This is a genomic window from Streptomyces sp. NPDC048484 (assembly GCF_040651415.1).
Lineage (GTDB): Bacteria > Actinomycetota > Actinomycetes > Streptomycetales > Streptomycetaceae > Streptomyces.
This window is the reverse complement of record NZ_JBEZJY010000045.1, coordinates 1-56583: the sequence shown is the minus strand read 5'-3', so window position 1 is coordinate 56583 and position 56583 is coordinate 1. Positions and strand designations below refer to the sequence as shown.

The 56583-nt window shown below is 70.4% G+C and carries 50 protein-coding genes and 3 pseudogenes (1 of these 53 only partly in view); 20 read left to right on the top strand and 33 right to left on the bottom strand.

Features of this window, described 5'->3' with window-relative positions; all coding sequences use genetic code 11:
* Positions 1-1052 carry the 3' portion of a glycosyltransferase family 39 protein gene (locus AB0D14_RS35190; protein ID WP_362787169.1) on the top strand. The gene continues 271 nt to the left of window position 1, outside the view, so the window shows 1052 of its 1323 coding nt (coding positions 272-1323); its start codon lies off the left edge, out of view; its stop codon occupies positions 1050-1052.
* A gap of 81 nt (positions 1053-1133) precedes the next feature.
* On the opposite strand, the gene AB0D14_RS35185 is transcribed toward AB0D14_RS35190, so the two are convergent.
* Positions 1134-1877, bottom strand: coding sequence for a L,D-transpeptidase family protein (locus AB0D14_RS35185; protein ID WP_362787182.1), 744 nt, complete (start codon positions 1875-1877; stop codon positions 1134-1136).
* 189 nt (positions 1878-2066) lie between these two features.
* Here AB0D14_RS35185 and AB0D14_RS35180 point away from each other — a divergent pair, with 189 nt between their 5' ends.
* The 4 genes from AB0D14_RS35180 to AB0D14_RS35165 all read left to right on the top strand — a co-directional run bounded on the left by AB0D14_RS35180 (position 2067) and on the right by AB0D14_RS35165 (position 6764).
* Positions 2067-3896: an ABC transporter ATP-binding protein gene (locus AB0D14_RS35180; protein WP_362787168.1), complete on the top strand. Its 1830-nt coding sequence runs from the start codon at positions 2067-2069 to the stop codon at positions 3894-3896.
* Complete coding sequence (locus tag AB0D14_RS35175; RefSeq protein ID WP_362787167.1) at positions 3893-5683, top strand: ABC transporter ATP-binding protein; 1791 nt, start codon at positions 3893-3895, stop codon at positions 5681-5683. The genes AB0D14_RS35180 and AB0D14_RS35175 overlap by 4 nt, the downstream gene beginning before the upstream one ends.
* A 252-nt stretch (positions 5684-5935) precedes the next feature.
* Positions 5936-6406 (top strand): DUF5709 domain-containing protein, encoded by a 471-nt coding sequence (locus tag AB0D14_RS35170; RefSeq protein WP_362787181.1) that lies wholly within the window; start codon positions 5936-5938, stop codon positions 6404-6406.
* A gap of 76 nt (positions 6407-6482) precedes the next feature.
* Positions 6483-6764, top strand: a complete 282-nt coding sequence (locus AB0D14_RS35165) for a type B 50S ribosomal protein L31 (protein WP_362787166.1) — start codon at positions 6483-6485, stop codon at positions 6762-6764.
* A 165-nt stretch (positions 6765-6929) separates the two neighbouring features.
* Here the strand turns inward: AB0D14_RS35165 and AB0D14_RS35160 are convergent, their stop codons facing one another.
* Positions 6930-7724: a metal-dependent hydrolase gene (locus AB0D14_RS35160; protein ID WP_362787165.1), complete on the bottom strand. Its 795-nt coding sequence runs from the start codon at positions 7722-7724 to the stop codon at positions 6930-6932.
* Positions 7725-7869: 145 nt separating this feature from the next.
* On the opposite strand from AB0D14_RS35160, the gene AB0D14_RS35155 reads away from it, so the two are divergent.
* Positions 7870-10383 carry a DUF3516 domain-containing protein gene (locus AB0D14_RS35155; RefSeq protein WP_362787164.1) on the top strand — a complete coding sequence of 838 codons (2514 nt, stop codon included), beginning with the start codon at positions 7870-7872 and terminating at the stop codon, positions 10381-10383.
* A 19-nt stretch (positions 10384-10402) separates the two neighbouring features.
* A complete protein-coding gene (locus tag AB0D14_RS35150; protein ID WP_362787163.1) occupies positions 10403-11275 on the top strand; it encodes an acyl-CoA thioesterase II in 873 nt (290 codons plus the stop codon).
* Between the two features lie 9 nt (positions 11276-11284).
* Here the strand turns inward: AB0D14_RS35150 and AB0D14_RS35145 are convergent, their stop codons facing one another.
* Both AB0D14_RS35145 and AB0D14_RS35140 read right to left on the bottom strand, forming a co-directional pair.
* Positions 11285-12538 carry a DUF6397 family protein gene (locus tag AB0D14_RS35145; RefSeq protein WP_362787162.1) on the bottom strand — a complete coding sequence of 418 codons (1254 nt, stop codon included), beginning with the start codon at positions 12536-12538 and terminating at the stop codon, positions 11285-11287.
* A gap of 124 nt (positions 12539-12662) precedes the next feature.
* Complete coding sequence (locus AB0D14_RS35140) at positions 12663-13076, bottom strand: roadblock/LC7 domain-containing protein (protein ID WP_362787161.1); 414 nt, start codon at positions 13074-13076, stop codon at positions 12663-12665.
* A 96-nt stretch (positions 13077-13172) separates the two neighbouring features.
* On the opposite strand from AB0D14_RS35140, the gene AB0D14_RS35135 reads away from it, so the two are divergent.
* Positions 13173-13601 carry a PPOX class F420-dependent oxidoreductase gene (locus tag AB0D14_RS35135; protein ID WP_362787160.1) on the top strand — a complete coding sequence of 143 codons (429 nt, stop codon included), beginning with the start codon at positions 13173-13175 and terminating at the stop codon, positions 13599-13601.
* Positions 13602-13688: 87 nt separating this feature from the next.
* Here AB0D14_RS35135 and AB0D14_RS35130 read toward each other — a convergent pair whose 3' ends face one another.
* The 5 genes from AB0D14_RS35130 to AB0D14_RS35110 form a co-directional block, all read right to left on the bottom strand.
* A complete protein-coding gene (locus AB0D14_RS35130) occupies positions 13689-14294 on the bottom strand; it encodes an ATP/GTP-binding protein (RefSeq protein WP_362787159.1) in 606 nt (201 codons plus the stop codon).
* Between the two features lie 180 nt (positions 14295-14474).
* Positions 14475-14888 (bottom strand): DUF742 domain-containing protein, encoded by a 414-nt coding sequence (locus AB0D14_RS35125; RefSeq protein WP_362787158.1) that lies wholly within the window; start codon positions 14886-14888, stop codon positions 14475-14477.
* Positions 14889-14905: 17 nt separating this feature from the next.
* Positions 14906-15343 (bottom strand): roadblock/LC7 domain-containing protein, encoded by a 438-nt coding sequence (locus AB0D14_RS35120; RefSeq protein ID WP_362787156.1) that lies wholly within the window; start codon positions 15341-15343, stop codon positions 14906-14908.
* Complete coding sequence (locus tag AB0D14_RS35115) at positions 15340-17952, bottom strand: nitrate- and nitrite sensing domain-containing protein (RefSeq protein WP_362787154.1); 2613 nt, start codon at positions 17950-17952, stop codon at positions 15340-15342. The genes AB0D14_RS35120 and AB0D14_RS35115 overlap by 4 nt, the downstream gene beginning before the upstream one ends.
* Before the next feature lie 61 nt (positions 17953-18013).
* A complete protein-coding gene (locus AB0D14_RS35110; protein ID WP_362787152.1) occupies positions 18014-18787 on the bottom strand; it encodes an MHYT domain-containing protein in 774 nt (257 codons plus the stop codon).
* A gap of 179 nt (positions 18788-18966) precedes the next feature.
* On the opposite strand from AB0D14_RS35110, the gene AB0D14_RS35105 reads away from it, so the two are divergent.
* From AB0D14_RS35105 to AB0D14_RS35090, 4 genes and pseudogenes are all read left to right on the top strand, one after another.
* A complete protein-coding gene (locus tag AB0D14_RS35105; RefSeq protein ID WP_362787150.1) occupies positions 18967-19566 on the top strand; it encodes a methyltransferase domain-containing protein in 600 nt (199 codons plus the stop codon).
* A 62-nt stretch (positions 19567-19628) separates the two neighbouring features.
* Positions 19629-19802: pseudogene (locus AB0D14_RS35100) on the top strand (PadR family transcriptional regulator); the annotation flags it as partial.
* Between the two features lie 106 nt (positions 19803-19908).
* Complete coding sequence (locus tag AB0D14_RS35095; protein WP_362787148.1) at positions 19909-20226, top strand: hypothetical protein; 318 nt, start codon at positions 19909-19911, stop codon at positions 20224-20226.
* Between the two features lie 248 nt (positions 20227-20474).
* Entirely contained in the window at positions 20475-21341 is an 867-nt protein-coding gene (locus AB0D14_RS35090) for a hypothetical protein (protein WP_362787146.1), read from the top strand.
* Between the two features lie 182 nt (positions 21342-21523).
* Here the strand turns inward: AB0D14_RS35090 and AB0D14_RS35085 are convergent, their stop codons facing one another.
* Together AB0D14_RS35085 and AB0D14_RS35080 are read right to left on the bottom strand one after the other, a co-directional pair.
* Entirely contained in the window at positions 21524-21706 is a 183-nt protein-coding gene (locus tag AB0D14_RS35085) for a hypothetical protein (RefSeq protein WP_362787144.1), read from the bottom strand.
* Between the two features lie 105 nt (positions 21707-21811).
* Positions 21812-22343: pseudogene (locus AB0D14_RS35080) on the bottom strand (acyl-CoA desaturase); the annotation flags it as partial.
* Between the two features lie 168 nt (positions 22344-22511).
* On the opposite strand from AB0D14_RS35080, the gene AB0D14_RS35075 reads away from it, so the two are divergent.
* Both AB0D14_RS35075 and AB0D14_RS35070 read left to right on the top strand, forming a co-directional pair.
* A complete protein-coding gene (locus AB0D14_RS35075; protein WP_362787142.1) occupies positions 22512-25367 on the top strand; it encodes a DEAD/DEAH box helicase in 2856 nt (951 codons plus the stop codon).
* Positions 25364-26638, top strand: a complete 1275-nt coding sequence (locus AB0D14_RS35070; protein ID WP_362787141.1) for an SWF or SNF family helicase — start codon at positions 25364-25366, stop codon at positions 26636-26638. The genes AB0D14_RS35075 and AB0D14_RS35070 overlap by 4 nt, the downstream gene beginning before the upstream one ends.
* A 159-nt stretch (positions 26639-26797) precedes the next feature.
* On the opposite strand, the gene AB0D14_RS35065 is transcribed toward AB0D14_RS35070, so the two are convergent.
* The gene (locus tag AB0D14_RS35065; protein WP_362787139.1) at positions 26798-27385 is read right to left on the bottom strand and encodes a hypothetical protein; all 588 of its coding nucleotides are present in this window, start codon (positions 27383-27385) and stop codon (positions 26798-26800) included.
* Between the two features lie 390 nt (positions 27386-27775).
* Positions 27776-28942 (bottom strand): xylose isomerase, encoded by a 1167-nt coding sequence (gene xylA, locus AB0D14_RS35060; protein ID WP_362787137.1) that lies wholly within the window; start codon positions 28940-28942, stop codon positions 27776-27778.
* A 189-nt stretch (positions 28943-29131) separates the two neighbouring features.
* Between xylA and xylB the strand changes: the two genes are divergently transcribed.
* From xylB to AB0D14_RS35040, 4 genes are all read left to right on the top strand, one after another.
* A complete protein-coding gene (gene xylB / locus AB0D14_RS35055; protein WP_362787135.1) occupies positions 29132-30577 on the top strand; it encodes a xylulokinase in 1446 nt (481 codons plus the stop codon).
* A 144-nt stretch (positions 30578-30721) separates the two neighbouring features.
* Complete coding sequence (locus AB0D14_RS35050) at positions 30722-31930, top strand: ROK family transcriptional regulator (RefSeq protein ID WP_362787134.1); 1209 nt, start codon at positions 30722-30724, stop codon at positions 31928-31930.
* Positions 31931-32166: 236 nt separating this feature from the next.
* Positions 32167-32691 carry a hypothetical protein gene (locus AB0D14_RS35045; RefSeq protein WP_362787132.1) on the top strand — a complete coding sequence of 175 codons (525 nt, stop codon included), beginning with the start codon at positions 32167-32169 and terminating at the stop codon, positions 32689-32691.
* 116 nt (positions 32692-32807) lie between these two features.
* Complete coding sequence (locus AB0D14_RS35040) at positions 32808-33419, top strand: peptidoglycan recognition family protein (protein WP_362787130.1); 612 nt, start codon at positions 32808-32810, stop codon at positions 33417-33419.
* Between the two features lie 255 nt (positions 33420-33674).
* Here AB0D14_RS35040 and AB0D14_RS35035 read toward each other — a convergent pair whose 3' ends face one another.
* A complete protein-coding gene (locus AB0D14_RS35035) occupies positions 33675-34388 on the bottom strand; it encodes an SDR family oxidoreductase (RefSeq protein WP_362787129.1) in 714 nt (237 codons plus the stop codon).
* A gap of 159 nt (positions 34389-34547) precedes the next feature.
* Between AB0D14_RS35035 and AB0D14_RS35030 the strand changes: the two genes are divergently transcribed.
* Together AB0D14_RS35030 and AB0D14_RS35025 are read left to right on the top strand one after the other, a co-directional pair.
* A complete protein-coding gene (locus AB0D14_RS35030; protein ID WP_362787127.1) occupies positions 34548-35156 on the top strand; it encodes a helix-turn-helix domain-containing protein in 609 nt (202 codons plus the stop codon).
* 15 nt (positions 35157-35171) lie between these two features.
* Positions 35172-35668 (top strand): annotated as a pseudogene (locus tag AB0D14_RS35025) (peptidase dimerization domain-containing protein); the annotation flags it as partial.
* Positions 35669-35702: 34 nt separating this feature from the next.
* Here the strand turns inward: AB0D14_RS35025 and AB0D14_RS35020 are convergent.
* From AB0D14_RS35020 to AB0D14_RS34930, 19 genes are all read right to left on the bottom strand, one after another.
* Entirely contained in the window at positions 35703-36380 is a 678-nt protein-coding gene (locus tag AB0D14_RS35020; RefSeq protein WP_362787125.1) for a methyltransferase domain-containing protein, read from the bottom strand.
* Between the two features lie 82 nt (positions 36381-36462).
* Positions 36463-37014 (bottom strand): YciI family protein, encoded by a 552-nt coding sequence (locus AB0D14_RS35015; protein WP_362787180.1) that lies wholly within the window; start codon positions 37012-37014, stop codon positions 36463-36465.
* A 205-nt stretch (positions 37015-37219) separates the two neighbouring features.
* Complete coding sequence (locus AB0D14_RS35010) at positions 37220-38305, bottom strand: alpha-hydroxy acid oxidase (protein WP_362787123.1); 1086 nt, start codon at positions 38303-38305, stop codon at positions 37220-37222.
* A gap of 169 nt (positions 38306-38474) precedes the next feature.
* Entirely contained in the window at positions 38475-39503 is a 1029-nt protein-coding gene (locus AB0D14_RS35005) for a ParB N-terminal domain-containing protein (RefSeq protein ID WP_362787179.1), read from the bottom strand.
* A 997-nt stretch (positions 39504-40500) separates the two neighbouring features.
* Positions 40501-41583, bottom strand: coding sequence for a prephenate dehydrogenase (locus AB0D14_RS35000; RefSeq protein ID WP_362787122.1), 1083 nt, complete (start codon positions 41581-41583; stop codon positions 40501-40503).
* 397 nt (positions 41584-41980) lie between these two features.
* Positions 41981-43354 (bottom strand): (3,5-dihydroxyphenyl)acetyl-CoA 1,2-dioxygenase DpgC, encoded by a 1374-nt coding sequence (gene dpgC / locus AB0D14_RS34995; RefSeq protein ID WP_362787120.1) that lies wholly within the window; start codon positions 43352-43354, stop codon positions 41981-41983.
* The gene (gene dpgB, locus AB0D14_RS34990; protein ID WP_362787118.1) at positions 43351-44076 is read right to left on the bottom strand and encodes an enoyl-CoA-hydratase DpgB; all 726 of its coding nucleotides are present in this window, start codon (positions 44074-44076) and stop codon (positions 43351-43353) included. The genes dpgC and dpgB overlap by 4 nt, the downstream gene beginning before the upstream one ends.
* On the bottom strand, positions 44073-45224 hold the full coding sequence (gene dpgA, locus AB0D14_RS34985) for a 3,5-dihydroxyphenylacetyl-CoA synthase DpgA (RefSeq protein ID WP_362787117.1): 1152 nt from the start codon (positions 45222-45224) through the stop codon (positions 44073-44075). Before dpgA ends, dpgB begins: the two co-directional genes overlap by 4 nt.
* A 91-nt stretch (positions 45225-45315) precedes the next feature.
* Positions 45316-46632, bottom strand: coding sequence for a PLP-dependent aminotransferase family protein (locus tag AB0D14_RS34980; RefSeq protein ID WP_362787115.1), 1317 nt, complete (start codon positions 46630-46632; stop codon positions 45316-45318).
* Complete coding sequence (hppD, locus tag AB0D14_RS34975) at positions 46629-47651, bottom strand: 4-hydroxyphenylpyruvate dioxygenase (RefSeq protein WP_362787113.1); 1023 nt, start codon at positions 47649-47651, stop codon at positions 46629-46631. The genes AB0D14_RS34980 and hppD overlap by 4 nt, the downstream gene beginning before the upstream one ends.
* A gap of 160 nt (positions 47652-47811) precedes the next feature.
* A complete protein-coding gene (locus AB0D14_RS34970; protein ID WP_362787111.1) occupies positions 47812-49143 on the bottom strand; it encodes a cation:proton antiporter in 1332 nt (443 codons plus the stop codon).
* A gap of 120 nt (positions 49144-49263) precedes the next feature.
* Positions 49264-50763 (bottom strand): tryptophan 7-halogenase, encoded by a 1500-nt coding sequence (locus tag AB0D14_RS34965; RefSeq protein WP_362787109.1) that lies wholly within the window; start codon positions 50761-50763, stop codon positions 49264-49266.
* Positions 50764-50769: 6 nt separating this feature from the next.
* Positions 50770-51717: a phytanoyl-CoA dioxygenase family protein gene (locus AB0D14_RS34960; RefSeq protein ID WP_362787108.1), complete on the bottom strand. Its 948-nt coding sequence runs from the start codon at positions 51715-51717 to the stop codon at positions 50770-50772.
* Positions 51717-52055, bottom strand: coding sequence for a hypothetical protein (locus AB0D14_RS34955; RefSeq protein ID WP_362787106.1), 339 nt, complete (start codon positions 52053-52055; stop codon positions 51717-51719). Before AB0D14_RS34955 ends, AB0D14_RS34960 begins: the two co-directional genes overlap by 1 nt.
* A gap of 43 nt (positions 52056-52098) precedes the next feature.
* Entirely contained in the window at positions 52099-52374 is a 276-nt protein-coding gene (locus AB0D14_RS34950) for a hypothetical protein (RefSeq protein WP_362787105.1), read from the bottom strand.
* 212 nt (positions 52375-52586) lie between these two features.
* Positions 52587-53363 carry an ABC transporter permease gene (locus AB0D14_RS34945; RefSeq protein ID WP_362787104.1) on the bottom strand — a complete coding sequence of 259 codons (777 nt, stop codon included), beginning with the start codon at positions 53361-53363 and terminating at the stop codon, positions 52587-52589.
* On the bottom strand, positions 53360-54910 hold the full coding sequence (locus AB0D14_RS34940) for an ABC transporter permease subunit (protein WP_362787103.1): 1551 nt from the start codon (positions 54908-54910) through the stop codon (positions 53360-53362). The genes AB0D14_RS34945 and AB0D14_RS34940 overlap by 4 nt, the downstream gene beginning before the upstream one ends.
* Positions 54910-55839, bottom strand: coding sequence for an ATP-binding cassette domain-containing protein (locus AB0D14_RS34935; protein WP_362787102.1), 930 nt, complete (start codon positions 55837-55839; stop codon positions 54910-54912). Before AB0D14_RS34935 ends, AB0D14_RS34940 begins: the two co-directional genes overlap by 1 nt.
* Positions 55840-55944: 105 nt before the next feature.
* Positions 55945-56583 (bottom strand): phosphopantetheine-binding protein (locus tag AB0D14_RS34930; RefSeq protein ID WP_362787101.1); only part of this gene is annotated, 639 nt, incomplete at its 5' end.

Genomic DNA, 56583 nt, shown 5'->3' with positions numbered 1-56583 from the left:
CGCTGCGGCTGCTGCGTACCGGCGACGGGCGGTGGTGGCTGCCGATCGGCCTGTGTGTCGGAGCCGGTCTGCTGAACAAGTACCTCGTGGCGCTGCTGGTCGTCGCGCTGCTCACGGCCGTACTCTCGGTGGGTCCGCGCCGGGTGCTGCGCAGCCCGTGGCTGCTCGCCGGCATGGCCGCTGCCCTCGTGGTGGCGGCGCCCAACCTGTGGTGGCAGGCCGATCACGACTGGCCGCAGCTGACGGTGGCGGAGGGGATCGGTACGGACGACGGGACCGAGAACCGGGTCCTGTTCGTGCCAGATCAACTCAGCTACCTCTCCCCGCTGTTCGTGCCCGTGTGGGTGGCGGGCTGGCTGCGGCTGTGGCGCGATCCGGCGCTGCGGTGGGCCCGGGCGACGGCGGTGGCGTACCCGCTGCTGTGTGTGATGGTTCTGGCGCTGGGCGGCAAGGGGTACTACGTCGTGCCGCTGCTGCTCGTGCCTCGTGGCGGGTTGCGAGCCTGCTGTCGGCTGGGCACGGCGGCACGGCCGTACGTGGCCCGTGGTGGCCCTCGTCGTGACCGTCGCGATCAATGCGATGGTGACTCTGCCCGTGCTGCCGCAAAACGCGCTCACCGTGCCGATGGCGCTCAACAAGGAGCAGGGAGAGCAGGTCGGTTGGCCGGCGGTGGCCGACGCGGCCGCGCGCGGGGGTGGTCCGCGATCCCCGCGCGCGAGCGGGCGCGCGCCGTCGTCTTCACGCAGAACTACGGCGAGGCGGGCGCCCTCGACCGCTATGGGCCGGCACGCGGGCTGCCGCGCCCTTACCCCGGCCATATGAGCTACGCCGACTGGGGCCCGCCGCCCGACTCGGCCGACGGGCCGGTGCTCCTCGTCCTTCAGGAGGGGTCGGACGGCATCGAGCGGTACTTCACCGGTCGCCGACGGGTCGCGCGCGTGGACAACCGCCACGCGGTGGAGAACGAGGAGCAGGGCGCGGAGGTCCGGCTCTGCTCGGGGACGACGGAGCCGTGGTCGCGGCTGTGGCCGTCGCTGCGCCACTACTACTGAGCCGTCGCTCGTCAGTACCGAGTCGTTGCTGCGTCAGTACCGAGTTGTTGCTGCGTCAGTACTACTGAGCGGCTGTCGTGTTCAGGCCTTGAGGTCCGCCTTGTCGCCCATCACCACGACCGGGTTCTGGCCCGGGTCGAGGGTGCGCAGCAGGTACTTCATGCCCGGCTTGGACAGGCTCACGCAGGCCGACGTACCGCTGCCGTGGTCCATGTGCAGCCAGATACTGCCGCCCTTGGTCTGGCCCTCGGGGCGGGTGGGGTCGTTCGGCGAGGTGCCCTTGACGCGGTTGTAGTCGATGGCGATGACGTAGTCGAAGTCGTTCCAGTGCGACTTGGCCCAGTAGTGCGGGGCCTGGAAGCCTGCGGACTCCGTGTACGGGAGTTCTGCGCCGGGGTCGGCGAGGACCCCGCCCGCGTCGCTGAGCGTGAACACCCCGACGGGGCTGCGCTTGTCGCCCTCGCGGTGGTTGGTCGTCCAGCCCTTCTTGCCGTTGTGCCCCTCCCAGCTGCGGGTCTTGTCCCAGGTGGAGCCGGACTTGGTGTAGAGGACGATCGTGGAGTCCGCCGAGTCCTTGCCCTGTCCGTAGACCGCGACGACCTGGCGGGAGTCGGTCGGGATCTGCTTCCGCAGCTTGTCCCCCACGTCGGGGATGTGCTTGAGGTCGACGGTGCGCGCCTGCTCGGACCCTGACCCGTCGCCCGCCCGCCCGTTGCCCTTCTTGCCGCTTCCACCGTCCGAACCACCGCAGGCCGTCAGGGGCATCACCAGGGCGCCCAGGGCTACGGCCACGGCCGTCGTGCGCTTCGCGCCGCGTATTCGCATGTCGTCCATGTTCGCACCACGTTCCGGACGATTGCGCCCGCCCCCTCGGCTTCCCTGCCAAATCCGGGCGGTCCGGGCCGAATCTTTGCCTCACGACGGAAAACCGTTTGCCTGCGGACACGCTGCGACGCGAACCTTGCACGGTTTGTTGCCTCCCCCCACTCCGCACCACGAGCCCCCTGGGACGCCATGCAGATCCAAGACCTTCCGTATCCCGACCCGGGTGTGCCGGACGCACGCTCGGGGCCCCGGTTCCTGATGTGGCTCGGCCGGAATCAGCTCGGCGGACAGATGAAGGCCCTGCTCTGGGGGCTGCTGCACTTCGTGTCGGTGTCCGCGCTGCCCTTCTGCGTCGGCTTCGCCGTCCAATCCGTGGTGGACCGCTCCGGTGCGCGACTCGGCCTCGCGGGCGGGCTGCTCGCGCTGTGCGGCGTCGGTATCGCGCTGGGCGACACCATGCTGCACCGGGCCGCGGTCACCAACTGGATCACCGCGGCCGCGCGCGTCCAGCAGTTGCTGGCGCGCAGGGCCGCCCTGCTGGGCTCCGCGCTGACTCGACGGGTCGCGGCCGGCGAGGTCGTCGCGGTCTCGACCGGCGACGTGGAGAAGATCGGCTGGTTCGTGGAGGCCGTGTCGCGGTTCACCGCGGCCGCGGTGACGATCGTGCTCGTCTGCGTCGCCCTCGTCGTCTACCAGCCGGCGCTCGGCATCGTCGTGGCCGTGGGCATGCCTGTCCTGGCACTGTCGGTACTGCCGCTGCTGCCCCGGGCCACCCGCCGCGCCGACTTCCAGCGTGAGAAGGCGGGACGCGCCACCGAGCTGGCCTCGGACACCGTCGCCGGCCTGCGCGTGCTGCGCGGTATCGGCGGTGAGGAACTGTTCCTCGAACGCTACCGCCGCGCCTCCCAGGAGGTCCGGCACGCTGCCGTGCGCAGCGCCCGCATGTGGTCGCTGATCTCCGCGATCCAGGTCCTGCTGCCCGGTCTGCTGCTGATCGCGGTCGTCTGGCACGGCGTGAACCTGGCTCGCGAGGGGCGGATCACCGTCGGGGAGATGGTCACCGTGTACAGCGCGGTCATGATCCTCAGCTATCCGCTGCGGCACTTCACCGAGATCGCGATGGCGTACTCCTTCTCCCGGCCGTCCGCCAAGCGCGCGGCACGGGTGCTGTCGCTGGAGCGGTCCACGGACGGCGAGGGTTCGCGTGCGGCTGTCGTGCCGGCCGGAGACCTGTACGACCCCGCGACCGGTCTGCTCGCGCCCGCCGGACGGCTCACCGCCGTGGTGTGCGGTGACCCGGATGTCGCGGGTGACCTGGCCGAGCGCCTCGGCGGTCATACGGCGGACTCCTCGGAGCTGCCATCGGCGCTGGTCGGTGGTGTACCGCTCGACGAACTGCCGCTCGATTCCGCACGCAGTGCCGTCCTCGTCCAGGACAAGGACCCGGTCCTGCTCTCCGGAACACTGCGTGAACTGTTCGACGTGCCCGCCTCGGGAGACGTCACCCCCGAGGAGGCGCTGTCCGCGGCGCAGTGCGGTGACGTCCTGGACGCGCTCGCCCAGGGGGCACTGGACGCCGGCGACCCGATGGACACCCGGATCACCGAGCGCGGCCGCTCCCTGTCGGGCGGCCAGCGCCAGCGTCTCGCACTGGCCCGGTCGCTGGTCACGGCCCCGGGGGTGCTGGTCCTCGACGAACCGACGTCCGCGGTCGACTCGCACACCGAGGTGCGGATCGCCGACGGCATCCGGTCGCTGCGCCAGGGACGCACGACGGTGGTCTTCACCTCGTCGCCGCTGCTCCTGGACCGTGCGGACCGGGTCGTACTCGTCCACGAGGGCGAGGTGGCGGCGGTCGGCGTCCACCGCGAACTGCTGCACAGCGACGCGGGGTACCGCGCGGTGGTGACCCGTGAGACCGACGACGAGGCCGCCGCGCACGAACTGAGCCGCCTGCGGGAGAGCCGTCTGCAGGAACTGGAAGAGCAGGAACTGGAAGAGATCGAGGAGACAGCATGATCGGCGTGGCGCCACCGGCCTACGACCCGGCGGCCCCGACGACCGCAGAGACCCTGCCCGTCGGCGCCCCCGCGACCGTACGCGCCTACGTGGCCGAACTGTTCCAGCGGCACCGCCGGGCCTTCCTGCTGCTGGTCACCGTCAACACAGCGGCCGTCGTCTCCTCGATGGTCGGCCCGTATCTGCTGGGCTCCCTGGTCCAGCACGTCTCCGACGGCGCGGCGGCCGCGCGTGAAGTGCACATGGAGCGCACCGCCGCGCTGTTCGCCCTCGCCCTGGTCGTCCAGGCCGTTTTCGTACGCCAGGTACAGCTGCGCGGGGCCATGCTCGGCGAGCGGATGCTGGCGGACCTGCGCGAGGACTTCCTCGTGCGGGCGGTGGGGCTGCCGCCCGGCGTCCTGGAGCGGGCGGGCACGGGGGATCTGCTGTCCCGGATCACCACGGACATCGACCGGCTGGCCAACGCCATGCGCGAGGCCGTGCCGCAGCTGGCCATCGGTGTGGTGTGGGCGGCCCTGCTGCTCGGCGGCCTCGTCGTGACCGCGCCGCCGCTCGCGCCCGCGGTGCTGGTCGCCGTCCCGATTCTGGTGGTCGGCTGCCGCTGGTACTTCAAGCGCGCGGCATCGGCCTACCGCTCCGAAGCCGCCGGTTACGCGGCCGTGGCCGCCGTGCTCGCCGAGACCGTGGACGCCGGGCGTACCGTCGAGGCGCATCGTCTGGGCGTGCGCCGCATCGCGCTGTCGGACCGGCGGGTCCGGGAGTGGACCGCCTGGGAGCGCTACACCCTCTGGCTGCGGTCGGTGCTCTTCCCGGTCGTCAGCGCCACGCACGTCACGGTCCTCGGCTCGGTCCTGATGATCGGCGGGTACCTGGTCCTCCAGGGCTGGATCGAGGTGGGCCAGCTGACGACGGGCGCCCTGATCGCGCAGATGCTGGTCGACCCGGTGGGTCTGATCCTGCGCTGGTACGACGAGCTCCAGGTGGCTCATGTGTCGCTGGCCCGCCTGGTGGGCGTCCGTGACATCGAGCCGGACGCGGGCGACGCGTCGCTGGCCCCCGACGGGCGTGACGTACACGCGGAGGGGGTGCATTTCGGCTACCGGGCGGGCGTCGACGTGCTGCGCGAGGTTTCCCTCGATGTCGCTCCCGGCACCCGGCTGGCCCTGGTCGGCCCCTCCGGCGCGGGCAAGTCCACGCTGGGCAGGCTGCTCGCCGGGATCTACGCACCGCGCTCCGGCCAGGTCACACTGGGTGGCGCCGAACTGTCCCGGATGTCCGCGGAACGGGTCCGTTCCCATGTGGCGCTGGTCAACCAGGAGCACCACGTGTTCGTGGGCGCCCTGCGTGACAACCTGCTTCTCGCCCGTACGGGCGCCGACGACGCCGAGTTGTGGGCCGCCCTCGGCGCGGTCGACGCCGACGGCTGGGCGCGGGCGCTGGCCGACGGTCTCGACACCGAGGTCGGCTCGGGCGGTGTCGCGCTCACGCCGGCCCAGGCCCAGCAGATCGCGCTCGCCCGCCTGGTGCTCGCCGACCCGCACACGCTGGTCCTGGACGAGGCCACCTCGCTCCTCGACCCGCGAGCGGCCCGGCACCTGGAGCGCTCGCTGGCCCGCGTCCTGGACGGCCGCACCGTGGTCGCCATCGCCCACCGGCTGCACACCGCGCACGACGCGGACGTCATCGCCGTCGTCGAGAGCGGCCGCATCAGCGAACTCGGCAGCCACGACCAGCTGGTCGCCGCGGACGGCGCGTACGCGGCACTGTGGCGGTCCTGGCACGGGTGAGCGACACGCCCGCCGCGCCGGCTCGCACCCGTCCCTGATGAGCGGACTGCCGCGCTCGACCGGACTCCGTGCCGTTGCGCGGTGTCGAAGAGGGGTGGAAGTGTGGACACCGGTACCGGCTCGGGGAGCGCCCGTGAACCGTCCGGTTCTGTGTGTTCCGTAGAGCCGAGACCTGGGCCGAGCGGTCCGCGCATCCGCCGCCGAACGCGGTGACAGCTGGCCGGCCCGCACCACCTGGAGGTACCCGTGGACGTGGACAGCGCCGACGGATGGGGAGACGACGTCTACCAGCCCGACGGATCCGAGGTTCAGGACGACGCCGGGCTGCTGGACGCCGAGGACACTCTGGAAACCGACGGCGTGAACGACCCGCTGGACCGGGGCTGGTCACCTCCGGAACGGCCCTGGGCAGTCGAACGCAACGACGTGACAGCGGCCGAACGGCACCGCGGCGAGACCCTCGACGAACGGCTCGCGGAAGAACTTGCGGACGTCGCCGCGCCCGACGGCGACGGCATCGGAGACTGCCCCGACTCGGACGGAGAACCCCTGGACAACGAGGTGGGCGCCATCCGCTCCGGACGTCTCGTGGCCCCCGACGAAGGCGCGCACGAGGACGGGGAGAGCGGGCTGATCGCCACCGACGTGGGCATCGACGGAGCGGCGGCCTCGGCGGAGGAGGCCGCCATGCACATAGTCGACGAGGACTCCCTGTCCGGCTGACCCCGTCTCTTTGCCCCGTCCCCGTCCTCGCCCTGTCCCCCTGTCCGCGCACCCCTCCCCCACGCAAGGAGCACTCATGCAGCAGGACAAGCACCCCGACTACCACTCTGTCGTCTTCCGTGACCGCGCCGCCGGGTACGCCTTTCTGACCCGGTCCACCGCGGCGAGCGACCAGACCATCGAGTGGGACGACGGCCGGACGTACCCCGTCGTGGATGTGGAGATCTCCTCGGAGAGCCACCCCTTCTACACGGGCAAGGCCAGGACCGTCGACACGGAGGGACGGGTCGCCCGCTTCGAGAAGCGGTACGGCAGCGGGGGCCAGGGCAAGGCATCGGACGGCGCCGACGCGACGTGACCCCGCCGGGACGGGCACGCCCGGCGACCGAAGGCGGCAACACCCAGCGGGCTGCCGGCGCGCTGGAACCCAGCGGGCTGAGGATGCCACGCCGCGGGTGGCGCCGTCGCCCGGGCGGCCGGCGGCGGCACCCGTCCCTCCGGCGCGGTCCGTCAGATGAATCCGTCAGATGAAGTTGAGCGCGGCCGCGCAGCCCACCCCGCCCAGCACCATGAACGCGGGCATCAGCACCTTCAGCTCCACCCAGCTGCCGGCCCTGAACCGCAGCACCTTGGGCGGTCCGATGGGGTACCAGCGCTTGCGGCCGACCGGGATCGGCCACAGGATCGGGCAGCCCGACACCGTCAGCGCGTCCCCGATGTCGTGCACCAGTGCCCCGAGGACTATCGGCAGTCCGAGCCACAGATACTCCTGGCCCGGTGCCGCGAACAGCCAGTCCGAGCCGTTGCCCGGTTTGTCCAGCACTCCGGCGACGATCCACGCACTCGTAGCGGCCAGCAGCCAGACCAGGACGTCGGCGCTGGAACCACGCGTCGCCCGCCAGAGCAGCCCCTCGATGGCGAGCACCATGTGCACGAACAGAAGAGCCAGAACCCCCCAGCGGCCTCCTGTGATCGCGACGACCGAACCCCCGCCACCGATCAGCACCGCCCACAGCCAGGTGTGAGTCAGGGTGCGGTGCCCGCCGGAACGACGAGGGTCGCCGGCCTTCCTCGTCCCCTTGTAGACGGCATACGAGAGCTTGTCGACAATCTCGCACAGGCCCCGTGAGACGGGTCCGAAGGCCCGCGAGATGGTGGCGGCCTTGTGGTCCAGATCCGGGGCGAGCGCGGCGCCCGCGCAGATCAGCGCGCCGGTCAGGAGGACCGGCCAGGGCATCGTGTGACCGGCGGCCGCTGCCGCCGCTCCGACGCCCAGCCAGGCCGCCGCCCCGGACAGTGAGTGTGCTGGTCCCATCATCGCCGTGCCCCGCCCCATTCCTCTTGTATTGGTTGCCAGTTACCCAAGTGCGCTGGCACGTGGCCGACGACACAGCGTAGCGTTCGTGATCTTCGGCCCCGCATCCGATTCCCTCATCGGGTGGGATGACAGGCAAGATGGGGGTGTGACCCTTATCGATCAGCTGCCGCAGACCGCAGATCCCGACGCCCTCTACGAAGCCTTCGAGTCGTGGGCCGGGGAACGCGGTCTCACGCTCTATCCCCACCAGGAGGAGGCGCTGATCGAGGTGGTCTCGGGTGCGAACGTGATCGTGTCGACCCCCACGGGGTCCGGCAAGAGCATGATCGCCGCGGGTGCGCACTTCGCGGCGCTCGCCCGTGACGAGGTCACCTTCTACACGGCGCCGATCAAGGCGCTCGTCTCTGAGAAGTTCTTCGAGCTGTGCAAGATCTTCGGCACCGAGAACGTGGGCATGCTCACCGGCGACGCGTCCGTGAACTCCGACGCCCCCATCATCTGCTGCACCGCCGAGGTCCTGGCGTCGATCGCGCTGCGCGACGGCAAGCGAGCCGACGTCGGCCAGGTCGTGATGGACGAGTTCCACTTCTACGCCGAGGCCGACCGGGGCTGGGCCTGGCAGATCCCGATCCTCGAACTGCCGCAGGCTCAGTTCATCCTGATGTCGGCGACGCTCGGCGACGTCTCCAGGTTCGAGGAGGACCTGACCCGGCGGACCGGCCGTCCCACCTCTGTGGTCCGCTCGGTGACCCGTCCTGTGCCCCTCTCCTACGAGTACAAGCTGACGCCGCTCACCGAGACGCTCACCGAGCTTCTCGAGACGAGGCAGGCGCCCGTCTACATCGTGCACTTCACCCAGGCGCAGGCCGTGGAACGGGCGCAGGCACTGATGAGCATCAACATGTGCACGCGTGAGGAGAAGGACCAGATCGCCGAGCTGATCGGCAGCTTCCGTTTCACCACCAAGTTCGGCCGTAACCTCTCCCGTTACGTGCGGCACGGCATCGGTGTGCACCACGCCGGCATGCTGCCCAAGTACCGCCGTCTGGTGGAGAAGCTGGCGCAGGCCGGTCTCCTGAAGGTCATCTGCGGCACGGACACCCTCGGCGTCGGCGTCAACGTACCCATCCGCACCGTGCTGTTCACCGCGCTGGCGAAGTACGACGGCATTCGCGTACGGACGCTGCGCGCTCGGGAGTTCCACCAGATCGCCGGTCGGGCCGGCCGGGCGGGCTTCGACACGGCGGGCTTCGTCGTGGCGCAGGCTCCCGAGCACGTCGTGGAGAACCAGAAGGCCCTCGCCAAGGCGGGCGACGATCCGAAGAAGCGTCGCAAGGTGGTGCGCAAGAAGGCCCCGGAAGGCTTCGTCGGGTGGACGGACACCACGTTCGAGAAGCTGATCTCGTCCGCTCCGGAGCCGCTGACCTCGCGCTTCAGGGTCACGCACACGATGCTGCTGTCGGTGATCGCACGACCCGGCAACGCCTTCGCCGCGATGCGTCATCTGCTGGAGGACAACCACGAGTCGCGCAAGCAGCAACTGCGGCACATCCGGCGGGCGATCGCCATCTACCGCTCGCTCCTCGACGGCGGAATCGTGGAGAAACTCGACACGCCCGATGCCGAGGGCCGCGTCGTGCGCCTCACCGTCGACCTGCAGCAGGACTTCGCCCTCAACCAGCCGCTGTCGACCTTCGCTCTTGCCGCGTTCGAGCTCGTGGACCCCGAATCCCCTTCGTACGCCCTGGACATGGTGTCCGTCCTGGAGTCCACGTTGGACGACCCTCGGCAGATCCTCGCAGCCCAGCAGAACAAGGCCCGCGGCGAGGCCGTGGGGGCGATGAAGGCGGACGGTGTCGAGTACGAGGAGCGCATGGAGCGGCTCCAGGACGTGTCGTACCCCAAGCCGCTGGAAGAGCTGCTCTTCCACGCGTACGACACCTACCGCAAGAGCCATCCGTGGGTGGGCGACCACCCGCTCTCTCCGAAGTCCGTCATCCGTGACATGTACGAACGGGCCATGACGTTCACGGAGTTCGTCTCCTATTACGAGCTTGCCCGCACCGAGGGCATCGTGCTCCGCTACCTGGCGAGCGCCTTCAAGGCCCTGGACCACACCGTCCCGGACGACCTGAAGTCGGAGGACCTGGAGGACCTGATCGCCTGGCTCGGCGAGATGGTGCGTCAGGTCGACTCGAGTCTCCTCGACGAGTGGGAACAGCTCGCCAACCCCGAGGTCATGACGGCCGAGGAGGCTCAGGAGAGGGCCGACCAGGTCAAACCGGTCACGGCCAACGCGCGCGCCTTCCGGGTCCTCGTCCGCAACGCCATGTTCCGGCGCGTCGAACTCGCCGCCCTCGACCATGTCTCGGAACTCGGCGAGATGGACGCCGAGTCCGGCTGGGACACCGACGCCTGGGGCGAGGCGATGGACAAGTACTGGGACGAGTACGACGATCTCGGCACCGGTCCCGACGCACGCGGCCCCAAGCTCCTGCTCATCGAGGAGGAGCCGCAGAACGGTCTGTGGCGGGTGAGGCAGGCCTTCGCCGACCCGAACGGCGATCACGACTGGGGCATCAGCGCGGAAGTCGATCTCGTGGCCTCCGATACCGAAGGACGTGCGGTCGTCAAGGTCACCGCCGTCGGCCAGCTGTGAGTACAGGAGAACGGGACTCATGACGAATCCAGCGGAACGACTCGTCGATCTGCTCGACCTGGAGCAGATCGAGGTCGACATATTCCGTGGCCTCAGCCCGCAGGAATCCCTGCAGCGGGTCTTCGGGGGACAGGTGGCCGGCCAGGCCCTCGTCGCCGCCGGCCGTACCACGGACGCGGAACGGCCCGTGCACTCGCTGCACGCGTACTTCCTGCGTCCGGGCCGGCCGGGCGTGCCCATCGTGTACCAGGTCGAACGGGTGCGGGACGGGCGGTCCTTCACCACGCGCCGCGTCACAGCCGTACAGCAGGGCCGCACGATCTTCAATCTCACCGCCTCCTTTCACAAGCCTGAGGTAGGGAGCTTCGAGCACCAGCTGCCGCCGGCCCGCGAGGTCCCGGATCCCGAGTCGCTTCCGAGCGTCACTCAGGAGATCAAGGAGCATCTGGGCGCGCTCCCCGAGACGCTGGAGCGCATGGCCCGGCGTCAGCCTTTCGACATTCGCTATGCGGACCGGTTGCGCTGGACTCCCGAGGAGATCGAGCACGCCGAACCGCGCAGCGCCGTGTGGATGCGTGCCGTCGGCCCGCTGGGCGACGACCCGCTGGTGCACACCTGCGCGCTCACCTATGCGAGCGACATGACTCTCCTGGACGCCGTCCGCATCCCGGTGGAACCCCTCTGGGGCCAGCGCGGCTTCGACATGGCTTCCTTGGACCACGCCATGTGGTTCCACCGGCCGTTCCGCGCCGACGAGTGGTTCCTGTACGACCAGGAGTCTCCGATCGCGACGGGCGGCCGGGGTCTGGCCCGGGGCCGTATCTACGACCTGGAGGGACGCCTGCTCGTTTCCGTCGTCCAGGAGGGGCTGTTCCGCAAGCTGGAGAGCTGACGAGTCGCGTCACGGGTGTCTGCGTCGCAGTCGGCCGAGGAGGCCCCTGGGGCGCTCCGGTTTGTCGACCGCCTGCTGCGCCTCGGCCGGCTGTCGCTGCTCGGCGGGTTGCGGCTGCTCGGCCGGGCGCCGGAGCGGGACCGGGTGTCGGAGCGAGACCGGGTGCTGAAGTTCGGTTGGTCGTCGTACTTCGGTGAGTTGTCGTACATCCGCCGGGTGCCGCAGTTTGGTGGCCTGCCGCAGCGCAGCGGGCCGTCGGTGCTCTGTCGGCATTCGGTGCTCAATCGGCGGTCGGCGCACCCCGAGCGGGGCCGGCCGGTCGTGATCCACGGGCGGAGCCCCGGGCTCCGTCGTCGGTCGTGGGGCGGGCCGATGGTCTCGTGCCTCCTCCAGCCCGTTCGCCAAGTCGGCGCGAAGCCAGCTGATCTCGTCCGGGTCCACCGCTGTCATGATCCGGGCGGTGATGCGGGCCGAGGGCGAATCGGGCGCGCCGTGGGTGTCCTGGTCGGGCCGGTACCGGTCCATGTAGGCGCGCTCGTAGGGATCAGAGACGATCTCGGCGACCTGAATGGGATCGAGCAGCGACGCGACGGCCGCGACACGTGCCCACGGGTCCTCGGTCTGCCGGAGCGCGAACCCGAGGTGCCGCCCTCGCCAGTTCCGGGCCCGCAGATCCAGGCCCGCGTCCAACTGGTCACGCAGTCTCTCGGGCACCCGGCCGTTCATCAGCGGCGCGTGTTCCTTGTTGTCGGCGAACTGCCGCAGTTCCTCGGCCAGATACAGCCACACCACGGCCCGGTAGCGATTCAAATAGTATTTGACGGGAACGACGAGGCCCAGGCGGGCGAAGCGGGTGAACCGAGCGGCCGTGATGTTCATGAGGGCCGCGCCCTCGGAGGTACCGACCGCTTTGACGCGTTCCCTGAGGACTTCCGGAAAACCTTCTTCGGACTTCACCCTGTCGATCTCCGCGCGGGTGACGCGATGGCCTCCGGCGCCTTCGTCAGGCACCGTGCGGATGCGCCCGAGGCGTACTGCGAGGTCGAACTCGCCTCGCTTGAGCTCCAGTTCTCGCGCGGCGCGGCTCTTCGCGAGTGTCGGTCGCGACGCGAGGGCGCCAGGCGCGTTCGTGACGGCGTCGGACGGGCTCCTGACGTCGACAGGCTTGGTGTCGGCAGAGTTGGTCTCGGCAGTCTTGAGGTCGGCAGGCCCGTTCGAGTCGGACACGGACATGACGGTCTGCGTGCTGGTCTTTCCGGACATGGTGGTTCTCCCCCGTGCAGCGGTGCGCGGTTGCGTGCGCTTGCTTCGAGGAAAACCGTAGCCGCTTCGCCGCTTCTCGCTCCGAGCCTGTGGATAACCTCGATCGCGATGACGTCTGCGCAGGTCAGATGTCTACGGAGGGGGAGTGTTCCGGCTGTCGCGCATCGACGTGGAGATGCTCACCGACACGATTGACGAGCAGTGTCATCTCGTACGCGACCTGGCCGATGTCGGCTTCCGCCGCGCTGAGTACGCAGAGACAGCTGCCGGTGCCCGCCGCCGTGACGAAGAGCACCGCGTCGTCGAACTCGACCATCGTCTGGCGGACCCGTCCCGCGCCGAAGTGCCGGCCGGAGCCTTTGGCCAGACTGTGCAGGCCCGATGAGACGGCGGCGAGATGTTCGGCGTCCTCCCGCCGTAGACCTGTGCTCGCCCCGGTCACCAGCCCGTCGTTGGACAGCACCAGTGCGTGGCGTATGTGCTCGACACGCTGGGTCAGGTCGTCGAGCAGCCAGTCGAGTCCCTGGTTCTCAGCCATGGTCCGTCTCCCCGTGGATGTGTGGCTCCCCCTGGCCGGAGGATCCGATCGACCAGCCTTCCCCACCGTCGCCGTCCGGGCAAGGAGGATGGGGGCATGGCACAGAAGATGACCGATGAGGAATGGCGGGCATTCGTCTCGCACGGAACCCGCACCGGCAAGTTGTCGACCGTCCGGGCCGACGGACGCCCCCATGTGGCGCCGATCTGGTTTCTCCTGGACGGGGACGACCTGGTCTTCAATACAGGGAAGGAGACAGTCAAAGGACGGAATCTGGCCCGCGACGGCCGGGTGGCCCTGTGCGTGGACGACGACCGGCCTCCGTTCGCGTATGTCGTCCTGCAGGGGCATGCCCGGATCTCGGAGGACCTGGACGACGTCCGGCTCTGGGCCGGACGGATCGGCAACCGGTACATGGGTGAGGAACGCGCCGAGGAGTTCGCGGACCGCAACGGCGTGCCCGGCGAACTCGTCGTCCGCGTGAGGATCGAGAAGGTTCTCGCGGAGGCCTCGGTCTCCGACTGACTGAACGGGACTGACTCAACGGGACCGACTGAACGGGTCATCACAAGTCGGCGCAGGTCGGCAGGGCCTGCGCCGAGGTGGTCCACGTCAGCCGACCGAGTCGAGCAGCCGGGCGGTGTGCACCCGTCCGGCGTACTCGACGAGACGTATCAGCACCTCCTTCCCCGAGTCACGGTCACGGGCGTCGCAGAGCACCACGGGTGTTCCCCGGTCGAGGTCGAGGGCCCGTGACACTTCGTGAGCGCCGTACGTGCGCGCGTCCGTGAAGCAGTTGACCGCCACCACGAAGGGGATGTGCCGGTGCTCGAAGTAGTCCACCGCGGGAAAGCAGTCCTCGAGCCGCCGGGTGTCCGCGAGGACGACGGCGCCGAGGGCTCCTTGCGCGAGTTCGTCCCACAGGAACCAGAACCTGTCCTGTCCCGGCGTGCCGAACAGGTAGAGCGACAGGCCGGATCTGATGGTGATGCGTCCGAAGTCCATGGCGACGGTCGTCGTGACCTTCTGGTCCACGCCGACGGTGTCGTCCACCGCCTGGCCCGCCTCGCTCAACAGTTCCTCGGTGCGCAGCGGCCTGATCTCACTGACCGCGCCCACCAGGGTGGTCTTTCCGACGCCGAAGCCGCCGGCAACGAGGATCTTCAACGCCAGGGCGGCCGTCTCACCGCTGCCGGCATCGGAGTGTTCGGGGACCATCGTTCACTTCTCTCGGGAGTGCCGGCAACAGGCCACGTCAAGGCAGGCGCGGGGAGGCAGGGGCGCGGCAGCTGCCGCACTCCTTCGACAAGTCGGATCCGGTAAGGCGGATTCGATGGGTCGGATTCGATGGGTCGGACCGCGCATCCGACCGGCTCGCCAGGAGCGGTGATTCCTCATCTACAGGGCCCTCAGTCCATCGATGACCTCGCGCAGGATGCGCTCGTCGGGCAGTTGTGCGGGCGGCACGGGGCGGCTGACTGTCACACATCCGAGTTCGAGCAGGTCGCCCAGGAGCACGCGCACCACACCGGCAGGCAGGTCGGTGCCCGCGGCCAGTTCGGCCACCGACTGGGTTTCGGTCCGGCAGAGTTCCAAAAGGGCCCGGTGTTCGGGGCCGAGCGCGGTGTCGGCGTCGGCCTCGGGTGCCCCGGTATCGAGTGTGACGAGGGCGATCAGGTCGAAGCGCACCCCGGTGGACCCAGGCTGGGTGCGCCCGCCCGTCATCGCGTACGGGCGGACGAGCGGCCCCGCCTCGTTGTCGTACCACTGACTGCCCGGCTGCTCGGGGGTGACTGCCCGGTCCTCGGTCATCTGTGCCGTCCCCTCTCTCACCCGGCCGCGGGCGGACGAGTGGCCATGCGCGGAGCCGAGTAGAGGTGCTCGCCCACTCGTCTGACCAGGCGTGCCATCTCGTAGGCGATCAGGCCGATGTCGGCGGTGACGGTGCTCAGCACTGCGAGGCAGGAGCCTTCGCCCGCGGCGGCCACGAACAGGAAGCCGTCGTCCATCTCCACCATGGTCTGCCGTACCCCGCCGGCCCCGAAGTGGCGGCCCGCGCCCTTGGCCAGGCTGTGGAAGCCGGAGGCGACCGCGGCGAGATGCTCCGCGTCCTCGCGTCTGAGGCCGGTGGACGCGCCCGCGGCGAGCCCGTCGTTGGAAAGCACGACGGCGTGTCTCACCTCGGCGACCCGCACGACCAGGTCGTCCAGCAGCCAGTCGAGTTCACCGGCCCGTGCTGCGGCCCCCGTGCCCGGGTCATGGATCATGCGCGGTCTCCTTCGCTGCTGTCACTGGCCTCTGCGGGGCCGGGGGTCGCACGGAGGCCGGGGGAACGTCCGCCACCGCGGGCCCACCCGGCGCGGTAGGCCGCCATCCGGTCCCGTACCGCTTCGGGGGTGCGCTCCTCGGCGTCGTCCCGGCGAGTGACCGGGTCCGCGTGCTCTGCGGCGCGTTCTTCGCGCAACTGCGGTGCGAGGCTGGCCTGCCGTACGCGCCGCGGGAGTTCGTCGGACGGCTCGGCATCGTCGGACGGCTCGGCGTCGCCGGAGGGCTCGGCATCGTCGGAGGGGCGGTGCAGGCGCAGGGTGATGACCTCGGGCGGGGTGTCGTCGTGCGAGCCGTCCGCCGAAGCCTCCGCCGGGGCGCCCACGGGCTGGACGAGTGCGGGTCGCTCGATGTGTGCCTCCACGGAGTCATGTCGGGGGGCGGGGCCGGGCACGCGCGCGTACTCGCGTTCGGCCGGGCGTTCGGCACGTCGTTCCGCCCCCGGCCGACGGGCACCGGAACGTTCCTCCGCGCCCGTGTGCGGTTTCACCGTGTGCAGCAGCGCCATGGGGATCAGGACCACCGCGGTGGTGCCTCCGTAGGGTGAGGTCCGCAGGTGCACCTTGATGCCGTGGCGGGCGGCGAGCCTGCTCACCACGAAGAGGCCCAGGCGGTCGCTGTCGAACAGGTCGAGCGCCTGGGACTGTTCGATACGGCGGTTGGCCTCAGCGAGCGTCTCCTTGCCCATGCCCAGACCGCGGTCCTCGACCTCCACGGCGTACCCGTTGCCGACCGGCTCGCCGGTGACCCGCACCCTGGTGTGGGGCGGGGAGAACTGGGCTGCGTTCTCGACGATTTCGGCCAGAAGATGTGTGAGGTCGGCGATCGCGGCTCCGACGACCAGGGTCTCCGGGAGTTGTCGTACCTCCACGCGCGCGTAGTCCTCCACTTCGGAGACGGCCGCCCGCACCACGTTCGTCAAGGAGACAGGCATGCGCCAGGCCCGGCCGGGGGCGGCCCCCGAGAGGATGATCAGGCTTTCCGCGTGGCGCCGCATCCGCGTCGTGAGGTGGTCGAGGCGGAAGAGGTCGCTCAGCTCGTTCGGGTCCTCGGAGCGGCGCTCCATGCTGTCCAGCAGGGTCAGTTGGCGGTGGACGAGGACCTGGCTGCGGCGGGCGAGGTTGACGAAGACGCCGGAGATGCCCCCGGCGAGCTCCGCGCGTTCGACGGCGGCGTGCAGGGCGGCACGGTGCACGGTGGTCAGGGCTTCCGCGACCTGCCCGGCCTCGTCCACGGCCGGTGGCCCGGGCGGGGCCTCGGCACGGACGTCGATCTCCTCTCCGGCCCGCAGTTTCCGCATGGCGTGCGGGAGTTTGCGCCGGGCGATCTCCAGGGCGCTGTTGCGCAGGGTGACCAGTTCGATGACGAGACCGCGCCCGATGCGTACGGAGATGACCAGTGACGCGGCCACGGCTGCGAGCCCCAGGAGGACCGCGGCACCTGCTGGTGAGAGCAGGCCGCGGCGGAGGGGGTCGGCCCGGTCCGCGACGCCACGGCGGGCATCCTCCTCGATGGTCCGCATGTCGTCCTGTACGCGTGCGTGGGCCGCGTTCCATGTCGCCCCGTGCACGGCTTGGAGCGCCTTTGCGCCAGGTGAGGTGGCAAGCACCTTGTCCTCGACGGCCGTCATGTCGGCGTAGACACCGCCCTCCGCGACGTCCTGCCAGGCGGCTCGTGCCGGTCGGCGGAGATCTGCCACAGCGGAGTCGGTGAGCAGCCTGCGGGTGTCGACTGCGCCGGTGTACATCCGCGACCGATGCCCGTCGAGGGTCCCTGCGAGCCTGGCGCCGTCGAGGATCGCATCCTCCTGGGCCAGGGCCTCTCCCGCGCGGGAGAACTCAAGCAGTACGCGCGCGTCGGAGCCGAACTCCGCGTCCTGGATGCCGGTGAGCGCTCCGCTCACGCCGAAGGCCGTCGTGATGGCCCGGGTGTACCGCTGGTACACCTCGTCCCAGCCGGTCCTGCGGTCCAGTACGGCGGTCCGCAGGGAGCGGAGTCGCTCGGCCCCGGTCACGAAGGTTTCGAGACGTCCAGCCACCCCCGCGGGCAGTTCCCCGCTGTCGGCGACGGTGCTGCCGTCTCCGAGCCGGAGTTTCGCCACGGCCCGGTCGGTGCGTGCCGCCAGCTTCTCCATGTCTCTCTCCCGGTCGGCGGCAGGGCGTGTGGCGTTACGGACGGCTGCGGCCCGTTCATCCTGGAGCGCGGCGACGGCCGCGGCGACCGGGGCGCGCACCTGGGAGTCCACACGCTGCGACTGGCGCAACCGGGAGACGTCCTGCGCTGTGGTGACGGTGGCGTGCGCCCAGAGTGCGAGCAAGGAGACGACCGGGACCATGAGCAGGCAGACGATCTTCGCTCGCACGGTGCGAGGGCGCAGACTCCAGGTCTTCGCGCGCGGGGGCAGGTCACTCGGCTCCGCGTCGGCGGATTCCTCGCGGCCGGAGCGACGGGAGCCTTCGTCGGCCGGCGATCCGGCGTGCGCACGGCGGCCCCGCACCGGGGCCGGCGACGGCTGCGAACCGTCTGTCGGGGTCCTTCGGGATGTACGCATGGCCTCCTCGCTCGGGAGTGGTTCGGGGGCACGCCTGCCGGATCGCCGGTCCGGCCCTCCGCTAAAGGGCGGCGTTCTCGACAGGCCGCTGGGCCGACGCGGAGGCCTCACGCTCATCCGCGGTCGGGGACAGCGCTACGAAGGCCGACGTCAGGAAGAGATAGGACCCGAGGCCGACTGCGAGGGGGAAGATGAACTGCATCGCCGCGGCCCCGGGCAGGGCCTCCCCGGAAGGGATGACGTGGACGCCGACCGCGATCATCCCGGTGTAGTGCATGCTGCTCACCGCTCCGCCCATGACGAGCGAGGCGACGGCGACCGCGATCGGCGACCTGATGTTGAGTGCCGCCCACAGTGCCGCGGTCGCCGCCACCACGGCGATGACGACGGAGACTCCGACGAGCACCGGGTCGTAGCTCACGTCACCGTGCAGGCGCAGCGCGGCCATGCCCAGGTAGTGCATGCTCGCCACGCCGAGGCCGGTGGTCAGCCCACCGAGGACGAGTGCACGCCCGCGGTCACGGCCGTAGCCCACGGCGAAGACGCCGGCGCCTACGACGACCATGGCGACGACCAGACTGAGCATGGTCAATGGCACGTTGTAGCGGATGTCGGTGCCGCTGACGCTGAAGCCGAGCATCGCCACGAAGTGCATGGTCCAGATGCCCGTGCCGATCGCGGAGGCCGCGGTGACAAGCCAGTTGCGGCGCGACCGGCCAACGGCGCCGAGGGCGCGGACCGTGCAGCGCAGCCCGAGGGCGGCGCCTATGGAGGCCATGGCGTACGACAGCACGGGGGTCAGCCAGCCGAAGGTGGCGTGGTCCAGGTGTCCCATGGCTCCGGGACGCTAGTCCGGCCGAGGGCGCGCACAGGGGGCGCGTTTCGAAAGCTGTTGGAATATGGCGTAGAGATGCAGGGGAACGATCGCGTCGCGCTCGAACGTGTGCACCGCCTCATGTTTTGCGTCGGCGTTCGATCAGGTTGCTCGGCACGCGGTGCGAGATCATGCGGTGCATGAGCGACAACCACACACATGTCCAGGAGTTCTTCTCGGCCCGCGCGGCCGACTGGGACGACCGGTTCCCCGACGACGGGCCGTTGTACGCGGCGGCAGTCTCCGAGCTGGGGCTGCGGGAGGGCGACCGGGTGCTCGACGCGGGCTGCGGTACGGGGCGGGCCCTGCCGCCCCTCAGAGAGGCCGTGGGGCCTTCGGGCGTGGTCCTCGGCGCGGACCTGACGCCGGCCATGCTGGAGGCCGCGGTTCTGGCGGGCCGTGACCGGGCCGGGCAGTTGCTCCTCGCCGACGCGGCACGATTGCCGCTGCGCCCGGAATCGCTCCATGCCGTCTTCGCGGCCGGGCTCATCGCGCATCTTCCGCACCCCGCCGAGAATTTGCGGGAGTTGGCACGGGTCGTACGGCCCGCCGGGATCCTGGCGCTCTTCCACCCGATCGGCCGGGCCGCCCTCGCGGCGCGCCAGGGACGGCAGATCACACCGGACGACCTGCGCGCCGAGGCCAACCTGGGCCCGCTGCTGTTCGCCTCCGGCTGGCACATGACGTCGTACGTGGACGAGTCCGCCCGGTTCCTCGCACTGGCCGTACGCCGGCCCTGACAGCGCCGCTCCCCCCGGCCGCTCAGGGCCTTCCGCCGTTCGCGACCTTCCGGGCCGCTCAAAGCCTCCTCGAGGAGCCAGCTAGTTTCTTCCACGAAGACGATCGGCCGCTGCGCGCCGAGGAGTTGAGCGACCCCTTCCGGCGCGGGATCCTCACCATCGCCCGAGCCGCGAGCCGGGCCGACCCGGCGCGGCTCCGATCCATGATCGACACGCTCGACGAAGGCGTCCGATGACGCTTCACGGCTCCGCCCTCTTCTGATGCCGAAGATTCAACTCTACGTTGAATGGAGACAGATGGGCGATGACCGACGAAACAGCACACGGGAGAAGGTGGCCCTAATGTCCGGCACGTTGGCCAGACTCTGGAATCTCCTTTTACGCCCACGAACGGCCGAGTCCCGGCACCCCTCCCCTCCGGCCAGGCCTCATCCGAAGAAGCAGACGCACAACCTGTTCGAAGCCGCGGCGGCCTATGTGTCGGCGGGTGCCGAGGACGACCAGGACGGGATCGACGAGGCCTCGACCTGGGTGTCACCGGAGGCCCTCTCGTTCGGCGTGAACGAGCTGGCGTGCCGGGCCGTCATCGCGCTCGCGCGAGAACGCGACGAGTCGCCCACCACCGTGGCCCGCACTCTCCTCGGGCTGCCGGCCGCCTGACCGGGGCGGGGCCGGGCTGGGCCGGGGCGGGAGACGAATCGGCCCCGCCGCTTCCCTCTGTCCCGATACGCGTCGCCCCGACCGGACGACGGACCGGCGCGGGGGCATGAGTGGAATCTGCGCGGCAGGAGGTGGTCGTTTCGGCCCGTACCGGACGATGGACGCAGCCCCTGCGTGTCCCGGCCCCGTGACAACGGCCGTGAGCGCGCATTAGGGTGCGCCGACGGATGTAGCGAGGGGAGGCTGGGATGGCCGGGACGGACGATGAGGCCGTCGCCACCGGGGACGACGACGCACTCTATGTGCTGACGGCGGTGCTCTTGACGCCGGCGCAGTTCCCCAGCGTGCTGGGCGACGACTACCCGGAGGCCTGTGCGGCACTGGCCCTCGCGCCCCTCGCCGACGGGTACGGCCTGGTGCTCGGCCAGGACGGCGACGGGGCGCGATGGACAGTCGTCGTCGACGACGTCTCACTGGTCGCCGTCGCCATCGCCTCCTGGGACTGCGGTATGGAGTACGACCTGTCGCCGGACGAACGCTCGATGGTGGCGGCGCTGCCCGGGTGGCCGCTCGGCGTGGCGGTCGCGGCCCCCGGTGTGCCCGCCCCGCATGATCCCCCACCTGAGATCGCGGAGCAGGCCCCCTTGTGCCCGCCGGACACATCTGCCTGGGGTGCAGCCCAGCGGCGCCTCGGCGCGGACGAGATCGCGCTTCAGTGGGCCGCGTGGCGTGAACAGATCGACGAGACCGCATTCGCCGGTTCGACGGCCGAGGAGTCCGCAGCGAGTGACGCATCCGAGCCGGCCGGCGAGGAAGAGGGAGAGGCGGAGAACGGCGGGCGGAAGCCGCTCAGTGCCGTCCAGCGCGTCCTTGCCGAGGCGCGCTCGTACGTGTACGCGCCCCCGCCCCTCGGCCGCGTGCGCTCGTCCTTCGCCCCGGGGGACGCGCGGACGCTGAGGGTCGACGGGCCTGGCTGGTCGATGGTGGCGCGGACCGACGACATCGCTTTCGTGCTGCTCGACGAGCAGCCTGGAGAGATCCTTCCGGTCGGCCGCGGCCCCGAGCTGCCCGGCCTGCTGGAGGCTCTGGACAAGATGGCGGTACGCCCCAACTGAGCCAGGCGGACCGAAACCCAGGCTGCCACCATCGGACGGAACCGTGCGGAGCGGCGCGCTCGCCTGGATGTAGCACGGCACTCAGCCGCTCGTGGACCACACCATCGGCAGACCCACGAGCGGCGACATGGTCGAGTACGAATCCTGCGCTCCGGAAGAGAACCGACCAGGCGGGGGGCGCCTCAGCGGCCCAGCTCCTTTCGTCCGGCGCGGCGCAGCCTGCGGCGCTGTGAGGGGTCCAGCGTCAGATACGCCACCGCGGGAACCCCCAGGACGATCAGCAGGGCGGCCCACCAGGGCAGCAAGAAGATCAGGACGATGCCGACCGCGACACCCCCCGCGGCTATCTTCGCGTTCCTTGACATTTGCGTAGCCTCCTTTGCGGCCACTGCCGCTCTCTGTCTTGAGAACGGACCCGTGCTCCCGGCAGTTCCGGGCCGCGACCCTGATACGACCCTGAGACACGCCCCCTACTCGACCCTGAGGGGCTCCCCGACCTCGTACATGTGCCGCAGGGCCTGCCGATAGGACCACCAGCCCCGTCCCCACGTAAGAGATACCCAACTCACGGCAGTGGGCGCGCACCAGGGGCTGGGCGAGTTTCAGATGAGGGCGGGGCATGCTCGGGAACAGGTGATGCTCGATCTGGTAGTTGAGACCACCGAGGAACCAGTCGGTCAGGTTCCCTCGGCGGACGTTGCGCGAGGTGAGCACCTGGCGGCGGAGATGCCCCCACCCCTCCGCCTCGGGGTCGGGCATCTCCAAGCCCTTGTGGTTCGGCGCGAAAGCCATGCCCAGGTGCAGCCCGAAGAGCGCCTGGTGGACAGCGGCGAAGGCGAGGGCCAGGCCGAGCGACATGAAGCTCAGCAGGGCCGCGTACGCGGCGAGATGCAGCCTGTTCGCGTGGACGAGTCCGATCACTCGGCCCACCGGCCGGTTGCCGGTCACCTGGGAGTGTCCCGCGTCGTGGCCTATGAAGGCCGTGCGGGCGCACAGCACGGATCCAGGCGGGGGGAAGCTCGACCGCGGGGTGGCCTTGGCACCACCCCGGACAGGCTCTGGCGCGAAGAGACCGGCACTGCAGATGAGGCATTTTGCGCACCTCTTGCCGTGCTGTACCCTCGGCGGCCCCGACCCCGGTAGTCAAACTTGAGGAACACAGTCATCGCTGTGCAGAGGATTCCTGCCCCCACCCCCTCCGAGATCTCCGAACTGGCCCGCTGCTGCGCAGTGTTCGTCCCCGCCGACCCGGCCCGTACGGGCCACTTCGCCTTCTGGCTGCCCGACGGCGAAGAGCCTCCGGCCATCGGCTCCGGTTCTGTCGAGGCGCTGACAGTCGTCCTTCCCGGCGAGGACGGTGTCGAGTTGGTGAGAGTGCCGGCCGTCGTACTGCCGGTGCGGGCGGCGCTTCCGGTCCTCACCCGCGCGCGCGGCGCCTCACGGACCCACAGGTCGAGCGCCTTCTGGGGTGCCGCGGCCGTGCTGGCACTCCAACTCGCCGCCCGCGGACTGCTGCTGCCCGGTCTGAGCGCCGGTGACCACGACGCGTGGCGCGCAGGCCCTCTGGGAGCACAGGATCTGGAACGGATCCGTGAACTGGCCGCCGCGATGCCGCCGCACGCGCACGCGGTACCCGTCGACGAGACCGAACCGCTGCGGCTGCCCGACCCCGAGTGGCTGCTGCGCGCCTTCCTCGACGCCGTCGCCGACACACTGCCCCGCTCCCCCGCCGCGACGCTCGCCGCGGGCGGCCCGGCCTTCGCCGCCCCCGAACCCCAGCACGTACCCGAGCACCGCGCGTGGGCCGCCGATGTCGCGGCCGGGCACGACGCCGGTGTACGGATCTCGCTGCGCGTCGAGGTTCCGGGCCTCGCGTCGGTCGCGTCGGACGAGACCCGGCTGCCGTTCCGTGCGGCGCTGCAACTGCACAGCGTCAGCGACCCCGCCCTGCTGGCGGACGCGGCCGAGGTGTGGAGCGGGTCGAGCCCGGCCTTCGGCCCGCGCGCGCGGATGGACGCCCTGCTCGCGTTGCGTCGTGCCGCTCGGGCCTGGGCCCCGCTGACTCCCCTGCTGTCGGCGACCGTGCCCGACTCGATCGAACTCGCCGACGAGGAGGTCACCGAGCTCCTGGGCGAGGGAGCACGAGCACTCGCGGCCGCCGGTGTGGAGGTGCACTGGCCCAGGGAACTGGCGACCAAACTGACGGCTCGCGCGGTCATCGGCCCGCCGGACGAGGAACAGCGCGCGAGCGGGCCGTCCTCGGACACGCCCTCCTTCCTGTCGGCCGACGCGCTGCTGGCCTTCACCTGGCGGTTCGCGCTCGGCGACCAGCAGCTGACGCGCCAGGAGCTGGACCAACTCGCCGAGGCGAACCGCCCCATGGTGCGGCTGCGTGACCAGTGGGTCCTCGTCGATCCGCAGGAGGTGCGGCGGGCCCACGCCCAGCAGGACCGCAAGCTGACACCCGTCGACGCGCTGAGCGCCGTCCTCACTGGGTCCACGGAGGTCGACGGCCGGAGGGTCGAGGTTCGGCCCACGGGGTGGCTGGCGACGCTGCGGGACCATCTGTCGGACCCGGAGGGGCAGGAGCCGGTCGGGCAGCCTCCCGCGCTGGCCGCGACCCTGCGCGACTACCAGCTCCGGGGGCTCAACTGGCTGGCCCGGATGACGTCCCTGGGGCTGGGCGGCTGTCTCGCGGACGACATGGGCCTGGGCAAGACCATCACGCTCATCGCTCTGCATCTGCACCGGCAGAGCGACGAGTCGGCCGCGGGCCCCACGCTCGTCGTCTGTCCGACGTCCCTCATGGGCAACTGGCAGCGCGAGATCGAGAGGTTCGCTCCGGGCACTCCTGTCCGCCGCTTCCACGGCGCGCGACGGAGCCTGGAAGAACTGGCCGCAGGCGAGTTCGTCCTCACGACCTACGGCACGATGCGGCTCGACACGGCACGCCTGGCGGACACGTCGTGGGGCATGGTCGTCGCGGACGAGGCGCAGCATGTGAAGAACCCGTACTCGGACACGGCCCGGCAGCTGCGGACGATCGACGCACGCGCGCGTGTGGCGCTCACCGGCACTCCCGTGGAGAACAACCTCTCCGAACTGTGGGCGATCCTCGACTGGACGACACCTGGCCTGCTGGGCCGCCTCGGGACGTTCCGCAACCACTACGCGAAGGCGGTCGAGGGCGGGCAGGATCCCGGGGCGGCCGACCGGCTCGCCCAGCTCGTGCGGCCGTTCCTCCTGCGGCGCCGCAAATCCGATCCCGGCATCGCACCGGAGCTCCCGCCGAAGACGGAGACCGACCGCGCCGTGTCCCTGTCCAAGGAGCAGGCGGGTCTGTACGAGGCGGTGGTCCGAGAGACCCTCGCGGAGATCTCGGGCGCCGACAGCATGTCGCGGCGCGGACTGATCGTGAAGCTCCTCACCGGGCTGAAGCAGATCTGCAATCACCCGGCGCAGTTCCTCAAGGAGGACCGGCCGAAGATCACCGGACGCTCCGGAAAGCTGGAGCTGCTGGACGAGTTGCTCGACACCATCCTCGCCGAGGGGGCATGCGTTCTGGTCTTCACACAGTACGTGCGCATGGCACGCCTGATCGAGCGCCATCTGAACACGCGCGGTGTGCACTCGCAGTTCCTGCACGGAGGTACGCCCGTCCCCGCGCGCGAGGCCATGGTGGAGCGCTTCCAGAACGGGGAGGTGCCCGTCTTCCTGCTGTCGTTGAAGGCCGCGGGCACGGGCCTGAATCTGACGCGCGCCGAGCACGTCGTGCACTACGACCGCTGGTGGAACCCGGCCGTCGAGGCTCAGGCCACCGACCGCGCGTACCGCATCGGCCAGACCCGGCCGGTCCAGGTGCACCGGCTGATCGCCGAGGGGACGATCGAGGACCGCATCGCCGACATGCTGCTGCGCAAGCAGGAGTTGGCGGACGCCGTGCTCGGGTCAGGCGAGACGGCCCTCACCGAACTGACCGACGCCCAACTGGCCGACCTGGTGGAACTGCGAGGGAGCGCCCGATGAGCGATCCGTACGAGAACACTCCCGAGCGCACTTTCGCCGCCCTGCCGACCGCCCCCGGCCGGGGCTTCGCCCAGAGCTGGTGGGGGCAGGCCTGGCTCAAGGCGCTGGAGGACGCCGCGCTGGACCTGGAGCAGTTGAGGACGGGCCGTCGGCTCGCGCGCTCGGGAGCCGTGGGCGCCGTATCGGTCCGCCCCGGGCGCCTCACCGCGGTGGTCCAGAACCACGACCGGACCGCCCACCGCGCGGATGTCCTGCTGCAGGAGTTGTCCGAGGAGCAGTGGGACCGGTTCCTCGGCATGGCCGTCGAGCGGGCGGGGCACATCGCGGCACTGCTCGACCGCGAGATGCCACCGCATCTGGTCGAGGACGCGGCGACCGCCGGTGTCGATCTCCTGCCGGGACTGGGCGATCTGGAGGCGGAGTGCGACTGCGACGCGTGGGATCACTGCGGTCACACCGCCGCGCTGTGCTACCAGGTGGCGCGGCTGCTGGACCAGGATCCGTTCGTGCTCCTTCTGCTGCGCGGCCGCGGCGAGCGCGAGCTCCTTGACGAGCTGCAAACCCGCAGCGTCTCCCAGGCCGAGTCCGCCGCGGTGCGGCAGGAGACGCACGAGGGCGTGGACGCAGCCGAGGCGTACGCGGCGGGGGACATCCTGCCGCCGCTGCCCGAGGCGCCCGTCGTGCCCGCTGAACCGGGCCTGCCGCCTTCACTGGACACGGAGTCCGCTCCCGCGCCCGGGGTCGATCCGGTCGCGCTCGAGTTCCTGGCTGCGCAGGCTGCCCGTGAAGCGCACCGACTGCTCGCCGATGTGCTCAGGACGGGCCATGAACAACGCCCCGCGCAGGCCGGCCTGACGCCTGCGCAGGATGCCGTGCGGCTGGCGTCGGGCGGGCCCGAAGCCTCGGTGGCCGCCCGGCTCGCGGAAGGATCGGGGCGCGACCGGGAAGCCTTGGCGCTCGCGGTCCGCTCCTGGGAGTACGGCGGCGCGGCCGCACTCGACGTACTCGAGGCGGACCGGCCGGCGGAGGCGGAATCGCTCGCACGCGCGCGTGCTGCCCTGGAGTCGGCCTGGGAGGAGGGCGAGCGGCCCGTCCTGCGCGCGGCCCGCAACCGCTGGACCGTTGCCGGCGGGCAGACCCAGCTCCGTCTGGGGCCGGACGGCCGCTGGTGGCCGTACCGCAAGGAGCGGGGTCGTTGGGCTCCCGCCGGACCGGCGTCCCAGGACCCGGCGACGGCGCTGGCGCTGGCTCTGACCGAGGGGCAGGAGTGACTCAGGGCCGCAGGGCAGGCGGGGTTCAGGGCCGCGGGGCAGGCGAGACCCGACACGCCCCCACCGGATGAGTGCCGGCCACTCGGCGTTTCGCCCCGCCACGCGCGCGGGGCGCGCTCTCCGCAAGCGTCTGCGGGTCTCCTTCCCCACGCGCCTGGCTCACTTCAGTGGCTTGGTGAGTTTGCGGTTCCCCTTACCGACGTCCGCAGCCAGGCTGCAGGCGACGTTGTCGATGCCGACGTCGAATCCCGCGGGATCGGGGTACTGCACCAGAGTGCCGCGTACAGTGTTGGCGGGCTGCTTGGCCGCTTTGGTGTCCAAGGGGTCCTGGCAGAGGTTCGATGCCGCCTTCTTGAGGGCGGCATCGGTCGTGTAGGTGCCTTCCAGTTCGGCCACCTTGACGACCTCGGCGTCGTGCTCGCCGCCGCACGGACGCTTCACCGCCTGGCCCGGTCGGCTGTCGTCCACGTCGAAGCAGTCACCGGTTCTCAGCATGTAGTACGGCACTTCGTCGCTCGCGAAGGACGGGACGAGCGATTCCAGGCCGCTGGGCAGTTCGGACGGCACGCGGGAAGGCAGTTCGCTCGGCACCTGCGACGGAATACTCAGTGAGGGCGACGGCGTCCGCCCGGTGGTGGAACTGCTCTCCGCCGGCGGCTTCTTGTCTGACGAGCCATCGCCGCCGGTGGCCACCAGTACGACCGCGGAGACCGCGCCCACCACCACGATCGCGGCGAGCAGGAGCATCCTGCGGCGCCGGTCGGGGCCGCCCGACGACCCGGGTGGCGGCGGGGGCGGTGACTGCCGGCCTCCCCCGTCCCCTTCCCCGCCCTCTCCCCCACCGTGCCACGGCGGACCCTCGTCTCCAGGAGGCGGGCCGTAACCCTCAGGAGGAGGTCCGAAGCCTCCGGGCGGTGGACCGTAGCCGCCACCGCCATGGGGTGGCGTGTTGTCCGGCGGCCGAGGCGGCTGGGGCGGTAAGGGCGGCGTGGCCATACCGTCAAGAGTCGCCTCGAACCGGTCACGAAGCGACCCCTGCGCGGAACTTGATACGGACCCATGGCGTGGATCGCATAATTCCGGACGCTTCCGCGCAAGGGTCATCGTGCGCCCTGGCGGGCGCTCAGCTGCGGGCGCTCAGCCGCGGGCTGCCAGCAGGTGATCCATGGCCAGCTGGTCGAGATGCTCGAACGCCATCCCGCGCGCGGCGGCGGCCTCGACGTCGAAGTCCTCGAAGGAGGCGCGGTCCGCGAGCAGCGCCTGGATACCGTCCGAGGCGGTGGGCTGCGCCAGTTCGTCCAGCCGCGAGGCCCGCAGTGCCTCCTGGACCTCGGGGTCGGCCCGGAAGGCGGCGGCCCGGTCGCGCAGGATCAGGTAGTTGCGCATACAGCCCGCGGCGGAGGCCCACACGCCGTCGTAGTCCTCGGTCCGCGGCGGCTTGAAGTCGAAATGCTTCGGGCCCGCGTAACCGGCCGTCTCCAGGAGGTCCACCAGCCAGAAGGCGGACCGCAGATCGCCCCCTCCGAAGCGCAGGTCCTGGTCGTACTTGATGCCGTTCTGGCCGTTGAGGTCGATGTGGAAGAGCTTGTCCGCCCACAGGGCCTGGGCGATGCCGTGCGGGAAGTTCAGCCCCGCCATCTGCTCGTGGCCGACCTCGGGGTTGACGCCGTACAGTTCCGGCCGCTCCAGTCGTTCGATGAAGGCCAGCGCGTGACCGACCGTCGGCAGGAGGATGTCGCCGCGGGGCTCGTTCGGCTTCGGCTCGATCGCGAAGCGCAGGTCGTAGCCCTGGGAGATCACGTACTCGCCCAGGAGGTCGAAAGCCTCCTTCATGCGGTCGAGCGCGACGCGTACGTCCTTCGCGGCGCCGGACTCGGCACCCTCACGGCCGCCCCATGCGACGTAGACCTGCGCGCCCAGCTCCACCGCCAGGTCGATGTTGCGGATCGTCTTGCGCAGGGCGTAGCGACGCACGTCCCTGTCGTTGGCGGTGAAGGCGCCGTCCTTGAAGACGGGGTGCGTGAACAGGTTCGTGGTGGCCATCGGCACGGTCATACCGGTCGCGTCGAGAGCCTGCCGGAAGCGCTTGATGTGCGACTCGCGCTCGGTCTCCGAGGACCCGAAGGGGATCAGGTCGTCGTCGTGGAAGGTCACTCCGTAGGCGCCGAGTTCCGACAGGCGCTGCACCGACTCGACCGGGTCAAGGGCGGCCCGGGTGGCGTCGCCGAACGGGTCCCTTCCCTGCCAGCCGACGGTCCACAAGCCGAAGGTGAACCTGTCCTCGGGGGTGGGCTGGTAGTTCATGCCGCGGCTCCTTGCTTGCTCCGACTATTTCGTCATGGCGCTTAACAAATTAGTATGCGGAGGCATCTCTGGGAAGGGACAAGATGTCTCCGAGAAGGCGCAACGGGTGCAACCGGGGCTGTGCCGACCCGGATGGAACCGCAAGACACCAGGTCAGACCCCGCGGAGCCGCGGAAGAGGGAGAGCTCGATGTCAGCAGCCGAGGGTCCGCTCGTCGTCGGCGTGGACACGTCCACCCAATCCACCAAGGCCCTGGTCGTGGACACGGCCACCGGAAAAGTCGTGGCGAGCGGCCAGGCGCCGCACACCGTGTCCTCCGGAGCGGGTCGCGAGAGTGATCCCCGGCAGTGGTGGGACGCGCTGCGTGAGGCGCTGCACCAGTGCGGGGAGGCGGCGCGCGAGGCCGCCGCGGTGTCCGTCGGCGGCCAGCAGCACGGGCTCGTCACACTCGACGCCCAGGGCACTCCGGTGCGTCCCGCCCTGCTGTGGAACGACGTACGGTCGGCGCCGCAGGCCCGCCGTCTCGTGGAGGAACTGGGCGGCCCGAAGGCCTGGGCCGAGCGCACCGGCAGTTTGCCGGGCCCGTCCTTCACGGTCACCAAGTGGGCGTGGCTCGCCGAGCACGAGCCCGAGTCCATCCGGGCCACCGCCTCCGTTCGGCTGCCCCACGACTACCTCACCGAGCTCCTCACGGGGGTGGGCACGACCGACCGCGGCGACGCCTCCGGTACGGGCTGGTGGGCGTCCGGGACGGAGGCGTACGACGAGGAGGTTCTCGGCCATGTGGGGCTCGACCCGGCCCTGCTGCCCCGCGTGGTCCGGCCCGGCGAGGTCGCCGGAACCGTGCGCGACTCAGACGACCTGCCCTTCGCCAAAGGCACGCTGGTCGCTCCCGGCACCGGCGACAACGCCGCCGCGGCGCTGGGCCTCGGACTGCGCCCGGGCATCGCGGTGCTCAGCCTCGGCACGTCCGGCACCGTGTACGCGGTATCGACGCGGCGGCCCGCAGACCCCACCGGCACCGTGGCCGGATTCGCCGACGCGCGGGGCGACTGGCTGCCGCTGGCCTGCACCCTCAACTGCACCCTGGCCGTGGACCGCGTCGCCGCTCTCCTCGGCATCGACCGCGAGGCCGTCGAGCCCGGTACGAGTGTGACGCTGCTCCCGTACCTGGACGGCGAGCGCACGCCGAACCTGCCGCACGCCTCGGGCCTGCTGCACGGGCTGCGGCACGACACAACCCCTGGACAGCTGCTCCAGGCCGCGTACGACGGAGCTGTCCATTCGCTGCTCGGCGCCCTCGACCTGGTGCTCGACGAGGACGCGGACCGCTCGGCGCCGCTCCTTCTGATCGGCGGGGGCGCGCGGGGAACGGCCTGGCAGCAGACCGTACGACGCCTGTCGGGGCGTCCCGTGCAGGTGCCCGAAGCCAAGGAACTGGTCGCGCTCGGCGCCGCCGCACAGGCCGCGGGCGTGCTGACCGGGGAGGATCCGGCAGCGGTGGCCAGGCGCTGGAACACGGCTCGCGGGCCGGTGCTGGAGGCCGGGGAACGGGACGAGGCGGCGCTCGCGCGGATAGCCGGGGTAATCTCCGACGCTGCCCCGTTGCTGGAACGGGAGGCCGATCAGCGCTGACGTTCTCGCCTCCGGGGAGTCGGCACCTGCTCGTCGCCGACGCCCCGGACCAGCGGCACGGACAGGACAAAATCGGAGCAGAAGCCGAACAGGACAGACCAGGACAGCCCTCAGGGGACCGGCCGGACTAGGACCGACTCAGGCATGACGGCACCGCTTCACGAGTCCCACCCCAGCAGTCCGGGTCGACGGCTGCCCGATACGCAACAGGGCATGCGCCGCCGCAACCTCTCGCGGGTGCTGCACACCGTGAACGCTGACGGGCCGCTGTCCCGTGCGGCCGTCGCCTCCCGGATCGGACTGACCCGGGCGGCCGTTTCGACCCTGGTGGACGAACTGATCCGCTCGGGGCTTCTCGACGAGCTGGGCCCGGAGCGGCCGGGACGGGTGGGACGGCCCGGGTCGGCACTGGCCCTGAGCGGACGCGGCCCGGCGGGGATCGGTGCGGAGGTGGGTGTCGACCATCTCGCCGTGTGCGCGGTCGATCTGCGCGGCAAGGTGCGCGCGCGAGTCATGCGGCAGGGCACCAACCGCGGCCGCGCGCCGGAGCCCGTGCTGCGGGAACTGACCGGACTGGTACGCCAGATCGTGGCCGAGGCGGACCAGGAGGGGCTGTGGCCGGCGGGTCTGGCCGTGGCCGTGCCCGGCCTGGTGGCACGTGATGCCAGGACCGTGGTGCGCGCCCCCAACCTCGGCTGGCACGACACGGACCTCCGGCCCCTGCTTCCGGACGAACTGCCGCTGACCGTCGACAACGAGGCGAACTTCGGTGGCCTGGCCGAACTCTGGCTCAATGAGGAGGCACCCCGCGATTTCCTGCACGTCTCCGCGGAGATCGGCATCGGCGGGGCCGTGGTCGTGGACGGGCGACTGCTGCGCGGGACGCGTGGTTTCGCCGGCGAGTTGGGACATGTGCCGGTACGACCCGAGGGACCTGCGTGCGCCTGTGGGGGGCGCGGCTGCCTTGAGCAGTACGCGGGCGAGGAGGCCGTACTGCGCGCGGCCGGTCTGGAACCCGGTGAGGACCGCGTCGGACTGCTGGCCGAGCATGCCGCGAGGGGCGACAAGAACGTACGGCGGGCCTTGCGCGACGCCGGTACCGCGCTGGGCATCGCGTTGACGGGCGCCGTGAATCTGCTGGACCCGGAGGCTGTCGTGCTGGGCGGGGCGCTGTCCGGGCTCGCGCCCTGGCTGCTGCCGTCGCTCGAGCGGGAGTTGGCACGCAGGACGGCCGGTCCCGCCTGCGCGGTGTCGGTCTCCGGGCTCGGCCCGGAGGGCCCGCTGCTCGGTGCCGCGCATTCCGTCGTGCGGGCCGTTCTCGATGATCCGGCGGCGCTGGGCGGCGGAGCGTGAACGCGGGCGTCTCGCTCTGCGCCGGGCGCGTGGGTCCGTCGCACTGACCGGCCTCGCCGACTGGTCCGACCTGCCTGGACTGTGCGATCCGTGCGACCCCGAGAGCCGCGAGGCCCGCGAGGCACGCGGCCATTCAGACACAGGCTCTTCAACACCGACGGCGCCCTCCCGCATGCCTCCCTGCTGGCCACTCACCTTGCTTCTGGGCACCGCGATCCCCCTTTCGAGTGACCGAGTTGTCCACAATCCCAGCGCTGTCCACGGACTCGGGCGGGCTCTTCCTCCTCAATCGGCGCGACCCGTACCGTGATTCACGCGAGACACCGCCGCCGTCGAACGGACAGAAGCGTGTCGCGTGTCCGGGCAAGCACGAGGATTCGGGGGATTCAGTGGACATGGTCGCGGTGCACTTCGTATCGATCGAACCGGCACGGGACTGGGCGGCGTCGACGGCGGCGGCCCCGCTGTCCGGGGCGCTGACCTCCACACACACCACGGCCACGTTGCTTCAGCCGCCGCTGCCGGAGACCGTGTGGATCTGGCAGCCCGACCTGGTGCAGTGGCTGGTGAGCGACTACGGGTTCAGCGAGTTGGACACCTCCCAGTTCGCCACTCAGGCCGTCGAGTCGCCGCCGGCCAACGTCTGCGACACCGACTACACCGGCGTTGCCAAGATCCGCAGGGAGTGGCTGCCTGAGCGGGAGACACGTCGGGGGCCACACGCCCGGATACGCGAGACGGCCGCGGCCCTGGGCCGTTGAGCCCTGTGTCCGCGGTTTGAGCGGCGTTCCGAGCCTGTTCGAACCGCCGCCCCGTGGCCCGCGTCGCCGCCCCGCCCCGCCCCGCCGAGCACGTCACCACCTTTGAGAGGAAACCCGTGGACCGAGCCAAATCGCTGCCCGCCTCCCTGCCCAGCAGGCGGCGCCTGCTCCAGAGTGCGGCCCTCGCCACGCTCTCCACCGCGCTGCTCCCCACGAACCGGGCGGGCGCCGAACCGCAGGGGATCGACTACCCGCAGTCCGAGTGGTCCCCGGCGAACGAGTCCAACTACACCGTGGCCAACCGCCCCACGAGTCACCCCGTCGACTTCGTCATCATCCACGTGACGCAGGCGACCTACCCGGACACCGTCGCCATCTTCCAGAACCCGAAGAAGCAGGTGTCCGCGCACTACGTCGTCCGGTCCGCCGACGGCCACATCGCGCAGATGGTCCGCGAGCGCGACATCGCCTGGCACGCGGGCAACTGGGACTACAACACCCGCAGCATCGGAATCGAGCACGAGGGCTGGGTGGATCAGCCAGCGTACTTCACCGACGCCCTGTACGAGGAGTCAGCGAGACTCACCTCGGCGGTCTGCGCCAAGTACTCGATCCCCAAGGACCGCTCGCACATCCTCGCGCACTACGAAGTGCCGGACAGCGACCACACCGACCCGGGCCCGAACTGGGACTGGACGCGCTACATGCGACTGGTCAACTTCGCCTGACCGACGGACAGCCGTCACCTGAGGCCTGGTGCGGGGTCTTGTGGCCGTAGGCCATCTTCTTGAGTCGGTGGCGCTCGGCAGCGGTCAGTTCCAAGGGCACGGCGGCGCACACGGGCATGGAAGGTGGGCGGCTCGTCTATCCGTGGTGGAGAACGAAGTGGCGGGGCCGGCTTCCCGCACGGTCCGTCGGCTCGCCGGGGCCACAGACTGGGCATTGGACCCGGTGAACCTTCCAGATCGGAGCCAAATTACTCGTCAGGCGTTGGAGTGAACACCGATGCCGCCGGAGACGGTGAGGTTGTCGCCGGTGATGTATCCGGCGGCGTCCGAGGCGAGGAAGGCCACGGCTTCGGCGATGTCGGCGGGAGCGCCGACGCGGCCGAGCGGGACGTCCCGGGCCCAGGAGTCGATCATTTCCTGGGAGACACCCATCCTGCTGTAGGCGGGGGTGTTGATCAGTCCTGGGCTGACGGCGTTGACGCGGATGCGGCGGGGGGCGAGTTCGAGTGCGAGGGACCGCATGAGGGGCAGCAGAGCGCCCTTGGCGGCTGTCATCGCGGCCCCGAGCCCTTCGGCGGCGCCCACGGTAAACACGACCGAGGCGCCCTCATTGAGGAGTGGGAGCGCTTTTTGCAGGGTGAAGAAGTTTCCCTTGACGTTGATGTCGAACAGGGCGTCGAAGGCGTCTTCGTCGGTTGATTCGATCGGGCCGGGGCGGGAGATGCCCGCGTTGAGGAAGAGCAGGTCGAGGGAGCCGAGTTGCCGGCGCGCCTGATCCATCGCCTGGTCGATGTCCGGCAGGGACCGTGCGTCGGCCCGGACAGCCGTGACGTCTTCGGGAAGTCCGGCTTCGGCGACATTGCCGAGGCCGGTGACCATGACGCGGTAGCCGCGGGAGTGGAGCAGTTCGGCGGTCGCCTTGCCGATGCCGCTGGTTCCACCGGTGATCAGAGCTGTGGGTGCAGGCATGATTCGCTCCTTTGCGTACTTCTGGGCGGGGGGTGAGCGGCTCTGTCCGTGGGGCAGTGGGCGGTGCCGTGACACACTCCTGACAGTGTATGACAGGTTGGCAGTCACTGTCAGGAGGGATGTGTGTGCCGGTCTGGCAGCGCTGGGTAATCTGGTGGTATGCAACAGGACGCCAAGGCAGCGACGAGGACTCCGGCCACGCTGTGGGACCGGACACGACAGATGGCCTCCCGAGAGATCCTCGAAACGGCTCTGCGCCTGTTCATCGAGCAGGGCTACGACGAGACGACCATCGCCCAGATCGCCCGGGAGGCCGGCGTTTCCCAGCGCACCCTCTTCCGCTACTTCGGCGCCAAGGAGGACCTTCTCGGCGGCGACCAGGACCGCTTCGGGCAGGTCCTGACAGACGCGATCAGCGAACTGCCGGCCGAGGTCGGGGGCTGGGAGGCCCTGCGCGCAGGGGTTGCTGCCGTACTGAGCCTGCATGACAGCCGCGAACAGGCCCTGGAGCGGTTCCGTCTCCTGCACAACACCGCCTCGCTGCGTGCCGGCTGGCTCGAAAAGCGACTGCGATTCCAGGAGGACCTGCTGCCGCTCATCGAGACCCGTATGGACGCGGCTACCGGCACCGAGGGCGCGAAGGCCCGCGCGGTGATCGCGACGGCGTTCGCGTGCCTGGATGCCGCATCAATCACGTGGGTCGCCAACGACGGCAAGAGCGACATCATGAACCTTTACGACGAGTGCCTGGCTGCGGTGCGCGGCTGACCGCAGCGCCCCACCCTCGCCCAGGAGGTCCTGCGCCTGGCCGAACTGCGTGACCCGGACGCGGGCACGTCGCTCAACGTGGGCGTGGTGGAGGGCGGCACACGGAGCAACGTCACGCGGGACGTGCCGTCGGCCGCATCGACATCCGTGTCGCTTCCGAGGCCGAGCAGAGGCGGATCACCGAGGCTCTCGGCGCCCTGCGCCCCGTGGATCCACGCACCCGCGTGGCGATCACCGGACACTGGAACCGCCCCGTCTTCGAGCGCACCGAAGGGGTCGCGGCGCTCGCGGAACTGGCCCGCCGGTGCGCGGCACTGCTCGGGGAGGACCTGCGGGAGGCGTCCGTAGGCGGAGCGAGTGACGGCAACTTCGTCGTGGCCGCGGGAACACCGGTCCTGGACGGCATCGGGGCGGTCGGCTCGGGCGCACACGCCCGTTCGGAGAACACCTCCGCAGCCGGTTTCACGGTCCCAGCCGCAGCCGGTTCTCGGTGGCTCGGTCATTCACCGTAACCAGCTGCCGGGCCGGCTGCGGGCGGAGGGGCCCTCAGCGCAGCCGACGGACCCGCAGCACCACGTCGTCGGTATGGTGCGCGCCGGCGCCGCCGTCAGGTGCCACGCGTGGCCGTTGCTCGTCCACCTCCACCTCCCAGTCGTCGTCGAGCAGAGCGGCGACCATCGAGGGCCAGACGTAGTCGGCCGGGTCGAAGCCGTTGCTGTCCTGCGCCTGCTGGGTGTCCATCCCCGCGTGGTGCACGAGCAGCAGCACGCCACCGGGCGCGACGGCCGCGAGCAGCGCCCGCTCGGCCGCGGCGCCGGGGGTGCGCAGCAGGGCCGGGTACTGCGCGGAGACCAGGTCGAAGGAGGCCGGCGGGAGCGGCGCCTCCGTCAGCGCGGCGTGTACCCAGTGGACGGTGACGCCGGCGTCCCGCGCGTGTCCGGCGGCCCGCTCCATTGCCACCCCCGAGACCTCCAGCGCGGTCACGTCCCAGCCGCCGCGCGCGAGCCAGACGGCGTCCGCGCCCTCGCCGCAGCCGACGTCGAGCACCCGTCCGGTTGTGAGCCCGGCGGCCTCGGCCACGAGCGCGCCGTTGGGTTGACCGCTCCACAGCTGTTGTCGGTCGGTGTATCGGTTGTCCCACTCCGCACGCACGGCGGGGTCTCCGACGTATCCGTCGGCAGGCATGGGAGTGTCGGACGCGGGCGATCCTATGGTGTCGGTCACGCACCCACCGTCGCTCATCGTCTCCCGGTCACGCCACCTCTGTTGCCGGTTCGGCAACAGAGGTGGTGTAGGCCCTCGCCGCCTACGACGGGCGCCCGCCGAACTGCCAGTTGTGCACTTCGATGTCGGCATACCGGTCCGCGGTCAGGACGGCGCGTGCCATGTCCGGGTCCGGCGCCCGGAGCAGCGCCGCCGTGCCCAGCCAGGTGGCGCCGTTGTCGGACAGCAGCGGCCCGTAGGCGATCAGTTCGTTCCGGTCGGACGGCACCGCGAGGTCGGCTGCCTGCCCCGCGCCGAGACCGAGCACCAGATACCGGTTGCCGCCACTGCGTCCGCCGGGAAAGTCCCACATGGTGCGCCCCAGTGTGTTGCGCCACCGTCGCAGCAGCACGTCCCGGTGGACGCCGGCCTGGTAGGTCGGCTCGTCGAAGGCGAACGCGCGGGCGGCGGCGGAATCGGGCAGGTCGACGATGTGCACACTGCCGGTGGGTGTGTCGCCGTCGTCGGCGAGTGTCGGGCCCCGGGCGATCATCTCCTTCGTGTACTGGTCCATGTAGGACCAGTGCTCTTCCCGCAGTTCGTGGCGCAGCGGCAGGGAGGCGGGCCGGTCTCGGTGGTAGCAGAGGAACTCCATGCCTGACGATCTCGTCAAGGAGGTCATCAGGTCGAGCGGGTTTCACCGCGACGGCCGCAGCACGGCCTGCTCGTCGTGCTCGTCGTGCTCGTCGTGCTCGTAAGATCCAGGCTTGATCCGGTCGGCGGGGTTGCCGGAGACCGGCCCGGCCCGCCTGGCCAGGTGAGCGGCGTACGCACGCTGTGGGTGAGGACGTCGTCGCGGGTCACTTCCCGCAGGCGCGTACCAGGTCGGGCCCGATGTCCGGGACCGACGCGGCGCCGGTGAGGGCCATCGCATCGGCCAGTTCATCGGCGAGAATGCCGAACATCCGTGCCACACCCCGCGCCTGATCCGCCGCCAGCGCATGCAGCACGGGACGTCCGACCAGCGCCGCGTCGGCGCCCAACGCGAGGGCCGCCAGCACATCCCTGCCGCGCCTCACTCCCCCGTCGACAAGCACCGGGCACGCGCCCGCGACCGCCGACACGACGTCCGGCAACACCTGGAGGGCCGCCGGGGCGCCGTCGAGCTGACGCCCCCCGTGGTTGGACACCACGATGCCGTCCACGCCCTCCTCGGCGGCCCTTCGTGCGTCACGCCCCGTGAGAATGCCCTTCAGGAGAACGGGGAGCGAGCTGACGGAGCGCATCCATGAGACGACCGACCAGTCGAGGGCCGGGTCGAACTCGGCGAGCGCATGCCCGCCGGGCGAGGCGAACCCCCCGCCGTCGAGATTCGCCGGCGCGATCCCGGCGGGCAGCCTGAAGTCATTGCGGAGATCACGCAGTCTCCGGCCCAGCCGGGGGGCGTCCACCGTGAGTACCAGCGCTTCGAAGCCGGCCCGCTCCGCGCGCCGGATCAGCCTCTTCGTTGTCGCGCGGTCGCGGAAGCAGTACACCTGGAGCCAGAGCGGCGTCGTGGCGTCCGCGGCGATGTCTTCCAGGCTGCGCCCGGCGAAGGTGCTCACCACGAACGGGACGCCGGCCGTTCCCGCACCCTGCACCGTGGCCACTTCGCCTTCCGGATGAGCGAGCGTGTGGTACGCCGTGGGCGCCACACCCGTCGGCACCGCCCAGGTCCGGCCCAGGATCCGGGTCCCGGTACCTGGCGGGCCCGCGCCGGTGAGGACTCGCGGAGACAACAGGGTGCGGTCGTAGGCACGGAGGTTCGCCCTGAGCGTCCGCTCTTCGCCGGCGCCGCCCTCGATGAAGTCCCAGACCTCCGAGGAGAGCCGGTCCCGCGCGACGTCGGCGAAGTCTTCGAGGGTGAGCGCGTCCACCGCGCCCGTCCGGTGGACACCGCGGTTCATCGAACGGCCCGCCGATCGCCTGCTGCGCCTCGGGGCCGCGCATGCGGGAGGAGTACCGGTCCGATGCGCTCCGCCACGACAGCCGCCCTCCGGAAGAGCCTTTCGCCGATATCACCGGACCGGCAGCGCCCAGCCGTGCCGCGGGCGCCCGTCAGGACGCGGCGAGGCCTCACAACCCTCTGCCGCCGACCGCCCGGTCGGAGCCACTCCACGAGGAAGGATGGCCGTACCCCGGCGCGGTGGCGGGCGCCGCATCCCCTTCGCCGCTCGCCACCGCGGGACGGCGGTACGACTGGATCTGCTCGTCGAGCCGCTGGGCGAACTCCATCCAGGTCTCCGCGTACTGCCGGGCGAGAAAGACCACCAGGTCTCCGCAGTGCGGCGGGACCGCGGCCGTGAGTTCGGACCGCTGCCGCATGCCGATCGCGTTCTGCTGGAGCAGACGCAGCAGGTTCCGGCCCTCCTCGTTGTGCCTCAGCGACGGGTCCCGCAGCAACTTCTGCAAGACGGACATGGGGTCTCCGTCGACCGAACCGGCTTTGCGCTCGCTCTTCAGCGCCGTCACCCGCACCGGTTCGTCGGTCGCGGTCTCCGAGTCCGCGGACCGCCCGCGTTCGATCACCGGAGCCTCGCCGACCTGGAGCCGCCTGCGCACGTCGCTCACCGTCGCCGGCGAGATCCCGGCCAGCCTCGCCACCTCGCGCAGCGATGCCTCCGGGCGCTCGGCGATCAGCTCGGCGGCCCGCCTGCGGCCCTCCTCGCTGTTGAGCGGGCGGACCTTGCCGTCCCGGCCGACTCGCGCGTGCAACTGCACCACGTCGCCCGACCGCAGACGGATCGCCGCGACCGCCTTCGCCCCCAGACCGGAGGCGCGCGCTATGGCCCGGTCCGACATGTGCGGGTGCGACTTGATGATCTTCGCTGCGGCGGCCCGCCGATCGACCTGCGACAGCGGCAGGCCGTGCGTCACATTCGCCTCGACGGCGCACAGAAAGGCGTCTTCGTGACTGCCGTCGAAAAATCTTACGCGGATAGTCTCCTGGCCCCGCAGAAAAGCTGCCATGAGCCGATGCACTCCGTCGATCACACGCATGGTGCGCCGGTCGACCAGAATGGGAGGAAGTAATCCTTCGACTTCGGCCAGGCGGGCCACGTGTTCCGGGTCGGGCCCCGCGGAACGGGGTGACTTGCCCGGCAGTAAAGTGGATATTGCGATTTCCTCTGCGCCCTGTCTACCCTCTCCCTCATCACTCAGTGTGCCGGACGGCTGGAAAACTGATTCAGCTCCTACGAGTTCCCTGTTCACAGATTCGCGCGAAACAATGGCTGACTGATTCACTCAGATCCCCCCGTTCGGTGGCTGTTCGAACGACCCACTGCCTGCGGTGACGCCGCGCGGGTGGCGGGCGGTGCTTACTGAACCGGCCGAGCACACCGCGCCGACATCGTTGCGGCAGCACACCGGGCGCGCCGGGCGGGGGCCGGGTCCAGAGCCAGGACATCGACTGGAGGGCCGCAGGCCCGCAGGACGGGCACGCCACGACAGAGGGCCTCCGAGTCCCGGCCGGGCCCGACCGGCGTGAGACACCTCGCCCGGATCCCCCCCCTGCGTCTCCCCCGTACGCGAACACGACCTCCCCCCCCTCACCGCCCTACGCGACCTCTTCGCCGGGCGGCCACGGATGCCGACCGCAGCCGGCTCAAAGTCCCACACAGACAATTCGGTAGCGGCTCAGGATCACCATCGGGCACGCCGAAGAAGCGCCCCACGGCGGATTGCGGACACCATGAATGAGCCCCCGATGCAACCGTAAGACGGCTATCGGAACGCCCGTTTCATAAGCTGAATATGAGATTCCGGATGACCTGGCGGATAAACCCGGCAGCCTCAGGAGGGCCTCGTGCATTTCCCGGCCCCGTCCACGAAGATGATCACCACCTTCCCCCAGGCGTGCGCTGCTCCTCGTTGACAACACCCATCATCGGCTTCGGTCTCACTCATTGTCGACCCTTTGGCCCTCACTGAAAGCGCGATGCGTCGCTTCGTCCGCCAATTCTGGTTCGACCGCAGGTTTCAGAGGTTGTCTCACGTGGCGTGTTGTTTGTGCGGCGTGACGCTGGTCGTTGGTGTCGATCAGTCGCAGTGGCCGGATCCTGACGAGCGGTCCGTGGGACGGACGAGGGCGAGCACCCTTTCACTGTGTATGCCAGCCCTGGGCACGGAGCGCCTCTTCGAGAACGGGTACGGACGTCTGCGCCACACTGAGCTGGACCAGACCGGCGAGCTGGTCCGTGGCATGCTCCAGGTGGACGTCCTCGATGTTCACACCGGACCGGCTCGCATCCGTGAACAGGCGGGCCAGCTGCCCGGGTTGGTCTCCGATCAACACACCGAGCGTCCGATAGCTGCCCGGCCCCGAACCGTGCTTGCCGGCGATCCTCTCGCGCCCGGCCTTTCCCCGGCGCAGCAAGGTGCCTATGCCCCGCCTGCCCTCGTCGCGTTTCGCCTCGTCGGTGGCCGCCATGGCACGCAGGCCCGTGACGACGTCCTCCAGGTTCACGCCGATGTCCTCAAGGATGTCCGCCACGACGACGGCGTTCGCGCCGAGGATGTCGACCCACAGCTCCGGGTCGCCGCCCGCGATCCGGCTGAGGTCCTTGATGCCGGGGCCCGCCAGGCTCACCGCACGCTCCTCGGCCTGCTCGAAACGCATGGCGACCAGGGCTGCCACGATGTGCGGGGTGTGGGACACCAGCCCGACCGCCCGGTCATGCTCGGTGGCGCCCATCACGACCGGCGTCGCACCGCACATCGCCACCAGTTCCAGGGCCATGTTGAGCGTCTCCCTGTCGGTGTCCGACGTCGGCGTGAGAATCCAGGCACGGCCTTCGAACATGTCCGCGCGGGCAGCGAGCGGTCCGTTGCGCTCCCCGCCTGCCATCGGGTGCCCGGCGATGTAGTGGGCGGTATCGCAGTCGAGGGCGACGGCGTCCTCGCGGGGCCCTACCTTCACGCTCGCAACGTCGGTGTAGTGGTGCGCGAGTCCGGCGGTCTGAACGTCGGCCAGCACACGGCCGATGAGCGCGGGCGGTACGGCCATGACCGCCAGATCCACTGCCGCGGTGGGGGCGGTCGTGGTTCCGGCTCCCAGCGACTCGGCGATCCTCGCCGCGGCGGGGTCCGTGTCCCGCAAGTACACGGTGACGCCCCGTGCGTTGAGCGCGAGGGCCACCGAGGTGCCTATGAGTCCTGTGCCAACCACGACTGCGGAGCGCACGACGGCCCCTTCCGGCTCGGGCGGTTCGGCGGATGTGGTCCGAAGAGGCGGACGGGACCTGCCCGACGGCCGACCGGGAACCCGGTGCCCTGCCGCAGGATCAGCCTGACGGAGCGTGGAGCGTTCCGCCAACTCCCGTCAGCGTCACGGCTGGTCACCACGGAGAGGGACGTCTTCCCGCGCGCAACCCGAGTCGACGCCGGAGGGCTCTCCGCCTCGGGTCCGGAGCCGCTCGTGGACTCGGCGTCGACCGCGCCGTCCAGTCGTGCAACTGCCTCCCGCCGCGGTTGAACAGACGGGTGCGCGGGCGATCGGACCTGTACTGTCGGATTGCCTGTCTCCCGATTCCAGCACCGCGCCGGGCCCACCGCCTGGGGCAGTCGGGCCGGCGAGGGCGTCAAACGTGGCGCGCTCCTCCCCGTCTGTCGTCGGATGCCGCGGAGAACCGGCCGACCTTGTCGATCACGTCGGGGCTGTAGAGCCTGAGGGCCTGTTGGAGGGCGAACTCGGCCAGGTAGCTCCGGAATTCGTCCGGCGGCTCCTCCGCGTGGTGGAGCATGCGCCGGTTGGCGAGCACCGCGCTGCCCCGCAGCCGTTCGACACTGCGCTCCACGGCGAGGTCCAGGTCGGGTTGGTCGTGGACTTCGTCGACCAGCAACCGGGCCGCGGGCTCGCTCGCCCAGATCCGCCGCCCCTCCAGGATGATCTGCCGGGCCAGGCGCGGTCCCGCGAAGCGGGTCAGACGGTAGTTCGCCAGGCCCGGGATGATCCCTTCCTGTGCGGCAGGCAGGCTGAGGTAGGCGTCCGCGGCGGCTATGACATGGTCGCAGGCGAGCAGCAGCTGCGCTCCGCCGCCGATGGCGAAGGAATCCACCACGGCGACCCAGGGTTTCTCGACGGTCCTGGACCGCCAGTCGGCCTCGTCGTCGGACAGGATCCCTCTCATGATCTTGTGGATGTAGCCGAGTTCGCGGCGCAGCAGGAAGTCGACCAGTGAGATGTCGCCGCTGTGCAGGCTCTTGAGGTTGAGCCCCGCGCTGAACACGCGTCGGCCCCGGTAGCGGCGATGGGTCATCTCGCCGCCGCGCAGCAGTCCCACCTCCGACGCCGGGTCGAGCAGGGCGAGGTCGACGGCTGTCTCCATGTCGTCGACCTGCGCGTCGTCCTCCGCGTTGAGGGTGTCGTCGCGGCACAGGGTGAGGCGTGCCACGGCTCCGGTGCGCTCCAGGCGTACGGATCCCAGATCGAGGCGTCCCGTCCCGGTGAACTCCGGCAGGAGGGCGAGGGCACGCCGCGTCGGGCGCACCATCGCGTCGAGCAGGTGCGGACCTGCCTGGGAGGAGCGGAGCACCCGGCTGAAGAAGATGCCCTGGTCCAACTCGTGGCCCTCCTTGTGGGCCTGCGGGCGGGCGCGTTCCGCGGCGAGCTGCCCGGCGGTGGGCACGAGGCCGGGGAAGGCCGCAGCCGCGGCCTCCGCCAGCTCGTCCAGCCGCAGGTGCCGTACGCGCCGGTCGGTGAGCTCGTCGTAGACCGCGTCGACGTGCCGGTCGAGGAAGGCCGCGCGCAGCGTGCGGGCGGCGTCGGTGGCTGCCTCGGCGCCGACCCGCTGTCGCGCCGAGCGGTCCCGGGGCCCGGGCAGCGCGTCCAGCAGCTTCTCGGTGCGCTCCGCCGCCCGCGCGAGGGCCGCCCTGGCCAGGGGCAGCTCCGCCCGTACGTCGCGCAGCCCCTCCCCTACCCCGCTCAGTCCCTCCCGTGTCTCGTCCGCCGTCATGCGTCCGCCTCCCGTGCCGCGCGCCGCAGTGCGCGGTCGCATGCCGCCAGATGGACACCGAGCGCCTCGTCGAAGCTGGTGGTGGCGGCGTCGGACAGCAGCTGACGCCGGATCGCCAGCTCCGTGCCCGCGACGGCGCGGACCCGTTCGCCGGCGCGGGCGAGTGCCTCGGCCGCATCGCCCGTCAGCTCGTCGACCAGCTGCAGGGCGTGTGCGTCGACCGCGTCGACAGGGGTGCCGTAGAGGACCGCCCGGCGGATCGCGGCGCCGTTCGCTCCGTACGCGACCAGCCGGTACAGGGCCATCCCCGGCCAGGTCGCGCCGCCCGCGACGGGGACGACCAACCGCACCGTTCTGGTCGCGATGCGGTAGTCGGCGGCGAGCATCGCGTCCAGGGCCAGTCCGCCGCAGTCGCCGTCGGCGACGGCGATCGTCGGTGCGGGCAGGCGTTCCAGACGGCGCAGTGCGCGTTCCCATTTGTTCACCAGGGACACCGTCAGATCGTCCGGCCATGGTCCCCGCGGGACACCGGACACCTGGACGACGACGCGCGCCCGGCCGTCGAGGTCTTCGGCGCTGTCGCAGACGGCGCCGACCGCCGCCACCGCCTCGGCCGACAGGAGGTGCCGTCCGTCGACCCGCAGCGTGAGAGTCCCGGACACCGGCTCGGCGCCGGCGGTGGGCGTGCGCCCCGTCCCGTCGTTCACCTGGTCGGCCGTCACCACTGCACCAGCGCGGTCTCGACGGTCGAGCCGGGGCCCATGGTCATCAGCACGCCGTGGTCGCCCGCCTTCACGACTCCCTCGTCGAGCAGCCGCTCGTAGGAGAAAAGGAAGGACCCGCTCGACAGGTTTCCGTAGTCACGCAGGACAGCCGTGGTGTGCCGCACGTCGTGCCGGGTGAGACCCAGATTGACCCGGACGGCGTCGATCACCTTCTTGCCGCCGGAGTGCACGAGCCAGTGGCTGACGGCGCTGCGCCGCAGTCCGGCGCCCGCGAGCAGCCGGTCGACGACCCGTTCGACGTGGGCACCCACGACGTACGGGACGAGCGGGTCGAGGTAGAAACTGAACTTGCCCTGCTCGTCGTCCCAGTCGTAACGCATCGCGTCGATCGCCTCGGTGATCAGGTGGCTCGCGAACCCGAGGATGCGCGGGCCGGCCTGTTCGGCCGGAACTCCGGCGGGGCCGTACGCGGCGTCCGGCGGGTCCGCGGTCAGGGTGACCGCGGCCGCACCGTCACCGAACAGGCTGTTCACCACGGCGGTGCGCATCGATCCGTCGGTGACGTAGGCGGCGGAGCACGCCTCGGCGCACAGGATGACGGCGGTCTTCCCGGGGTTGGCCACGGCCCAGCCGGCGGTGGTGTTCAGGGCGTTGAGCCCGGCGTTGCACCCCATGCCCACCACGTCGACCCGGCTGGTCCGGGGCAGCATGCCCAGTTCGCGGATGAGGTGGGCGCTCAGGCCGGGGGTGAGGAGGCCGGTGGTGGTGACGCAGCACAGGTGGTCGACGTCGGCCGGCCCGACGCCGGCGTTCTCCAGACAGGTGCGCACCGCGCGGGCGCCCATGTCGAGGGTGAGCCTTCTGTGCTTGGCCAGGAGCTGGCCCTGGGTCTCGGTCAGCACACCGCCGTCGGCGCCCCTGGGCGGGACGGTCAGGAAACGTCGTTCGATCGCGCTGTTGAGGAACACCGACCGGACCCTGGGGTCCGTGATGTCGAAGAGGTCGAGGAGCTCTCGCTGCGTGTACGACCGCTCGGTGACAGCGGTGCCGACGCTCGTGATCCGGGCGGTTCCCGGGCCCTTCACCGGTTCCGGCGCAGGCCTGTCCAGCAGGCCGGTGCCGGGAGCACTCAGGTCCGCGGTCATCGGAACGTCCACCCCCACATGCGGGGCTTGCCGCGAATGAGACGTACTGCTGTGGTCACGGAAGTCTCTTTCGGTGTGGGCCGGGTCGTGGTCACCCGGTTCTGGCGGATTCGGCCTTGAGGAACTGGGTGAGGCGTGCGACGCCCTCCGAGATCTCGGCCGGTGTCAGGTAGCTGACGGACAACCGAAGGCTGTGGTGCCCGCCGCCCTGGGGATAGAAGTACGACATGGGCGTCCAGATCACACCGTGGTCCTCCGCCGAGCGGGTCAGGGCGGCGTCGTCCGCGCGGAAGGGGGTGTCGACGGTCAGGAAGAAGCCCCCTTCCGGCTTGTTCCAGCGGACGCCGAGCGCGTCCCTGTCCTGTTGGGGCAGGCACTCGTCGAGCCGCTGGAGAATGGCTCGCATCGCCTCGCCGTAGTACGCGGACGTCCGGGTGTTCAGCTCGGCGGCCCGGCCGTCGGCGGCGAGCAGCATGCCGGCCACCACGGCCTGGCTCAGCGGCGAGGTGTTCACCGTGATCATGCTTTTGATCTTGGCGAGTTCGTCGGCCAGGAGTCCGGTGCGACCGTCCTCGTCGACGACGGGCTGGTCGGCGACGGCGAACCCCACCCGGGCTCCGGGGAACAGGGTCTTGGAGAAGGAGCCCAGGTGGACGACGCGATGTTCGCGGTCGAGTGACTTGAGTGTCGGCAGCTGTCGCCCGGGGCTGACCAACCGGTACGGGCTGTCCTCCAGGACGAGGAAGTCCTCGCGGGCCGCCAGCGCGAGCAGCTCGTGCCGCTCCTGGAGGGACATGGTGGTGCCTGAGGGGTTCGAGTGGTCGGGGACCACGTAGAAGGCGCGCGGCCGGCGGCCGCGAGCCCGCTCGGACGCCAGCGCGGCCGCCAGGTCCGAGCAGCGGAACCCGCTTCTGTCCTCCTCGACCGGGATGACCTCGATGCCTTGCAGGCGGGCGGCGCCGGTGATCCCCACGTAACAGGGCGTGGAGACCATGAGTACGTCGTCCGGACGGGCGATGAGTGCGCGCAGCACGAGGAACATCGCTTCCTGGCAGCCCACAGTGACCACGACGGCCTCGGGCCGTACGTCGATGTTCTCGTCCTTGCGCAGCGAGTCCGCGATCAGCTCGCGGATCTGCCCCGCGGTCGGGCCGTACTGGAAGAGCGCGTCGCGTACCCCGGCGGCCGGGGTGCCGCGTGCCGTCAGGTGGTCCAGGTAGCGGCGGAGGTGCGTGAAGATCTCCTCGACGTCGAAGAAGCCGTCGTAGGGGCGGCCCGGCGCGAACGAGATCGCCTCGGGGTAGCGGTGGGTGATCTCGTTGAGGAAGTTCATCGTGTCGAGCACCGGGTCGGCAAGGCTGGGGTGCAGTTCCGCCTTCCGCAGAGGGCCGACTTCGCCGGGGCTCATTCGGTGGTCGTCCGGTCGCGTTCCACCGCGTCGTACAGGGCACGGATGTTCGCGCTGCCGAAGCCAAGTGAGCCGCGGCGCTGTATGAGCTCGTAGAACAGCGTGTTGCGTTCGTACGGTGAGCGGCTGAAGAGCTGCAGGAGGTGGCCCCACTCGTCGCGGTCCGCCAGTACCTGCGTGGAGCGCAGTTGCCCGATCTCCGCCGACAGGTCGGCGAAGCGCTCGCTCAGAGCGTCGTAGTAGGTGTCCGGGACGGTGAGGAATTCCATGCCTGAGCCACGGAATTCCCGCACTGCGGAGATGATGTCCTCGACGAGGAAAGCCAGGTGCTGCACCCCCGGGGCGCCGTTCCTTTCGAGGAACGCGTCGAGTTGTCCCCGTCCCTTCGACAGATCCGGGGCGACCAGTGTGAAGGTGACATCCTCTGAAGTGCTGCGCACGACCACGGAGTCCATCGCGTGCGCGCCGACGTCCACGTACTCGGAGGAATAGCGGGAGAAACCGAATGCCTCCCGGTAGAATTCCACGTATTTCTCGAGCGAGCCGCCTTCCAGGCAGACCGCGACATGGTCGAGCAACCGGATCCTGCTTGTCCGGGTGTCCGCGGGTCCCGGGGCCTCGACCCAGTCGTACGGTCCGGGCCGCGCGATCACGGCGTCGTGCGTCGCGGGAAGAAGCGTGTGCACGACGTCGCCGAAGCCCGACACCGAGGGGTGTCCGCGGTGCAGGTCGGTGACCGGGGCACCGGCGGCCGCCGCGGCCCGAACGGTGTCCTCGACGTCATCGCATGTCAGGGCTATGTCCGCGATTCCCTCTCCATGGGCTTCGAGGAAATCACGGGTCGCCGGGCCGGTGGTGACTATCAGCTGTACGCTGCCCTGTCTCAACAGTACGGAACTGCTCTCGGTACCCACCGAATCCGCTACGTGCGCGAATCCCATCTCCGAGACGAAGTAATCGACGGTCGCCTGTTTTCTGCCTGTGTACAACTCGACGTACCCGACGCTCCTCACGGCCATGAGCCGCCTCCTGAATTCAGTGCGAAGATCGCCGCACATGACACGCGGTGCGCTGCCTGAACTATGTCGTGTACCGGCGCGGCACAACAAGGATCGCCCGGCCGTGTTCAACTGCCGCGTAACGCAGGTATTCGCCCCGGGTGGAAAGGATCGGGGCTGGTCAGGTGAGGCGTCCGGCGGCCTCGCCCGCGGGGGGAGTCTCCGTCTGCCTCACGAGCAGACGCTGTTCCTCCTCCGGCTGCTGCTCGACCCGCTTCATGGCCACGCGCAGCAGCGGGGGCGCCATGATCGAGGTGACCACGGCGACCAGCACGATGATCGTGTACGTCTCGGTGGTGAGGATGCCCAGCCGCAGCCCGACCATCGCCACGATGACCTCGATGACGCCGCGGGCGTTCATCCCGGCGCCGAGCGCCAGCGCCTCCCAGCGGCTCATCCGGCTCAGCCGGGCACCGAGGTACGCGCCCGCGAACTTGCCGAGGATCGCGGTCGCGAGCACGATCAGCGCGGCCGCGAGTACGGGCGGCTCGGCCAGCGCGCGCAGATCGATGCGCAGGCCCGCGGTCGCGAAGAAGACCGGCGCCAGGAAACCCAGCACCACGGTGCGCAGCGATGCCGTACCGGCCGGCTCGAACTCCCCGCTGGAACCGATGAGGATGCCACAGACGAAGGCCCCGAAGACCGCTTCGAGGCCCAGCGCGTTGGTACCGGCCGCGGCGAGCAGGATCATCGCGGCGGCCACCGCGACCGACCGTTCGCCGGAGCCCTTGCTCATCCGAAGGGCGTGGCGGACGACGGGACGGCCCACCAGCACCGCGATCAGCAGGACGAGCAGCAGGGAGCCGAGCGCCGTCGCGATCAGCCCCGCGCTCAGCCCACCGACGGCCATGGCGGAGACGACCGACAGCAGGAGCCATCCGAAGGCGTCGTCGACCATGCCCGCGGCCAGCGTGAGCTGTCCGACGTTGCGGTGCATGAGGTTCATGTCCATGAGCGTCTTGGCGATCACCGGTATCGCGCTGACACACATGGCCACGCCCAGGAAGAGGGCGAACACATGCGTGTCCACCGATCCGGTCCCCAGCAGGCGCGTCAGCGGGTAGCCGAGCCCGATACCGAGGGCGAGCGGGATCACGAGACCGGCCAGACTGATGCGCAGGGCCGTGGCTCTTCGACGGCGTACCAGGCCCAGATCCATCTCGATGCCGGTCAGCCCGACCAGCAGCAGCACGGCGATCTGACCGACGGCATCCAGCAGATGGGCCTGCTCGGGCAGGGCCGGCAGCAGCCAGCCGGAGAGGTCCGGGACCAGCCAGCCGAAGAGGGAGGGTCCGAGCAGCACGCCCGCCAGCAGCTCGCCGACGATGGCCGGCAGACCGATGCGGGCGGCCAGCCGTCCGAGCAGGATCGCCAGCAACAGCAGGACACCGACCTGGAGGAGGAGGATCAGCAGCTGATGCTGGGTGAGAGACGCTACCGGAGCAGCTGACACCACTGTGGTCCTCCTTGGCGGTCGATGCCGGTGCCGGTGTCCTCGACGGCTTCCGGCAAGCCTGTCGAACACACAGGAGCTGCTCGGCGCTCGTGGAGCCGGGCGTCCTCGCGTGGGCCCTCAGGCGCCCGGGGAGACCGTCCAGTGCATACCGTCCTCGGACGGGACGAGACCGCCGGAGAACATGGGGGCGTCGTCCGCGGCGTCCTCCCCCAGCAGTGCCCGGTGCTGTTCCTGCGCACCCTGCTGCATCGCGTGGCTGACCACGGACGACCTGAACAGTGGCTGCATGCTCCGTTCGCCGTCTGCGACGACCTGGTCGACCGCGTCGGCGAACTCCGCGGACCGGCTCTTGAACCGCACGGCGGCCGACTCGGCGTCGCTCAGGTCGAACTCGTCGGCCGACATTCCGCCGACGAGTTCCACGAACGACTCCAGCTCGGTGTGGGTGTTCTTCGTGACCTTCTTCGCCGACCAGAAGTAGGAGTTCTCGTCGACGTGCATGTCGTAGAAGGACATCAGGAACTCGTAGAAGACGCCGTACTCGCGGCGGTAACGCGCCTCGAACTCGCCGAACGCGGGCGCCTCGTCCACGAGGCCGGCCAGGATGCTGTTGATCGACCGGGCAGCCAGCAAGGCGCTGTAGGTGGCCAGGTGCACGCCCGAGGAGAAGACCGGGTCGACGAAGCAGGCGGCGTCGCCGATGAGCACCATTCCGGGCCGCCAGAACCGCGTCTGGTGGTACGAGTAGTCCTTGCGGACGCGGAGTCTGCCGTATTCGCCGGTGGTGACCCGGGTCGCCCCGGACAGATACTCCTTGACCAGCGGGCACTCGTCGACAAGGTTCATGAGCGCCTTTTCCGGGTCGCCCTGGATCTTCTCCGCGTCCTCGCGGCGCACCACGGCGCCGACGCTGGTGAGTGTGTCGCTCAGCGGGATGTACCAGAACCAGCCGCTGCCGAAGGCCGCGGACAGGATGTTGCCCGAGTTGGGCGCGGGCAGTCGCCTGCCGCCTTCGAAGTAGCCGAAGAGCGCGAGGCTCCGGAAGAACTCCGAGTACTCACGGACGCCACCGACGCGCTGGTGGATCCGGCTGCCGTTGCCCGAGGCGTCGACCACGTAGCGGGCCGATATCCGGTGTTCCGCGCCGTCGGCGTCGGTGTAGTCGACGCCGCACACCCGGCCGGCCTCGTCCTCGACGACGTCGGAGACCGTGGCCCGTTCCCGTACCTCCACGCCCTTGCGCCGGGCGTTGTCGAGCAGGATCTTGTCGAACTTCATGCGTTCGACCTGGTAGGCGAACGACGTGCGGCCGGCCGTCTTCTGCGAGACCGAGAACGCGAACGTCCACGGCTCGGGCTTGGCGCCCCAGCGCAGAGTGCCGCCGCGTTTGAGGGTGAACCCCGCCCGGGCCAGTTCATCGGTGACGCCGGTGAGACGGCAGACCCCGTGAACGGTCGAGGGCAGCAGCGACTCACCGATCTGGTACCGGGGGAATGTCTCCTTCTCCAGAATGAGAACGCGGTGCCCCCGCATGGCCACGAGCGTCGCGAGCGTCGAGCCGCCGGGCCCACCGCCGACGACCACGACGTCGAAATCCTCGGAGTTCTGGGAGCTCATTCCCGATCACCTTCCACGTTGATGGGTTTCCTGCCAGATCACCGGACAGAAGTGCGGGTCGGTGTAGTCCGGTTCACCCGCCGCGTCGCGCCGCACGAGGAGGTCGTGGTTGTAGGCGAGCAGCGACCCGTCGTCGAGGCGGTACGGACGCCAGCGGTTGTCGCCGTCCTGGAGGTGGAGCGAGATCGCCCGGCGCGGCGCGTCGGCGTGGTTGGGTCCGCTGCCGTGGTACGTGCGGCAGTGGTGGAAGCTCACATGGCCCTTGGGGATGATCATCGGGACCTTGCGGACCTCGTCGCCGTTGTACGCGGCGTTTCGCGCGAGCAGGTCGTCCAGTCCGTCACGGTCGCGGGCCGCGAAGTGCAGCGTGCCCTCGTCCGCGGCACCGGTCTCCCGCCACCGGTGGCTGCCGTCCACCATCGAGATCGTACCGATCCGCTCGTCGCAGTCGTGCAACGGCACGAACGCCGTCAGCATGCGCTCGGACGTACTGGTGGCCCAGTAGTTGCGGTCGAAGTGCCACGGCACCTCGTACGTCTCGTCCCCGGCCTGCGGCGGCTTGTAGATCAGCGTCGCCTGGAAGACACGGATCAGGTCCGCGCCGGCCAGCAGGGCCGCCACCGCGCCGATGAGCGGTTTGGTCAGGATCTCCCTGATCGCGTCGACCTCGTAGTGGATGTAGTCGTTGTGTCGCAGTACGTCGCCCGTGCCGGGCGCCCAGTAGGCGAGCGTGGGCGGGTGCGAGGGCAGGAGCTGGTCGCGGTAGCCGCCGTAGAACTTCTCGCTCGCCGCCAGGATCGTGTCCACCTCGTCCTCGGTGAACAGCTTCTTCGACAGGTACCAGCCGTGTTCCTCGTACGACCGCACGTCCTCGGCGGAGGGCAGCAACTGCGCCTCGGCCCGGGTCAGTACGAATCGCCCGGCGTCGTCCCGGGCGTCGTGTGGGGCGTCCATCAGCCGACCAGTTCGGACTTCTCCACGACCGTGAGGCGACCGGTGCCTTTCAGCGTCGCCAGGTCGATGTCCGCGATACAGCGCACCGGGTCGTCGTTCAGGATCAGGGTGCCCTCGATGTGCACGGTGCCGGCGCCGTGGTCGAAGTCGGCGGCGGCGAACTCTGAGGCGTCCCGGTCGAGCCGGATGCCGAGGTCTGTGCCGCCCCTTGTCCCGGTGAACTTCACGAAGACCGTACCGATGTCCTCGAGCCTGGTCCGCAGCTCCTCCAGGGTGGGCTTCGGCCCGCCCACCTCCACCGCCTGTTCCTCCGTCAGCCGCTCGGTCAGCTCATCCATGGGCCACCTCTCAGGGAACTCGCACATTGGGCGGGCCGGCGGGTCAGGCCTGCTCCGCGTCGGCGTAGGCGAAGGCCAGGTCGGCCGGAATCTCGAACTTCAGGGTCGACGTGCAGAATTCCCGCCACTCCGGCGTGTCCTCGGTGAAGAGGCGTTTGTCCTTGTCGATTCCGACCGGACTGATGAGCACGGTGAATTCGTCGCAGAGGAACACGGGAGTGTCGTCGGGCAGTTCTCGTTCGTCAGGATGGGCGGCCGCCGACCAGCCGGGAAATGCGCGCAGTTCACCCAGCGCGTAGGACTTGCAGTATTTCTTCACCGGGACCTCCGAAAAGCGAAGCGCCTCGAAATTCTTTGCACAGCGCCTTCAGAGTACGACGGCGACGCCCGGGATCCCATAGATCGGCTCCGGGCGGCCGGGTGTTCAACTGCGACACCGCGTCGGTTGAACACCGGCCGCTCCGCGCATTGACCTGTCTGCCGGTCTCCTTGCATCCTGGAGGGTGGATTTCACCAGTCCTGAGCCTCTTCTCAGGCGTCCCGGAACCTCAGCAGCAGGACGCCGATGAGAAGCGCCCCGGCGGCCCAGGTGCCGAGCACGCCCAGCCCTTCCCAGGGGCCTATGGGCAGCGCGGGCAGATTGCGGGTGGTCTGGATGCCGAGCCCCGCCGTCATGGGCGCGATCTGTTCGAGCCGCCGCTGCAGCCTCTCGTCCGGCACCACGTGCTCGAGGATCGGGAAGATGTAGAGCAGGGCGAGGACGATGCCCACGGCCACCGCGGAGTCGCGGAAGACGGCCGCGACACCGAGGCTGAGCAGCCCGATGAGGACGAGATAGACCACCGATCCCACGGCGGCGCGAAGCGTCGAGCCGTCGGTCAGGGACAGCGCCTGGGCTCCGTGCTCGTCCGTGAATCCGTTGCCGGACAGGATGAACCGCGCCGCGAGCAACGACACCAGGATGCCGACGGTGCCGGCCGCCGCCACCAGGGAGGCGAGCACGGTTGCCTTCGCGGCCAGGACCGTCGACCGGCCCGGCATCGCGGCGAACGTCGTACGGATCATTCCGGTGCTGTATTCGTTGCCGACCATCAGCACCGCCAGGATGGCGACGGCCGCCTGGCCGAGCATCACGCCGGTGAGGCTGAGCTTGGTGGTGTCCTGGGTGCAGCCCTCCTTGTCGCACGAGACCGCGGAGGCCACCGCGACGCCCAGTGCCACGGTCAGCACGATGATGGCGGCCACGAGCCACTTGGTGTCGCGGAGCGTGCGCACCTTGGTCCACTCCGCGTGCAGCGCCTGCCTCATGCGGCGTCCCTCCGGCGGAGCAGAACGCCGGCGGCGCCGAGGGCGAGCGCCGCCCACCCGCACAGGACGGCCAGGCCGGCCCAGGGCGAGAGCGGGTAGTAACCGGTGGACGGCGTATAGACGTTCGCCACGAAGTCGTAGCGCGGCACGGTCTGCTGGATCGCGAAGCCCGCGGCCGGCGTGATCCGCAGCAGCCAGTTGGACGCGCCGTCGGGCAGCACCGACACGATGGCCAGGACATAGGGCAGCACGAGCAGGACCACGACCCCGGCGATCGCCGCGGCGCTGCGCCTCAGCAGGGCGCCGACGGCCAGGGCGAGAACGGCGGCGACCGCCAGCAGCAACGCCGTGCCGACGATGACCCGCAGCTCCGTGGCCCCCTGCACCGGGAAGACGTGAAAACCGTTGTCGCGCGCGCGGGGCTCACCGACCTTCACCATGAAGGCGGCCGCGAGCAGTCCGGCGACGAAGGCGACGGAGCCGATCACCAAGGCCTTGGCGACCAGCACCCGGCCCCGGCGCGGGCTCGCGGTGAGGGTCGTGCGGATCAGCCCGCGGCGGTACTCGGAGGTCACGAACATGGTGGCGACGACCATCATGGCGATCGCCCCGGCGAACGTACCGACGAGGAAGTTCTCGATGCTGAAGCCGTTGCCCAGGGCCGGCCCGCCCACGACCGGTGCGATGTCGCCCGCGCCGGTGACGGTGAACCCGCCCTGCTCCTCGGTGTAGCCGGCTTCGGGCAGGCGCGGGGAATAGCTGCCCGATGTGCCCGCGCGTCCCAGTTGTTCGCCCTTCCACGCGCCGGACGACCACTGGCCGTCGAATGCGGCGGCGCCGAACACGGCGGTCGCGGTCGCCGGGTCCATCGTGGCGCCGGGTGTGGCGGCCTCCATGTTCTGCGGCGAGGTGACGAACAGCCCGACCTGCACGGTTCCCGGCAGCCCGGCCGGCCGGGCGGAGCCGATCTTCGACCACCGGGTGCCGTCGGCGGAGTCGTAGGTGGTGATCGTGTCGCCCGCGCGCACCAGCCGCAGCCAGCGCGGGGTCGAGGCGGTGACGGCGCCCCGCGTCCCGGCGATGTCGTGGGTGTAGTCGTACTGCATGCGGACGCCGTGCGCGCCCGTGATCATGACGGCGGCGTACGACGACCCCTGGGTGAGGTCCTTCTTGACGATGAGCCCGGCCTTCGCCCAGGACTGGACGCGGTCGCGCGCGGTGCCGGCGAAGTCGACCCGGCCGGTCAGCGAGGTCACCGGGACGGTGATCGAGCCGTCTCCGCTGAGCCGTTGGTGGACGAAGTAGAGGCTGTCGTTCACGGCCTCCCCGCCCGGCCCTGTCGCCAGCGCCTCGGCCCGCCCGCCCTGCGGGGTGCTGGCGGACGTGGCGACGAGACCGAGCGCCATCATGACCAGGACCGCGACGAGCGCGCCGACCGTCCACCCGCGCACCGTACGGAACTTGGTCCACTCCGCGCGCACCAGCGACGGGAAGTCGGCCCGGCCGGGCTTGGTCTCCGAGCGGTAGGGCGTGATCGTACCGGTCATCACGCGGCCTTCTCCCCGGTCGCGCCGCGGAACTCCACCGCGTCCCGGGTGAGTTCCATGTAGGCCTCCTCCAGGGTGGCGTGGTGCGCCGACACCTCGGAGAACGGCACGGCGGCACGGCCGAGAAGGTGGACGATCCGTTCGGAGGGCAGCCCGGCGATGGTGAGCGTGTCGGGCCCGGTGGCGGTCACGGTCGCCCCCTCCCGTGCCAGCAGGGGCATCGCCTGTTCGCGCTCGGCGGTGCGCAGCAGCACCCGGCCCCGGGAGGCGGCCTCCAGCAGCTCGCTCACGCTGGTGTCGGCGACGACCTTGCCGCGTCCGATGACCACCAGATGGTCGGCGGTGTCCCGCAGTTCGCTCATCAGGTGGCTCGACACCAGGACGGCGCGGCCTTCGCGGGCGAGGGACTTCAGGAAGCCGCGCATCCACACGATGCCCTCGGGGTCCAGCCCGTTGAACGGCTCGTCCAGCATGAGCACGGGTGGGTCGCCGAGCAGCGCCGACGCGATGCCGAGCCGTTGCCGCATGCCCAGGGAGAAGCCGCCCGCCTTGCGCCGGGCCGCCTTCTCCAGGCCGACCAGCCGGATCACCTCGTCCACCCGGCGAGCGCCCAGGTCCTGCGAGTGGGCCAGCCACAGCAGATGGCCGCGGGCGCTGCGGCTGGGCTGCAACGCGGCGGCGTCCAGCAGTGCGCCGAGGTGGAGCAGCGGACGCCGCAGACTCCGGTACGGCCGCCCGCCGACCAGCGCCGTGCCCGCCTCGACGGAGTCCAGGCCGAGGATGACGCGCATGGTGGTGGATTTGCCGGCACCGTTGGGACCGGCGAATCCGGTGACCTGCCCCGGCTTTACCGTGAATGACATTCCGTCCAGGGCCACGGCTCGGCCGAAGCTTTTCCGGAGGCCGTTCACTTCGATCGTCGCTTCCATGGGCGAAATGCTAGGGAGAGACCATCGGTTCTGTCGTCACGTTGCGAAGCGATCCTCTTCTCCCTCGTGCGGGGGACCGCGGCGTCCCTCTCACGAGGGATACGGCTAGATTTCGAAGACTTCGTACTCGGTTTCGTCGTCCGGGGCGGCAGTCGCCCCGGAGACGGCCAGGGCGGTCGCGGCGACGGTGGGCCGGTCGAAGATCGCGCCGAGTGCTATCTCCACGCCGAACTCGTCCCGGATCCGGGAAATGACCTGGGTCGCCAGGAGCGAATGCCCGCCCAATTCGAAGAAGTCGTCCTCCGCACCGACGCGTTCCACCCCGAGTACCTCTGCCCAGATGGCCGCCAGTCTCCCTTCGACCGCTGTGCGCGGCGCGACGAAGGCCGCCCGCGCGTCGAGCCGGGCCTCCTCCGGAGCCGGCAGCACGGCCCGGTCGATTTTTCCGTTCCGTGTCAGCGGCAGGGCGGCCAGCTCGGTGAAGACCGACGGCACCATGAAGTCCGGCAGCCGCTCCGCGGCGAACGCCCGCAGTTCGCTGACGGACGGCAGGCCGACGGCTTGGTCGGCGGCGACGAGATGGCCCACCAGGCGGCAGTCCTGTCCGTCCTCCCAGGCCGTCACCACGGCCGCGCCCACCAGGGGATGGGCGGTGAGCACCGTTTCCACCTCGCCGGGCTCGATCCGGAATCCGCGCACCTTGAGCTGGTCGTCGGCACGCCCGAGGAACTCCAGCCGCCCCTG

Bases quoted from the DNA above. Each gene is read 5' to 3' on its own strand.
- AB0D14_RS35185 (WP_362787182.1), bottom strand. From the start codon at position 1,877: ATGCGAATACGCGGCGCGAAGCGCACGACGGCCGTGGCCGTAGCCCTG.
- AB0D14_RS35180 (WP_362787168.1), top strand. From the start codon at position 2,067: ATGCAGATCCAAGACCTTCCGTATCCCGACCCGGGTGTGCCGGACGCA.
- AB0D14_RS35175 (WP_362787167.1), top strand. From the start codon at position 3,893: ATGATCGGCGTGGCGCCACCGGCCTACGACCCGGCGGCCCCGACGACC.
- AB0D14_RS35165 (WP_362787166.1), top strand. From the start codon at position 6,483: ATGCAGCAGGACAAGCACCCCGACTACCACTCTGTCGTCTTCCGTGAC.
- AB0D14_RS35160 (WP_362787165.1), bottom strand. From the start codon at position 7,724: ATGATGGGACCAGCACACTCACTGTCCGGGGCGGCGGCCTGGCTGGGC.
- AB0D14_RS35150 (WP_362787163.1), top strand. From the start codon at position 10,403: ATGACGAATCCAGCGGAACGACTCGTCGATCTGCTCGACCTGGAGCAG.
- AB0D14_RS35145 (WP_362787162.1), bottom strand. From the start codon at position 12,538: ATGTCCGGAAAGACCAGCACGCAGACCGTCATGTCCGTGTCCGACTCG.
- AB0D14_RS35140 (WP_362787161.1), bottom strand. From the start codon at position 13,076: ATGGCTGAGAACCAGGGACTCGACTGGCTGCTCGACGACCTGACCCAG.
- AB0D14_RS35135 (WP_362787160.1), top strand. From the start codon at position 13,173: ATGGCACAGAAGATGACCGATGAGGAATGGCGGGCATTCGTCTCGCAC.
- AB0D14_RS35130 (WP_362787159.1), bottom strand. From the start codon at position 14,294: ATGGTCCCCGAACACTCCGATGCCGGCAGCGGTGAGACGGCCGCCCTG.
- AB0D14_RS35125 (WP_362787158.1), bottom strand. From the start codon at position 14,888: ATGACCGAGGACCGGGCAGTCACCCCCGAGCAGCCGGGCAGTCAGTGG.
- AB0D14_RS35120 (WP_362787156.1), bottom strand. From the start codon at position 15,343: ATGATCCATGACCCGGGCACGGGGGCCGCAGCACGGGCCGGTGAACTC.
- AB0D14_RS35115 (WP_362787154.1), bottom strand. From the start codon at position 17,952: ATGCGTACATCCCGAAGGACCCCGACAGACGGTTCGCAGCCGTCGCCG.
- AB0D14_RS35110 (WP_362787152.1), bottom strand. From the start codon at position 18,787: ATGGGACACCTGGACCACGCCACCTTCGGCTGGCTGACCCCCGTGCTG.
- AB0D14_RS35105 (WP_362787150.1), top strand. From the start codon at position 18,967: ATGAGCGACAACCACACACATGTCCAGGAGTTCTTCTCGGCCCGCGCG.
- AB0D14_RS35095 (WP_362787148.1), top strand. From the start codon at position 19,909: ATGTCCGGCACGTTGGCCAGACTCTGGAATCTCCTTTTACGCCCACGA.
- AB0D14_RS35090 (WP_362787146.1), top strand. From the start codon at position 20,475: ATGGCCGGGACGGACGATGAGGCCGTCGCCACCGGGGACGACGACGCA.
- AB0D14_RS35085 (WP_362787144.1), bottom strand. From the start codon at position 21,706: ATGTCAAGGAACGCGAAGATAGCCGCGGGGGGTGTCGCGGTCGGCATC.
- AB0D14_RS35070 (WP_362787141.1), top strand. From the start codon at position 25,364: ATGAGCGATCCGTACGAGAACACTCCCGAGCGCACTTTCGCCGCCCTG.
- AB0D14_RS35065 (WP_362787139.1), bottom strand. From the start codon at position 27,385: ATGCTCCTGCTCGCCGCGATCGTGGTGGTGGGCGCGGTCTCCGCGGTC.
- xylA (WP_362787137.1), bottom strand. From the start codon at position 28,942: ATGAACTACCAGCCCACCCCCGAGGACAGGTTCACCTTCGGCTTGTGG.
- xylB (WP_362787135.1), top strand. From the start codon at position 29,132: ATGTCAGCAGCCGAGGGTCCGCTCGTCGTCGGCGTGGACACGTCCACC.
- AB0D14_RS35050 (WP_362787134.1), top strand. From the start codon at position 30,722: ATGACGGCACCGCTTCACGAGTCCCACCCCAGCAGTCCGGGTCGACGG.
- AB0D14_RS35035 (WP_362787129.1), bottom strand. From the start codon at position 34,388: ATGCCTGCACCCACAGCTCTGATCACCGGTGGAACCAGCGGCATCGGC.
- AB0D14_RS35030 (WP_362787127.1), top strand. From the start codon at position 34,548: ATGCAACAGGACGCCAAGGCAGCGACGAGGACTCCGGCCACGCTGTGG.
- AB0D14_RS35015 (WP_362787180.1), bottom strand. From the start codon at position 37,014: ATGGAGTTCCTCTGCTACCACCGAGACCGGCCCGCCTCCCTGCCGCTG.
- AB0D14_RS35010 (WP_362787123.1), bottom strand. From the start codon at position 38,305: ATGAACCGCGGTGTCCACCGGACGGGCGCGGTGGACGCGCTCACCCTC.
- dpgC (WP_362787120.1), bottom strand. From the start codon at position 43,354: ATGACGGCGGACGAGACACGGGAGGGACTGAGCGGGGTAGGGGAGGGG.
- dpgA (WP_362787117.1), bottom strand. From the start codon at position 45,224: ATGACCGCGGACCTGAGTGCTCCCGGCACCGGCCTGCTGGACAGGCCT.
- AB0D14_RS34980 (WP_362787115.1), bottom strand. From the start codon at position 46,632: ATGAGCCCCGGCGAAGTCGGCCCTCTGCGGAAGGCGGAACTGCACCCC.
- hppD (WP_362787113.1), bottom strand. From the start codon at position 47,651: ATGGCCGTGAGGAGCGTCGGGTACGTCGAGTTGTACACAGGCAGAAAA.
- AB0D14_RS34965 (WP_362787109.1), bottom strand. From the start codon at position 50,763: ATGAGCTCCCAGAACTCCGAGGATTTCGACGTCGTGGTCGTCGGCGGT.
- AB0D14_RS34960 (WP_362787108.1), bottom strand. From the start codon at position 51,717: ATGGACGCCCCACACGACGCCCGGGACGACGCCGGGCGATTCGTACTG.
- AB0D14_RS34955 (WP_362787106.1), bottom strand. From the start codon at position 52,055: ATGGATGAGCTGACCGAGCGGCTGACGGAGGAACAGGCGGTGGAGGTG.
- AB0D14_RS34945 (WP_362787104.1), bottom strand. From the start codon at position 53,363: ATGAGGCAGGCGCTGCACGCGGAGTGGACCAAGGTGCGCACGCTCCGC.
- AB0D14_RS34940 (WP_362787103.1), bottom strand. From the start codon at position 54,910: ATGACCGGTACGATCACGCCCTACCGCTCGGAGACCAAGCCCGGCCGG.
- AB0D14_RS34935 (WP_362787102.1), bottom strand. From the start codon at position 55,839: ATGGAAGCGACGATCGAAGTGAACGGCCTCCGGAAAAGCTTCGGCCGA.